Annotated in this window: 58 protein-coding genes and 3 tRNA genes (1 of these 61 cut by a window edge); 34 read left to right on the top strand and 27 right to left on the bottom strand. The window is 70.0% G+C overall.

The features are described 5' to 3' along the window. Window positions 1–329, top strand: partial view of a D-alanyl-D-alanine carboxypeptidase family protein gene (locus tag CCN37_RS17745; protein WP_246843109.1) — the 3' portion only. 319 nt of this gene lie to the left of the window's left edge; the window shows 329 of its 648 coding nt (coding positions 320–648); its start codon lies off the left edge, out of view; its stop codon occupies window positions 327–329. A 119-nt stretch (window positions 330–448) separates the two neighbouring features. Here the strand turns inward: CCN37_RS17745 and CCN37_RS17740 are convergent, their stop codons facing one another. Further along, on the bottom strand, window positions 449–817 hold the full coding sequence (locus tag CCN37_RS17740) for a VOC family protein (protein ID WP_086821901.1): 369 nt from the start codon (window positions 815–817) through the stop codon (window positions 449–451). Window positions 818–932: 115 nt separating this feature from the next. Between CCN37_RS17740 and CCN37_RS17735 the strand changes: the two genes are divergently transcribed. Beyond that, window positions 933–1,406 carry a CGNR zinc finger domain-containing protein gene (locus CCN37_RS17735; protein ID WP_246843108.1) on the top strand — a complete coding sequence of 158 codons (474 nt, stop codon included), beginning with the start codon at window positions 933–935 and terminating at the stop codon, window positions 1,404–1,406. Between the two features lie 15 nt (window positions 1,407–1,421). Here the strand turns inward: CCN37_RS17735 and CCN37_RS17730 are convergent, their stop codons facing one another. Continuing rightward, a complete protein-coding gene (locus tag CCN37_RS17730; RefSeq protein WP_256388052.1) occupies window positions 1,422–1,811 on the bottom strand; it encodes a DUF6247 family protein in 390 nt (129 codons plus the stop codon). Window positions 1,812–2,174: 363 nt separating this feature from the next. Continuing rightward, entirely contained in the window at window positions 2,175–3,140 is a 966-nt protein-coding gene (locus tag CCN37_RS17725) for a hypothetical protein (RefSeq protein WP_143261661.1), read from the bottom strand. Window positions 3,141–3,682: 542 nt separating this feature from the next. Between CCN37_RS17725 and CCN37_RS17720 the strand changes: the two genes are divergently transcribed. Further along, a complete protein-coding gene (locus CCN37_RS17720) occupies window positions 3,683–4,258 on the top strand; it encodes an RNA polymerase sigma factor (RefSeq protein ID WP_210408091.1) in 576 nt (191 codons plus the stop codon). Here CCN37_RS17720 and CCN37_RS17715 read toward each other — a convergent pair whose 3' ends face one another. Further along, complete coding sequence (locus tag CCN37_RS17715; RefSeq protein ID WP_086822117.1) at window positions 4,259–5,425, bottom strand: pyridoxal phosphate-dependent aminotransferase; 1,167 nt, start codon at window positions 5,423–5,425, stop codon at window positions 4,259–4,261. A gap of 107 nt (window positions 5,426–5,532) precedes the next feature. Here CCN37_RS17715 and CCN37_RS17710 point away from each other — a divergent pair, with 107 nt between their 5' ends. Next, on the top strand, window positions 5,533–6,741 hold the full coding sequence (locus tag CCN37_RS17710) for a DUF445 domain-containing protein (RefSeq protein WP_086821894.1): 1,209 nt from the start codon (window positions 5,533–5,535) through the stop codon (window positions 6,739–6,741). Window position 6,742: 1 nt separating this feature from the next. Here CCN37_RS17710 and CCN37_RS17705 read toward each other — a convergent pair whose 3' ends face one another. Beyond that, complete coding sequence (locus CCN37_RS17705; RefSeq protein ID WP_168200717.1) at window positions 6,743–8,188, bottom strand: PLP-dependent aminotransferase family protein; 1,446 nt, start codon at window positions 8,186–8,188, stop codon at window positions 6,743–6,745. A 61-nt stretch (window positions 8,189–8,249) separates the two neighbouring features. Between CCN37_RS17705 and CCN37_RS39965 the strand changes: the two genes are divergently transcribed. Next, window positions 8,250–8,891, top strand: a complete 642-nt coding sequence (locus tag CCN37_RS39965) for a YitT family protein (RefSeq protein WP_168200716.1) — start codon at window positions 8,250–8,252, stop codon at window positions 8,889–8,891. A 37-nt stretch (window positions 8,892–8,928) separates the two neighbouring features. Then, on the top strand, window positions 8,929–9,780 hold the full coding sequence (locus CCN37_RS17695) for a protein phosphatase 2C domain-containing protein (protein WP_210408090.1): 852 nt from the start codon (window positions 8,929–8,931) through the stop codon (window positions 9,778–9,780). A 43-nt stretch (window positions 9,781–9,823) separates the two neighbouring features. On the opposite strand, the gene CCN37_RS40910 is transcribed toward CCN37_RS17695, so the two are convergent. The 4 genes from CCN37_RS40910 to CCN37_RS17675 all read right to left on the bottom strand — a co-directional run bounded on the left by CCN37_RS40910 (window position 9,824) and on the right by CCN37_RS17675 (window position 11,211). Beyond that, window positions 9,824–10,252, bottom strand: coding sequence for an HNH endonuclease (locus CCN37_RS40910; protein WP_210408089.1), 429 nt, complete (start codon window positions 10,250–10,252; stop codon window positions 9,824–9,826). A gap of 680 nt (window positions 10,253–10,932) precedes the next feature. Next, a tRNA-Phe gene (locus CCN37_RS17685) sits at window positions 10,933–11,009 on the bottom strand. Window positions 11,010–11,032: 23 nt separating this feature from the next. Next, window positions 11,033–11,109: transfer RNA gene (locus tag CCN37_RS17680), tRNA-Asp, on the bottom strand. A gap of 29 nt (window positions 11,110–11,138) precedes the next feature. Further along, window positions 11,139–11,211: transfer RNA gene (locus tag CCN37_RS17675), tRNA-Glu, on the bottom strand. A gap of 152 nt (window positions 11,212–11,363) precedes the next feature. On the opposite strand from CCN37_RS17675, the gene CCN37_RS17670 reads away from it, so the two are divergent. Then, a complete protein-coding gene (locus tag CCN37_RS17670) occupies window positions 11,364–12,164 on the top strand; it encodes an SDR family oxidoreductase (protein ID WP_086821892.1) in 801 nt (266 codons plus the stop codon). 368 nt (window positions 12,165–12,532) lie between these two features. On the opposite strand, the gene CCN37_RS17665 is transcribed toward CCN37_RS17670, so the two are convergent. After that, entirely contained in the window at window positions 12,533–12,694 is a 162-nt protein-coding gene (locus CCN37_RS17665; protein ID WP_371504419.1) for a hypothetical protein, read from the bottom strand. A gap of 329 nt (window positions 12,695–13,023) precedes the next feature. Between CCN37_RS17665 and CCN37_RS17660 the strand changes: the two genes are divergently transcribed. From CCN37_RS17660 to CCN37_RS17655, 3 genes are all read left to right on the top strand, one after another. Further along, on the top strand, window positions 13,024–13,206 hold the full coding sequence (locus tag CCN37_RS17660; protein ID WP_086822108.1) for a heavy-metal-associated domain-containing protein: 183 nt from the start codon (window positions 13,024–13,026) through the stop codon (window positions 13,204–13,206). Next, entirely contained in the window at window positions 13,203–13,349 is a 147-nt protein-coding gene (locus CCN37_RS39960; protein WP_168200715.1) for a hypothetical protein, read from the top strand. The genes CCN37_RS17660 and CCN37_RS39960 overlap by 4 nt, the downstream gene beginning before the upstream one ends. A 322-nt stretch (window positions 13,350–13,671) precedes the next feature. Next, window positions 13,672–13,932 (top strand): hypothetical protein, encoded by a 261-nt coding sequence (locus tag CCN37_RS17655; protein ID WP_143261660.1) that lies wholly within the window; start codon window positions 13,672–13,674, stop codon window positions 13,930–13,932. A gap of 33 nt (window positions 13,933–13,965) precedes the next feature. Here CCN37_RS17655 and CCN37_RS17650 read toward each other — a convergent pair whose 3' ends face one another. The 6 genes from CCN37_RS17650 to CCN37_RS17625 all read right to left on the bottom strand — a co-directional run bounded on the left by CCN37_RS17650 (window position 13,966) and on the right by CCN37_RS17625 (window position 19,552). Continuing rightward, window positions 13,966–14,799 carry an LLM class F420-dependent oxidoreductase gene (locus CCN37_RS17650; protein ID WP_086821890.1) on the bottom strand — a complete coding sequence of 278 codons (834 nt, stop codon included), beginning with the start codon at window positions 14,797–14,799 and terminating at the stop codon, window positions 13,966–13,968. Between the two features lie 18 nt (window positions 14,800–14,817). Continuing rightward, complete coding sequence (locus CCN37_RS17645) at window positions 14,818–15,507, bottom strand: response regulator transcription factor (RefSeq protein WP_086821888.1); 690 nt, start codon at window positions 15,505–15,507, stop codon at window positions 14,818–14,820. Window positions 15,508–15,626: 119 nt separating this feature from the next. Then, complete coding sequence (locus tag CCN37_RS17640; RefSeq protein ID WP_086821886.1) at window positions 15,627–16,094, bottom strand: hypothetical protein; 468 nt, start codon at window positions 16,092–16,094, stop codon at window positions 15,627–15,629. A 117-nt stretch (window positions 16,095–16,211) separates the two neighbouring features. After that, window positions 16,212–16,418, bottom strand: a complete 207-nt coding sequence (locus tag CCN37_RS17635; RefSeq protein WP_086821884.1) for a hypothetical protein — start codon at window positions 16,416–16,418, stop codon at window positions 16,212–16,214. A 189-nt stretch (window positions 16,419–16,607) separates the two neighbouring features. Next, the gene (locus CCN37_RS17630) at window positions 16,608–18,857 is read right to left on the bottom strand and encodes an FtsX-like permease family protein (protein WP_086821882.1); all 2,250 of its coding nucleotides are present in this window, start codon (window positions 18,855–18,857) and stop codon (window positions 16,608–16,610) included. After that, the gene (locus CCN37_RS17625; RefSeq protein WP_086821880.1) at window positions 18,854–19,552 is read right to left on the bottom strand and encodes an ABC transporter ATP-binding protein; all 699 of its coding nucleotides are present in this window, start codon (window positions 19,550–19,552) and stop codon (window positions 18,854–18,856) included. Before CCN37_RS17625 ends, CCN37_RS17630 begins: the two co-directional genes overlap by 4 nt. A 181-nt stretch (window positions 19,553–19,733) precedes the next feature. Between CCN37_RS17625 and CCN37_RS17620 the strand changes: the two genes are divergently transcribed. The 4 genes from CCN37_RS17620 (at window position 19,734) to CCN37_RS17605 (ending at window position 25,140) form a co-directional block, all read left to right on the top strand. Further along, window positions 19,734–20,930, top strand: a complete 1,197-nt coding sequence (locus CCN37_RS17620) for a sensor histidine kinase (RefSeq protein ID WP_086821878.1) — start codon at window positions 19,734–19,736, stop codon at window positions 20,928–20,930. Next, window positions 20,927–21,577, top strand: coding sequence for a response regulator transcription factor (locus tag CCN37_RS17615; RefSeq protein WP_086821876.1), 651 nt, complete (start codon window positions 20,927–20,929; stop codon window positions 21,575–21,577). The genes CCN37_RS17620 and CCN37_RS17615 overlap by 4 nt, the downstream gene beginning before the upstream one ends. Before the next feature lie 617 nt (window positions 21,578–22,194). Next, window positions 22,195–22,524, top strand: coding sequence for a hypothetical protein (locus CCN37_RS17610; RefSeq protein ID WP_086821874.1), 330 nt, complete (start codon window positions 22,195–22,197; stop codon window positions 22,522–22,524). A gap of 9 nt (window positions 22,525–22,533) precedes the next feature. Further along, on the top strand, window positions 22,534–25,140 hold the full coding sequence (locus tag CCN37_RS17605; RefSeq protein WP_086821871.1) for a hypothetical protein: 2,607 nt from the start codon (window positions 22,534–22,536) through the stop codon (window positions 25,138–25,140). Here the strand turns inward: CCN37_RS17605 and CCN37_RS17600 are convergent. Next, complete coding sequence (locus tag CCN37_RS17600; protein WP_168200714.1) at window positions 25,112–25,561, bottom strand: SRPBCC family protein; 450 nt, start codon at window positions 25,559–25,561, stop codon at window positions 25,112–25,114. The two genes, CCN37_RS17605 and CCN37_RS17600, sit on opposite strands and share 29 nt — an antisense overlap. Window positions 25,562–25,601: 40 nt before the next feature. Then, window positions 25,602–28,319 (bottom strand): TIM-barrel domain-containing protein, encoded by a 2,718-nt coding sequence (locus CCN37_RS17595; protein ID WP_210408088.1) that lies wholly within the window; start codon window positions 28,317–28,319, stop codon window positions 25,602–25,604. A gap of 116 nt (window positions 28,320–28,435) precedes the next feature. Between CCN37_RS17595 and CCN37_RS17590 the strand changes: the two genes are divergently transcribed. The 3 genes from CCN37_RS17590 to CCN37_RS17580 all read left to right on the top strand — a co-directional run bounded on the left by CCN37_RS17590 (window position 28,436) and on the right by CCN37_RS17580 (window position 32,167). Further along, window positions 28,436–29,032: a mechanosensitive ion channel family protein gene (locus CCN37_RS17590; protein WP_086821867.1), complete on the top strand. Its 597-nt coding sequence runs from the start codon at window positions 28,436–28,438 to the stop codon at window positions 29,030–29,032. Window positions 29,033–29,117: 85 nt separating this feature from the next. Beyond that, entirely contained in the window at window positions 29,118–31,364 is a 2,247-nt protein-coding gene (locus CCN37_RS17585) for an alpha-N-acetylglucosaminidase (RefSeq protein ID WP_086821865.1), read from the top strand. A 41-nt stretch (window positions 31,365–31,405) separates the two neighbouring features. Beyond that, on the top strand, window positions 31,406–32,167 hold the full coding sequence (locus tag CCN37_RS17580; protein WP_086821863.1) for an EI24 domain-containing protein: 762 nt from the start codon (window positions 31,406–31,408) through the stop codon (window positions 32,165–32,167). Window positions 32,168–32,235: 68 nt separating this feature from the next. Here CCN37_RS17580 and CCN37_RS17575 read toward each other — a convergent pair whose 3' ends face one another. Together CCN37_RS17575 and CCN37_RS17570 are read right to left on the bottom strand one after the other, a co-directional pair. Further along, window positions 32,236–32,439, bottom strand: a complete 204-nt coding sequence (locus CCN37_RS17575) for a hypothetical protein (protein WP_143261658.1) — start codon at window positions 32,437–32,439, stop codon at window positions 32,236–32,238. A gap of 27 nt (window positions 32,440–32,466) precedes the next feature. Then, a complete protein-coding gene (locus CCN37_RS17570; RefSeq protein ID WP_086821859.1) occupies window positions 32,467–33,147 on the bottom strand; it encodes a GntR family transcriptional regulator in 681 nt (226 codons plus the stop codon). Between the two features lie 89 nt (window positions 33,148–33,236). Here CCN37_RS17570 and CCN37_RS17565 point away from each other — a divergent pair, with 89 nt between their 5' ends. Further along, entirely contained in the window at window positions 33,237–33,659 is a 423-nt protein-coding gene (locus tag CCN37_RS17565; RefSeq protein ID WP_086821858.1) for a VOC family protein, read from the top strand. Further along, window positions 33,656–34,384 carry an SDR family NAD(P)-dependent oxidoreductase gene (locus CCN37_RS17560; protein WP_086821857.1) on the top strand — a complete coding sequence of 243 codons (729 nt, stop codon included), beginning with the start codon at window positions 33,656–33,658 and terminating at the stop codon, window positions 34,382–34,384. Before CCN37_RS17565 ends, CCN37_RS17560 begins: the two co-directional genes overlap by 4 nt. Here the strand turns inward: CCN37_RS17560 and CCN37_RS17555 are convergent. Then, window positions 34,359–35,459 carry a LacI family DNA-binding transcriptional regulator gene (locus CCN37_RS17555; RefSeq protein WP_086822100.1) on the bottom strand — a complete coding sequence of 367 codons (1,101 nt, stop codon included), beginning with the start codon at window positions 35,457–35,459 and terminating at the stop codon, window positions 34,359–34,361. The two genes, CCN37_RS17560 and CCN37_RS17555, sit on opposite strands and share 26 nt — an antisense overlap. 85 nt (window positions 35,460–35,544) lie before the next feature. Here CCN37_RS17555 and CCN37_RS17550 point away from each other — a divergent pair, with 85 nt between their 5' ends. Continuing rightward, complete coding sequence (locus CCN37_RS17550) at window positions 35,545–36,738, top strand: MFS transporter (RefSeq protein ID WP_086822097.1); 1,194 nt, start codon at window positions 35,545–35,547, stop codon at window positions 36,736–36,738. Here the strand turns inward: CCN37_RS17550 and CCN37_RS17545 are convergent. Both CCN37_RS17545 and CCN37_RS17540 read right to left on the bottom strand, forming a co-directional pair. After that, window positions 36,707–37,462 carry an ABC transporter permease gene (locus CCN37_RS17545; protein WP_143261657.1) on the bottom strand — a complete coding sequence of 252 codons (756 nt, stop codon included), beginning with the start codon at window positions 37,460–37,462 and terminating at the stop codon, window positions 36,707–36,709. The two genes, CCN37_RS17550 and CCN37_RS17545, sit on opposite strands and share 32 nt — an antisense overlap. Next, window positions 37,459–38,376 carry an ABC transporter ATP-binding protein gene (locus tag CCN37_RS17540; RefSeq protein WP_246843107.1) on the bottom strand — a complete coding sequence of 306 codons (918 nt, stop codon included), beginning with the start codon at window positions 38,374–38,376 and terminating at the stop codon, window positions 37,459–37,461. The genes CCN37_RS17545 and CCN37_RS17540 overlap by 4 nt, the downstream gene beginning before the upstream one ends. A gap of 115 nt (window positions 38,377–38,491) precedes the next feature. Here CCN37_RS17540 and CCN37_RS17535 point away from each other — a divergent pair, with 115 nt between their 5' ends. Genes CCN37_RS17535 through CCN37_RS17510 form a run of 6 tightly spaced genes read left to right on the top strand, consistent with a single transcriptional unit; the run spans window position 38,492 to window position 43,811 of the window. Next, complete coding sequence (locus tag CCN37_RS17535) at window positions 38,492–39,622, top strand: sensor histidine kinase (RefSeq protein WP_086821854.1); 1,131 nt, start codon at window positions 38,492–38,494, stop codon at window positions 39,620–39,622. Beyond that, window positions 39,619–40,224, top strand: coding sequence for a DNA-binding response regulator (locus tag CCN37_RS17530; RefSeq protein ID WP_086821853.1), 606 nt, complete (start codon window positions 39,619–39,621; stop codon window positions 40,222–40,224). The genes CCN37_RS17535 and CCN37_RS17530 overlap by 4 nt, the downstream gene beginning before the upstream one ends. Before the next feature lie 57 nt (window positions 40,225–40,281). After that, entirely contained in the window at window positions 40,282–41,445 is a 1,164-nt protein-coding gene (locus CCN37_RS17525; RefSeq protein ID WP_246843106.1) for an efflux RND transporter periplasmic adaptor subunit, read from the top strand. Continuing rightward, window positions 41,442–42,137, top strand: coding sequence for an ABC transporter ATP-binding protein (locus CCN37_RS17520; RefSeq protein ID WP_086821852.1), 696 nt, complete (start codon window positions 41,442–41,444; stop codon window positions 42,135–42,137). Before CCN37_RS17525 ends, CCN37_RS17520 begins: the two co-directional genes overlap by 4 nt. Beyond that, window positions 42,134–43,333 carry an ABC transporter permease gene (locus CCN37_RS17515; RefSeq protein ID WP_086821851.1) on the top strand — a complete coding sequence of 400 codons (1,200 nt, stop codon included), beginning with the start codon at window positions 42,134–42,136 and terminating at the stop codon, window positions 43,331–43,333. The genes CCN37_RS17520 and CCN37_RS17515 overlap by 4 nt, the downstream gene beginning before the upstream one ends. Before the next feature lie 7 nt (window positions 43,334–43,340). Next, complete coding sequence (locus tag CCN37_RS17510; protein ID WP_086821850.1) at window positions 43,341–43,811, top strand: DUF5666 domain-containing protein; 471 nt, start codon at window positions 43,341–43,343, stop codon at window positions 43,809–43,811. Here the strand turns inward: CCN37_RS17510 and CCN37_RS17505 are convergent. Beyond that, complete coding sequence (locus CCN37_RS17505; RefSeq protein WP_086821849.1) at window positions 43,786–44,625, bottom strand: serine hydrolase; 840 nt, start codon at window positions 44,623–44,625, stop codon at window positions 43,786–43,788. The genes CCN37_RS17510 and CCN37_RS17505 overlap by 26 nt on opposite strands. Before the next feature lie 100 nt (window positions 44,626–44,725). On the opposite strand from CCN37_RS17505, the gene CCN37_RS17500 reads away from it, so the two are divergent. After that, entirely contained in the window at window positions 44,726–45,967 is a 1,242-nt protein-coding gene (locus CCN37_RS17500) for a glycosyltransferase (protein WP_086821848.1), read from the top strand. Here CCN37_RS17500 and CCN37_RS17495 read toward each other — a convergent pair. Beyond that, complete coding sequence (locus CCN37_RS17495; RefSeq protein WP_086821847.1) at window positions 45,948–46,346, bottom strand: helix-turn-helix domain-containing protein; 399 nt, start codon at window positions 46,344–46,346, stop codon at window positions 45,948–45,950. The genes CCN37_RS17500 and CCN37_RS17495 overlap by 20 nt on opposite strands. A 106-nt stretch (window positions 46,347–46,452) precedes the next feature. Between CCN37_RS17495 and CCN37_RS17490 the strand changes: the two genes are divergently transcribed. The 5 genes from CCN37_RS17490 (at window position 46,453) to CCN37_RS17470 (ending at window position 49,509) form a co-directional block, all read left to right on the top strand. Next, the gene (locus tag CCN37_RS17490; protein WP_086821846.1) at window positions 46,453–47,151 is read left to right on the top strand and encodes an SDR family oxidoreductase; all 699 of its coding nucleotides are present in this window, start codon (window positions 46,453–46,455) and stop codon (window positions 47,149–47,151) included. A gap of 80 nt (window positions 47,152–47,231) precedes the next feature. Further along, window positions 47,232–47,573, top strand: coding sequence for a YbaB/EbfC family nucleoid-associated protein (locus CCN37_RS17485; RefSeq protein ID WP_086821845.1), 342 nt, complete (start codon window positions 47,232–47,234; stop codon window positions 47,571–47,573). After that, a complete protein-coding gene (locus CCN37_RS17480) occupies window positions 47,570–47,893 on the top strand; it encodes a hypothetical protein (RefSeq protein ID WP_086821844.1) in 324 nt (107 codons plus the stop codon). Before CCN37_RS17485 ends, CCN37_RS17480 begins: the two co-directional genes overlap by 4 nt. Beyond that, window positions 47,890–49,077, top strand: a complete 1,188-nt coding sequence (locus tag CCN37_RS17475) for a WXG100 family type VII secretion target (protein WP_086821843.1) — start codon at window positions 47,890–47,892, stop codon at window positions 49,075–49,077. The genes CCN37_RS17480 and CCN37_RS17475 overlap by 4 nt, the downstream gene beginning before the upstream one ends. Window positions 49,078–49,116: 39 nt before the next feature. Continuing rightward, complete coding sequence (locus CCN37_RS17470; RefSeq protein WP_086821842.1) at window positions 49,117–49,509, top strand: DUF6188 family protein; 393 nt, start codon at window positions 49,117–49,119, stop codon at window positions 49,507–49,509. On the opposite strand, the gene CCN37_RS17465 is transcribed toward CCN37_RS17470, so the two are convergent. Next, complete coding sequence (locus tag CCN37_RS17465; protein WP_168200712.1) at window positions 49,487–50,449, bottom strand: HAMP domain-containing sensor histidine kinase; 963 nt, start codon at window positions 50,447–50,449, stop codon at window positions 49,487–49,489. The two genes, CCN37_RS17470 and CCN37_RS17465, sit on opposite strands and share 23 nt — an antisense overlap. 410 nt (window positions 50,450–50,859) lie before the next feature. After that, on the bottom strand, window positions 50,860–51,567 hold the full coding sequence (locus CCN37_RS17460) for a response regulator transcription factor (RefSeq protein WP_371504455.1): 708 nt from the start codon (window positions 51,565–51,567) through the stop codon (window positions 50,860–50,862). 104 nt (window positions 51,568–51,671) lie between these two features. On the opposite strand from CCN37_RS17460, the gene CCN37_RS17455 reads away from it, so the two are divergent. Both CCN37_RS17455 and CCN37_RS17450 read left to right on the top strand, forming a co-directional pair. Beyond that, window positions 51,672–53,738, top strand: a complete 2,067-nt coding sequence (locus tag CCN37_RS17455; protein ID WP_086821839.1) for an MMPL family transporter — start codon at window positions 51,672–51,674, stop codon at window positions 53,736–53,738. 204 nt (window positions 53,739–53,942) lie between these two features. Continuing rightward, window positions 53,943–54,848 (top strand): DNA-processing protein DprA, encoded by a 906-nt coding sequence (locus CCN37_RS17450; protein WP_086821838.1) that lies wholly within the window; start codon window positions 53,943–53,945, stop codon window positions 54,846–54,848. Window positions 54,849–54,876: the final 28 nt, after the last annotated feature.

Raw genomic sequence — 54,876 nt, 5'->3', positions numbered from 1 at the left:
CGAAGGAGGAGGCCACTTCCAAGGGCGTCGCGCTGTGCGCGCACGAGGCGAAACGCTCTGTCGCGCAGCAGAAAGCGGAGTTCGAGGAGGCGTTGGAGCGCTACGGTGGCGACCGAGCGCTGACCGAGCGGTACGTGTTACCGCCCGCTAAATCTTTGCATGTGAGCGGGCTCGCAGTGGACGTGCAGCCCCGTGCGTCGGCAGCATGGTTGGAGCGCACCGCTGGAGCATTAGGCTGGTGCCGCCGTTATGCCAACGAACCGTGGCATTTCGAGTACGACAAGGACTACGCCTCTTCGGGCTGTCCGGCTCTGAAGCCGCATCCGTGAGGCGCCGGTGCATACCGTCCGCACTGACATCAGTGCCCCCCGACGTGTGGACGGTGTGACTGGGTCGCCCGGGTCAGCGCATGCCGGGCGGCCCAGTGCACCAGCTCACGTCACCGGGTTCACGTCACCAGGCAGAACGGGTGCCCCGCCGGATCGGCGTAGACCCGGAACCCGCGCTCCGGCGAATCGACGCCGAGCGGCTTCGCCCCCACCGAGACGACGCGGTCGTGCTCCGCGTCGATGTCGTCGACCTTGATGTCCAGGTGCAGCATCTGCGGCCGCTCCCCCTCCGGCCAGGTCGGCGCGCGGAACCCCGGATCGCGCTGGAACGAGACCGTCGCCCCGTCCGGGCCGGTCACCGAGGCCCACCTGTCGTCGCCCTCGACCCCGTTCCACCCGAGCAGGTCGTTGTAGAACGCCGCGAGCGCCAGCGGCTCCGGGCAGTCCAGCACGACCGTCTCCAGTCGCAGGGCGCGCTTCTCAGCCATGACCACTCCTCCAGCACATAACCACTGTTACGTGAACGACAGTTAGTAACCAGTGTCGGCAGTATGGTGGTCAGCCGGGCGGGTCGCAACCGTTCCCGGTCGTAGAGTGGGGCTGGTGACCGCCTGGAACACCGACCACGACGTGGACCTCCTGCTCGCGTTCCTGAATACCCGCGACGAGGAGAAGCACACGGACGTCCTCGACGACGTCGAGCAGTGGCGGCTCTGGGCGCACTCCCATGACATCCGCGAACCCGGCCGCCCCGCCGACGTCCGGCCGCTGCGCGACGCCCTCCGCGAGGCCGTCGCGGGCCGCGCGCACGCCCCCGACATCACCGTCGACCTGCGCGCCGAACTGCGCTCCGGCGTCCCCGTGCTCGCCCCCACCACCGCCGCGGGCCTCTTCATGGCCGCCGCGCTCCGCCTCACCGTCCTCGGCGACTGGGACCGCCTCAAGATCTGCCCGGCGCACACCTGCCAGTGGGCCTTCTACGACCGCTCCCGCAACCGCTCGCGCTCCTGGTGCTCCATGCGCGTCTGCGGCAACCGCGAAAAAGCCCGCACCTTCCGCGAGCGCACCAGAACCTGACCCCCTCAAGCGGGACTACGCGAGGACGGCCCGCCGCTCCGCTTCAGTGAAGGGCTTGAAGCGCCGCTCCTGGTCGGGGTCGTTCTCTCCCGGGACTCGAACCCATCCACCCCGCTCCTCATCGCGCTCCCAGGTCTCCGAGAGCCCTGCCCTGAGCGACGCCGCGTCCTCGGCCACGTTGTCAGCCATCTCCGGATTGAGCAGGAGCACCGCGCGGCCGTTCCAGTGGCTGACCACGCCCTCCACCCGGCTGAGGTCGAAGTCGTCATCGGCCTCAGCCATCGCCACGTGGAACTCGCGCTCGAACTCGGCGAGGGAATCGGCATCGCACGCCGCGAGCGCGCCAAACCTGTCCCCTCCCAGCGCTTTGGCAACGCGTTGCGATTGAGGAGCGCTCCATCGCACAAGTTGTTGCCGAAACGCGAAACGCGACTGCACGAGGGCAGTAAGAAGCCCCGACGTCGCGGGGGCAACGCGACGCCGGGGCTGTAAACCCGACCCGGCCGGGCGCGGTCGGTCGGAATCGGGTGGTTCTGGGAGGGGTGTCCGCGCGAGGCGGAGGGCCGGGGCCGGGCGGGCGCCCACGGGCTCATCGGCGGGGGAACCGACTTCCGGAAAGGGCTCAGGACAGTAAGCCTCCGGAGCGAACCCGCGGGCGCCGCGCCGGTCGGGAAGGGCGTCACGACCGTTGCACAGACGGTCGGCGCCGAAGCATGAGCAAGATCAACTCGAACTGCGCACACCCCAACCGCGCCAGCGGTCGCGGGGTCAGTCCGGCGAGGTGGCCGGGCGGCTCAGGAAACCGGCGACGGGCACGACGCCGTCGCCGTAGACGACGCCGGTCACCGAGAGGACCGGCGTCGGGGGCAGCAGCGCTGGCAGACCGGCGGAGCCGCGCTGCGGGCCGCCCTCGCTCAGGCCGTTGCCGCTCGTGGGCGAGGTCCCGGTCTGCACCGGGTTCGGCTTGGTGTCCTCGTGCGGCAGCGTGGGGACGCCGTCCTTCTTGGCATCCCCGGCACCGCCGAGGGAAAGGCTGGAACGCGCGGACGCGGGACGAGCGCTCGCGTGGTGGGCGTGCCGCACCGGGGTGCTCGCCTCGTCGGCAGGAGCCTGCGCGGGCGGCTCGTCCGGAGCGGGCAGCGTCACGGGGGCGGGCCAGGGCAGCGGCTTGGGCCGCTCGGCCGAGACCTCGCCGGAGGAGTGGTTGCCCAGCGGCGGCCGCTCCGGGCCGGCCGGGAGCAGGTTGGGCAGCTCGGGGTCGGGCTCGGGCAGCGGCCGGGTCAGCCCGGCGCTGGGGTCCTCACCGGGCTCCGGGGCCGGCGGCGTGAGCCGCAGGCGAAGCAGGTCCCTGATCGCCTCGCGCAGCTCGGAGTGGTCAGCGGCGGGCTCGCTGCGCACAGCAGCGGCGGGGGCCGGGGACTCGGAGCGCTCGACGGCCTTCGCGGCCCGCAGGCGCGCGGCGGAGCCGGAGTGCGACGTGGCGGGGTGCGACGTGGCGGTGGCGGTCGGTTCGACGAGGACGCCGGCCGGCGTCGCGGCATCCGCCGGTCGCTGGCCCTGCTCCAAGACGACCGACGGGCTCAGAACATCGACACGGGCCGGCGCCTCGTCGGCGGTAGCGGTGGTGGCCACGGCCAGCCAAGCGGTCGCAGCAAGACCACCAGTGACGGCCAGCCGTACGGCAACAGCGCGCAGCCTCTCTCCCCAGCTGCGCACCGTTCCGGTGCTGGACACCGTCACCACCACCCGCCGATCACCAAAGACGTAACACGCTCGGGAACCGCTGCGATTGACATGTTTGTTCCACCCGGCGCCGTTGGCGAGCCTACCCGCAATTAACCACCCGGAAAGGCTGCTCGGTGCTCCACTCGTGGACGGGGCGCTGGCCTGCGATGACGGTGCGTGGCGCCACTCGGTCGAGTGAGCCGGGTCCGCACGCGTGAGGTGACCCCGCGACCTGGCTTTCCACCGCACCCCCGCGCCCGCCCGATGCCCGGCCTCGCACGGAGAGTGACGAAGGTCGATCTTTCGGGTTTCACCGCACGACCTGGCTTTTCCTGAGCGGTTCAGGCACTGACCGGTCTCCCCGGCAGCGCCACCGGGCCCGTTTTGCCCGATCGAGCCGTGATCTTCGGCTCGGCCTTGGGCCATTGGGTGCGCGGAGCGCTCCGCCGGGCGTGTCGCGCCCACCCGATCCGGCGAGTGGTGGAGCCGCAGCATGTTACTGGCGAGTCACATAGCTCGGCACCACCGACGACCGCGCGAAGGGGAACGTTGTGGACGGAGCAGTGGACGGAGAAGGAGACACAGCCGAGACCACGGGGGAACTGGTCGCGGGAGCCAGAGCGGGCGAAGAGCCCGCGTGGCGCGCGCTGGTCGCCCGCTACGAGCGCCTGGTGCTGGCAACGGCGCGGTCGCACCGGCTGAGCAGTTCCGATGTCGCGGACGTGGCGCAGGCGACGTGGCTGCGGCTCGCGGAACGGCTGGACACGGTGCGCGATCCCGAGCGCCTGCCCGGCTGGCTGGCGACCACGGCCCGCCGCGAATCCCTGCGGCTGCTCGCCGAGCGCCGCAGGGAAACGCCGTGCGAGCCGCCGTTGCTGGACCGGCCGGTTCCCGGCGAGGGACCGGAGGAGCAGCTGCTCAGCGCGGCCGCGCGGCGGGAGCTGTGGCGGGCGTTCGCGGACCTGCCGCCGAGGTGCCAGCGCGTGCTGTGGGTGCTGGCGTTCCACCCGGAGATCAGCTACGCCCAGCTCGCGCGGGAGCTGGGCGTAGCGGAGAGCAGCATCGGGCCGATGCGCCTGCGGTGCCTGCACGCGTTGCGGCGCAAGCTCTCGAAGACGCGACGCTGATCAGGAGGCGAGCTTGTGCAGGCGGCGCACGGCCTCGTCCAGCACCTCGTCGCGCTTGCTGAAGGCGAAGCGAACGAGGTGCCGCCAGTTCTCCTGGTTGTCCGTGAAGACCTGGACGGGCACGGCGGCGACGCCGATGCGCTCCGGGAGGGCGCGGCACAGCTCGTAGCCGTCCTCGAAGCCGAGCGGGCGCACGTCTGCGCAGACGAAGTAGGTGCCCTCGCTGGCGCGCACGCCGAAGCCCGCCTCCGCGAGTCCCGTGGAGAGCCGGTTCCGCTTGTCCTGCAAGGCGAGGCGCTGCTCCTCGACCCAGTCCAGCTCGGTGCGCAGCGCGTGCGCGACAGCGGGCTGGAACGGGCCGCTGCCGACGAAGGTGAGGAACTGCTTTGCGGCGCGGGCGGCCGCGACCAGCTCGGCGGGTCCGCAGATCCAGCCGACCTTCCAGCCGGTGGCGCTGAAGGTCTTGCCGGAACTGGAGATCGTCAGCGTGCGCTCGGCCATCCCCGGGAGCGTCGCGAGCGGGGTGTGCTGCCTGCCGTCGAAGAGCAGGTGCTCGTAGACCTCGTCGGTGATCGCGACGACGTCGTGCTCCTGGCACAGGCGAGCGATCTCGGCCAGCTCGTCGGCGGTGTAGACGGTTCCGGTCGGGTTGTGCGGGGTGTTGACCAGGATCGCCTTGGTGCGCGGGCCCATCGCCGCGCGCAGCCCGTCCAGGTCCAGCGCGAACCGGTCTCCGTCCGGCACCAGGGAGACGACCTTGCGCTCAGCTCCGGCGAGCGCGACGGAGGCGGCGTAGGAGTCGTAGTACGGCTCGACCAGCACGACCTCGTCGCCCGGCTCGACGAGGCCCAGCAGCGCGGAGGCGATCGCCTCGGTCGCGCCCACGGTGACCAGGACCTCGGTGTCCGGGTCGTAGGACGTGCCGTAGCGGGTGCGGTGCTCGGCGATGGCGGTGCGCAGCTCGGGCATTCCGGGGCCGGGCGGGTACTGGTTCACCCCGTTCGCGATGGCGGCCCGCGCCGCTTCGAGCATCGACGCCGGACCGTCGGTGTCCGGGAAGCCCTGGCCCAGGTTGACCGCGCTGGTGCGCTGGGCGAGTGCGGTCATCTCGGCGAAGATCGTCGAGGTGAACGGCTGGAGCCGGGAGACGAGAGCACGATTAGCCACGGCCACGATCCTGCTCGTTCGGCATCCCTGGGCCAAGCACGGGTAAGAATCGGGGGGTGACGACCCTGACTCCCCGAGAGCACGAGAAGCTCCGCGACCTCCGCCGGATGAAGGTGGTGGCGCTGTGCTTCCTGCTCGGCGCGACGCTGATCTTCGCGGTGACGCGCTGGCAGGAGTCGCTCGGCGCGCCCGGCTGGGTCGGCTACGTCCGCGCGGCGGCGGAGGCCGGGATGGTCGGCGCGCTCGCCGACTGGTTCGCCGTGACCGCGCTGTTCCGCCGCCCGCTCGGGCTGCCGATCCCGCACACGGCGATCATCCCGACCCGCAAGGACGACCTCGGCCGCAACCTCGGCGCCTTCGTCGAGTCGAACTTCCTCTCCGAGGACGTGGTGCGGGACAAGCTGCGGCGCGTCGGCTTCGCCGCCCGGCTCGGCGAGTGGCTGTCCCAGCCGGAGCACGCCGACCGGGTGACCGAGGAGGCCGCGACGATCGTGCGCGGCGCGGTGGCGGTGCTGCGCGACGAGGACGTGCAGGCGGTGCTGGAGCAGGCCGTCGTGCGCAAGCTCACCGACCGCGCGTGGGGACCGCCGCTGGGCAGGCTGCTCGGCCAGCTCTTCGCCGACGGCACCCACCACCGGCTGGTCGACCTGCTCTGCGACCGCGCGCACGAGTGGGTCCGCGACCACCCCGACGCGGTGTCCAAGCTGGTCAGCGACCGCGCGCCGAGCTGGTCGCCGAAGTTCATGGACAGCATGCTCGCGGAGCGGGTGAACAAGGAGCTGCTGAAGTTCACCGCGAAGGTGCAGGCCGATCCGGAACACCCGATGCGCCAGGCGATCGACCGCTTCCTCACCGAGTTCGCCGACGACCTGCAGAACGATCCGGCCACCATGGCCCGAGCCGAGCAGGTCAAGCAGCAGGTGCTCGCGCACCCGGACGCGCAGCGGCTCACCGGCTCCGCGTGGGGCGCGGCGAAGAAGATGATCCTGGCCGCGGCCGAGGACCCCTCCAGCGAGCTGCGCCAGCGGATGCACGACGGGCTGCTCAAGCTCGGCGACCGGCTGGTGTCCGATCCCGCGCTGCGCGCCAAGGCCGAGGGCTGGCTCGAAGGCGCGGCGATGTACGTGGTGATCAACTATCGGAACGAGATCGGCGGCCTGATCACCGAGACCGTGCAGCGCTGGGACGCCGAGGAGGCCTCGCGCAAGATCGAGCTCCAGGTCGGCCGCGACCTCCAGTTCATCCGGATCAACGGGACCGTGGTCGGCGCGCTCGCCGGGCTGCTGATCCACACGGTGAGCCAGATCCTGTTGTAGCTCAAGCGATCCCGTGTCCCGGCGGCGCCGGGTCGGCCAGGCCGCTCCACGCGGCTCCGATGCGGCGCACGGCTTCGGCGAGCTGGTCATCCGGCAGCGTGTACGGCAGCCGCATCCACTGCTCCAACCCGCCGTGCGCGGCGAACCGGGAGCCCGGGACGGCCTGCACCGAGTGCCTTCCGGCGGCCATGGCGAGCTGCGTGCTCAAGGGCTTTCCCAAGTCGCACCACAGGTTCAGTCCACCGGGTGGCCGATTCACCGTCCACTCTGGACAGTGCTCGGCGAGCAGTTCCACCATGAGATCCCTGCGGCGCGCGAACTCCTCGCGGCGCGGCGCCAGGATCGCCTCGCCGTCGGCCAGCAGCTCAGCGAGCACCAGCTGCTCGAAAACCGGCGAGCCCAGGTCCATCGACGGCCGCGACTCGCCGAGCCGGTGCACCAGCTCCGCGGGCGCGCGCAGCCACCCCATCCGCAGGCCGCCCCAGTACGCCTTGCTCGCCGATCCGGCCAGGATCACCCAGTCCTCGGCGAAGGCGGCCAGGGGCTGTGGCGCGTCGACCGGATCGCCCTCCAGGTCCAGCTCGACCAGGGTCTCGTCCACCACGGTCAGCGTCCTCGCCCTGCGCAGCGCGTGCGCCAGCCGCTCCCGGTCCGGCGCGGACATCCGCAGGCCCGTGGGGTTCTGGAAGTCCACGACGAAGTAGGCCAGCCGCGGCGCCGCCTGGCGCAGCGTCGCCTCCACGCTGTCCAGGTCCCAGCCGTCCTGGCCGAGTGGCACGGCGACGGGCAGCGCGTGCGCCGCGCGGATGCCGTCGAGGGCGGTCGGGTAGGTCGGGTTGTCCACCAGCACCCGCTGCCCCGGCCCGACGTGCAGCCGCAGCGCCAGCGTCAGCGCGTGCTGCGCCCCGTTGGTGATCATGACCTGGTCCGGCCTCGTCGGCAGCCCGCGCTCGGTGTAGCGGCGCGCGATCAGCTCGCGCGGCTCCGGCAGGCCGAAGGACTGGTAGCCGTGGCTGTTGAGCAGTTCCGGCAGGCGCAACCTCGCCCGGTCGACGGCCGCCGCCAGCCCCGGCGGCGCGAACGGGGACGCGTGCGCCATGTCGATGACCGCAGACGGCGGGTAGAGCGACCAGCCGGTCCGGTCCGGCTCCTTGCCCGGCACCGAGATCCACGAGCCCGCGCCGCGCCTGCTCGCGACCATGCCGTGTTCGCGCAGCGAGTCCATGGCCGTGGTGACCATCGTGCGGCTGACGCCCAGTGCCTCGGCCAGTTCGCGCTCCGCGGGCAGGCGGGTGCCCACCGGCAGGCGCCCGTCCAGGAAGAGCACGCGCAGCGCGGCGGCGAGGTCCACGGCGGCTCCCCTGCCGTCCGGGCGCCGCCACGAGCCGAGGAAGGAGGCCAGACGCGGCCCGGAGATCCGGCTTCCCGCAGGCAGAGCGGAGGTCATGCGGCCAATTTTTCAGGATTGGCCCTCGAAGTAAAGGCCAATCAGTCCAGAGGATGAGGGCATGGCCGCTGTGAACCTGAGTCCGCTCCCCCTCTCCGACCGACCGCTCCGGCGCTTCACCCAGCTCTTCGTCGGCCTCGCGCTGTACGGGGCGAGCATGGGGCTGATGGTGCGCGCGGGCATGGGGCTCGACCCGTGGGACGTGCTGCACGAGGGCCTGACCAACCGGATCGGCCTGAGCTTCGGCACGATCACCGCGTTAACCGGGGCCGTGGTGCTGCTGGCCTGGTTACCCCTCCGGCAGATGCCGGGCATCGGCACCGTGGCCAACGTGGTGGTGATCGCACTCGCGGTGGACGCCACCCTGGCCCTGCTGCCCGAACTGCACGGCCTGCCGCTGCAGATCTTCGCGATGCTGGCCAGCGTCGTGATCAACGGCTTCGCCTGCGCGGTCTACATCGGCGCCCGGCTCGGTCCCGGCCCGCGCGACGGCCTGATGACCGGCATCACCGCGCGCACCGGCTGGTCGATCCGCCTGGTGCGGACCGGGATCGAGTTGAGCGTGCTCGCGCTCGGCTGGCTGCTCGGCGGAACGGTCGGCATCGGCACCGTGGTCTACGCGCTGGCGATGGGACCCGTCGTACAGGCCTTTCTGCCATCCGTGGCATTGCGTGCGCCCACCCGGGTGCAAACGCCGTCGTAGATCTTCTTTGTCGGTCCGGACCTCTACTGTCGGGAGCGTGCCGCTGATCGACATGGCAGAGCGCGCTGGCGTCCGCATCGACGGCGGCGTCCGCGCCAACGAGGACCAGATCGTCGTCCTGCCCCACGCCGTCGTCCTGCTCGACGGTGCCACCACGCTGCAACCGCGCGCCCGCTCCGGCGGGTGGTACGCCGAGTGCCTCGGCGACTACCTGCGCCGCGGGCTGAACAAGGACCCCGAGGCCGACCTCGCCGAGGTGCTGGAGACGGCGATCGGCACCATGGCCGAGGACTACGAGCTCAAGCCCGGGAGTTCCCCGTCCAGCACCGTCGCCATCGTGCGCTGGACCGACGACCACGTCGACGCGCTCGTGCTCGCCGACAGCCCCGTCGTCGCGTTCACCATCGGCGACGTGCACGTCGTCAACGACACGCGCCTGGCCAACCTGCCCCGGCCGAGCAGCAGCCACCGCGAACACCTGCGCGAGGGCGGCGGCTACGGCGAGGAACACCTCGAACTGCTGCGCTCCTCGGCCGCCGAGGTCGGCGCGTGGCGCAACCGCGATGGCGGCTTCTGGGTGGCCGAGGCCGACCCCGCCGCCGCCCGCCAGGCCATCCGCGCCGGCTGGCCCCGTGACCAGGTGCAGAGCGTCGTCATGGCCAGCGACGGCGTCTCCTGCGGCGTCGACGACTACGGCCTGTTCGCCGACTGGACCGCCCTGCTCGACCAAGCCTCCGACGAGGGCCTGCACGCCGTGCTCGACGCCGTCCGCAAGGCCGAGTCCTCCGACCCCGACGGCAAGCGCTGGCCCCGCCCCAAGCTCCACGACGACCAGGCCCTTGTCCTCATCCACTTCGACGACGACTGGCTCCCCGACTTCCTCCGCTGACCCGGCCCGGCTCGTCCGGAGGACAAACGTACGTCGATGTAACTTACGTCGACGTACGTTTGGCGAGCACGAGGTCGCGAAGCTCCGCCGGGGTCAACCAGCGTTTTCCCCGATGGATCATGCGATGGCAGTTCGAGCAGAGAACGACTAGGTCACTCAGCTTGCTGCGCACCGCGCCCGAAACGTGCAGCGGGACGGCGTGGTGGCACTCCGCGAACCTGGCACCCCGCTCGCCGTAGACCTTCTCGAAGTCGAAGCCGCAGACCTCGCACTGCAAGCAGTTCTCCTGCTTCAGCACCGAGTCGATCTTCTTGTTCCGCAGCGCCCGGTTGCGTTCTCGCCTGAGATGACGCCGCCGCAGCAAGCGTCCTTCATCGGCTTCGTCGTCGTCCTCATCATCGGGGAGTTCAGGAAGCCCGTCGAACTCGCCGTTCTCCACACCGCGGATGATGCTGCAGGCAAGCTCGTCCATCTCCTCTGGGCGGTCGAGGAAGTCCTGCAGGACCTCTCTGTCCAGCCGGTTGCCGTTGGTTGCTTTTCCCTTGTAGCCAGGGAGACGGGTCGCAAGATCGGCCGTCTTTCGTTTGACTCCGTTGAGATTGCGGTACTTCGGCCCCGCACTTCGGGCGGGTGCGCGCCGAGGTTTTGCAGAGTCCGGGACAGCTCGACGACTCGGCTGTCATCGGTGCTCAGGGCCTTCCAACCGTTGTCCTTCACCGCCTTGCAGGCGAGGATGATCTCTTCCCTGGTCCAAGCAGGGCCTCGTACTTCCCGTACGGAGAACCCGAGGCTGTTCAGGATCTGCGCCGCCAACGCGTCAGAAACGGGCTTGTCGGCCTCGATGGGCGATCCGCCCAGCACGTGACCGTAGGCAGCACCCAAGATGCTGGCCGCGTCGTACTCCCTGCTGCCGCGCTTCAGCAGGTACCAGAGGTTCTCGCGGTAGCCGTACCGCTCCAGGAACGCTTCCTTGCCAAGACGGTCGAACTCGTCGAGTGCCGCGATGACGGCGTCTGCGGTGAGGTCAGGGGAGCCCACGAAGAAAGACTATTTGCTTCAGCAACGCCACTAGAAGAGCCCCGCACCCGACTCTGCGGCAAACGACAGAAGCCCCAGCCGAATCGGCTGGGGCTTCTTCTCGCAGTTCATGTGTGGTGGCCAGGGGCGGGGTCGAACCGCCGACCTACCGCTTTTCAGGCGGTCGCTCGTACCAACTGAGCTACCTGGCCTTGCTCCCAGCGAACTGGAAGCTTGGCGACCCAGACGGGACTCGAACCCGCGACCTTCGCCGTGACAGGGCGACGCGCTAACCAACTGCGCCACTGGGCCTAGTGGCATTTCTTACTACTGTAGTGCAGTGCCCCCAACGGGATTCGAACCCGCGCTGCCGCCTTGAAAGGGCGGAGTCCTAGGCCGCTAGACGATGGGGACCAGGCCAGTTCGGTGACCAACCCGACCTTGCCTCCCGGCTGTCCGTTGGGAGTACCGAAAGCATAGGGCAGAGGGTCCAGCAAATACAAAACGGGGGTCCACAAGACTTCTGACCTGCGGAAATGCCTTGCGTGGACGAGGAGGGTGGGGGCATGCGGGAGTTCCCTCTGCGCGGCCGGGCCGCGTTGGTGACCGGGGTCAGCAGGCGGGCCGGGATCGCGTTTGCCGTGGCAGAGCGGCTGGCGAGCCTGGGGGCGGACGTGCTCGCCCAGTCGTGGGAGGCGCACGACGCGGAGCAGCCGTGGGGCGCGGACCCACATGGTGTGATCTACGTCATCGAGGAGCTGAGGCGGGGACTGCCCTCGGGAGCGGGGCGGATCGAGCACGTGGAGGCCGACTTCGCGGAGCCGGGAGCGCCCGCGGCGGTGGTGGACGCGACGGTGGCGGCCTTCGGGGCGATCGACGTGGTGGTGGCGGCGCACGCGCGCAGCAGCGGGCAGAGCCTGGCGGAGCTGACGGCGGCGGAGCTGGACCTGACCCACGCGGTGAACGTCCGAGGATCGATGTTGCTGGCGCAGCGCTACGACGCGGTGCGCGACCACGACAGGCCGGGCGGGCGGATCGTGCTGTTCACCTCGGGGCAGCACAGCGGCGCGATGCCGGGCGAGCTGCCCTACGTGGCCTCAAAGGGCGCGCTGCACCAGGTGACGAAGAGCCTGGCGGGTGCGCTCGCGGCCAAAGGGGTGACGGTGAACTGCGTGGACCCGGGCCCGGTGGACACCGGGTACGCCGACCACGCGCTGCGGGAGCACGTGGCCAGGCGAATGCCCATGGGGCGGTGGGGTCGACCGGAGGACACGGCGGACCTCATCGAGTGGTTGTCCTCGGACGGCAGCGCCTGGATGACCGGGCAGACCCTCGTCAGCGACGGCGGCTGGAGTCTGCGGATCTGACCGTTCTGAGGGGCCGAAAGGGTGAACGGCGAACACGGCAAGTAATGCTCGCGACGCGGCGCGCGGCCGATCCCCACCGCTTTGGCCTATTGCGGTCACGAATTGCGACCGAGTGATGACAATTGTCTGCGATTGCCGCAAAAGCAGCACGCAGGTATCTTTTGCGAAAGCCCCGAAAGACGCACAACGATCAACCGGGTCTTCAGGTGGAGCGGATGCGCCCGGGGGGTGCGCGTCTCGGGGGAGCCGCACCGAGCGGGACGAGTGACACGGGAGCGTCCCGCGAACGGGAGTGAGGTGGGGCGCGCAGGCCCAAGCCGCCGCCCCACCTCACTTCCTCAGGTCATCCGGATCGCCGACAGCCCAGGTCAGCGCTGCACCGGGGGCACACCGTCCTCTCCTGGAACCAGGCCGAGCATGTCCAGCAGGGTCCGGCAGTCCTCTGCTCCTAAAGCGCCGCGGGCGACCGCGACCCTGGCCCTGTGCACCTGCTCGTCCGAGATCCGTGAGGGGTCGCCATTGCGCGGCATGGGCACTCCGCCCGCCTGCCTGCCGACCGACTCACCCTGTTCCCACAAGAACTTTTTGACTTCGAGCGACCCGTACATCGCGCCTCCCCGACTTGGGCTTCCGGCGCAGGTTATCTACCGCTAGAACCGACCGCAGCCCCCCGCAGAGTGATTCAGTCAAAACCCTGGGTAACCATACGATCGTCGCCCGGTTTCGATTCAGCGACCGCGCCCCGGGCACGCCCGCCCGCCGGGGCCGCGCGAGACTGGGGCGCCAGGCCGAGCACACCCCAGGAGCAGCCGTGAGCGTGAGCACCACCACCACGACCCAGCAGTACGTGGTCACCGGCATGACGTGCGGACACTGCGTCGCCTCGGTCACCGAGGAGCTGTCCGAGGTCCCCGGCGTGACCGGCGTCGAGGTCGAGCTGAGCTCCGGCACGGTGACCGTGACCAGCAGCCGCCCGCTCACCGACGACGAGGTCGCCGCCGCGGTCGCGGAGGCCGGGTACGCGGTCGCGAGCGGTTCATGACGAACCGGGCGAACCCGGCACTGGTGCTCACCGCGCTCGCGGTGGCGCTGGTCGCCCTCGTGGGCGCGGGGCTGGCCCTCGGGAAGGTCGACACCCAGCCGAGCAAGGCCGAAACGCACGCGGGCCAGCAGGGCGGGAAGTGATCTTGATTCGTTGATAAGCGCCGTTCAGGCGGGGTGCTTTGAAAGAATTTGACCAAAAATGTTGAATTCCACCCCTGTTGAGCGAACTGTGCGCGTGCAACAATCGGGCGTGCTGACACCCCCCGGTCAGCGCCTGTGGAGATCCCCTCCGGCCCCCGCGTTCCTCCCCCTGGCGCGGGGGCCTCTCCACGCGTGGGGCAAGATCAGGCGGAGCGCCTGCCCGTGACACACGTCACGGAGTACTCCGGTGTGAGACCCACCGGCTACCCTCTTCGGCGTGCTTGGACGACTGAAATCTTCGACTGGACGCCATCGCCCGCCGGTGCGGCAATCGGAGGAGTTCGCTCCTGACAAGGAGATGGACTCCTACCTCGCCGCACTGGCACCTGAATCCGATGTCGAGACGACCGCCTCGGGGCGCCGTTTCGGCAACGCGCAGGTCCTCCAGCTGCGCCTGCAGCTCATGGCCAACGAGCAGCTGCGCGAGCTCGCCGAGATGCGGCAGACCTCGCCGACCGCGCTGGCCCAGGAGTGGGTCATGCAGCGCCTCGAGTGGGAAGCCCGCCAGAACAACCTGGTGTGAGCCGCACTCCCCCCGTTCTCCCCGTGCACGGACTCAGATCGCGATCCGCGTGACGAAGTCGTCGAGCAGGCGCAGGCTCTCCTCGCGCCCGGCGACGGGCAGGCTGAGGAGCAGCCGGTCCGCCCCCGCTTCGGCGAAACCGTCGATGACCCGCTGATCGGGTCCGTGCACGTAGGCCGTCACCGACGGCATCGGCTTGCCCGCCTCCTCGGCGGCGCGACGCAGCTCCACCACCCGCTCGGCGACCTTCTCCGGGCCGAAGGGCGGTGGGGCGATCCAGCCTTCCGCGTGGTCGACGATCCGCTCGACCAGCGTCGGCCCCCAGCCACCGAGCAGGACCGGCGGGTGCGGCGCGCGCACCGGCTTCGGCCAGGAGCGCATGGGCCCGAAGTCCACGTGCTCGCCGTGGAACTCGGCGACCTCGTTGGTCCAGATCTCCTTCACGGCGAGCACGCGTTCGCGCAGCACCCGCGTGCGCACGCGGGGGTCGACGCCGTGGTTGGCGATCTCCGGGCGGTTCCAGCCGGCCCCGACGCCCAGCTCGACGCGACCGCCGGAGAGGTGGTCGATGCTGGCCACCTCCTTCGCCAGCACGATCGGGTCCCGTTGGACGAGCAGCGCGATCGCCGTGCCCAGCACCAGGCGCTCGGTGACCGCGGCCGCCGTCGCGAGGACGACGAACGGGTCGAGCGAGCGGCAGTAGCGGCGCGGAACCGGACCTCCGCCGGGGTACGGCGTGTGGTCGAGCGGCATGTGCGTGTGCTCCGGCACGAACAACGCGGAGAAACCGCGTTCCTCCAGTGCTCTGGCCAGCTCGGCGGGGTGGATGCCCTCATCGGTGACGAACGTGTAGGCGCCGAACTGCACGAAGCGTTTCTCCCCTGGTCAGCGGGGTGGCAGCACCCCGGCGTGGAAGGCTCGGGCCACGGCGTGGGCGCGGTCCCTGGCCTCCAGTTTGCGCAGTATCCGGCGGATGTGGGTCTTGACGGTCTCCTCGGTGACGCCGAGCCGGTTGCCGATCCGCTTGGCCGTCATGCCCTCGGCGATCAGGCCGAGCACTTCCTGTTCGCGGCGGGAGAGCAGGGTGCCGGAGTGCTTGGCGTGGCCGCTGTTCTTCAGCAGCGGGCTGATGCTGGGATCGATGTAGAAGCCGTTCTCCAGCGCGAGGCTGAGCGCGCTCGGCAGGCGGTTCGGGTCGATCTCGCGGGGGAGGAAACCGCGGGCACCGGCCTGGCGCGCGCGCTCGACCTCGCCCCCGCTGCGCGCGCTCTGCCGGAACAGCACCACCACGACCAACTCCGGGTGCAGGCCGCTGAGCAGGCGGCACAGGTGCGCTCCTGGATCGGCGTCGGCGTCGACGAGCAGGACGTTCGGCTTGGCGCTCTGGCAGAGGTTCACCGTGGCGGCGGTGGAGGCGGCGGCGCCGACCCACACGGTGCGCGGATCGCGGTGCAGCACCGCGGCGACGCCCTGCTGGAAGAGCGGAACGGAGTCCACGTGCGCGACGCGCACGAGCTGCTGCCCCGGGGTCGCCCTGGCGACGGGCACGTTGGCCCTGAGCGTCACCTGTTCCACTGCGTTCCCCTCTCGCCGCCAAGACCTCTCACGAGGTAAGAGCGCGCTGACGGGGACTCATCACGCGAAAACGGGGTGCTTCTTGTGTGAGCTATCCCCTGAAGGGGTGAGGTTTGCGGTCAGTGCTCGAGTCGGTCGGCCGAGCGCGGGCCCCTCGGGGCCAGGTTGCCGACCTCCAGCCGGGACTTCGCCGCGACGGACTTGGACTCGGCGGCGAAGCAGACCTGGTAGACCAGCAGGTGCCCGGCGTGCGCGGCCTGCTCGTCGCGGGAGAGGTAGTGCCGACAGGCCGCGTTGTCCTGCTTGGCGGTCAGCCCGCCCTTGCGCGCGAGCTTCGCGGCGATCTTGGACTGGCCGTGCGGAAGCAGCCGCTTGGCCTCGGATTCGGGCTGGCCGACCACGACGGCGTCGTAGGTGGCCTTGGTGATCGCCATGTTCTCGGACTCGCGGAACAGCCAGCACGCGCCGATCGCCACCGCGACCACCAGCAGCAGGACCCCACCGGCCGCGACGTTGAGCACCGTCTTGGCGCGCCTGCTCATCCGCTGCGGCTGCGGCTTCGGTAAGTGGTCTTCGGTCGAGGCCATTCGTGAGTCCCGCTTCGTCGGGCCTGGAGCGGCGACCGCGCCAGGGAGTTCGCAGGATATTCACGCGCGGCACCGGTTGGACAGCGATTGCCGGTGATTGGCGGAGTTCCCGGTGAGTCAGGCGGCGCTCGGCAGGTGCGTCGAGCGGGTGGGCAGGGCTGCCGGAGCGGCGGCGTTCCTGGTGCGCTCGGCCAGAACGGGCACGGCGGCGGGGGCGGGAGCGCGGTCCTCGGCCTGGGCGTGGTCGTTCATGTGGTCCGACACGGCCATCAGGACGAGAACGACGAGGCCCGCCGCGATTCCGATCCAGATCATGGTGACCATCTCCTGCTCCTCCGGTGTCCCCTCTTCGGCGTGACACCACAAGAGTCGCTGGTCGGAGGGGGTCAGCGGATCGGCTGTGCGGCCAGAGCGCGCTCGCCATCCGGCCGAGGGGGAAAAACCCCGACGGGGGCTCGGGCCGACCCCCGAAGTCGGCCCGAACCCCCGTCAGGGTTGACGCACGCCGAGGGCCTACTCCTCGGCGTACGCGCGGGCGGTCACCTTGCGCAGGACCGGCCCGCAGGCGGCCGCGGCGAGCAGGGCAACGACCAGGCCCAGCACCGCCGGGGTCACCAGCCACGGACTCAGCACGAGATCGCCCTTGGCCAGGGTCAACAACCCGGCGCCGATGAAGGCTCCCGCGACGCTCGCGCCGACGGTTGCCACGAGCGCTGGCAGCATCGCCTCCCGGCGCAGGGCCTTGACCAGCACGTTCGTCGGTGTTCCTGCCGCGATCAGCGCGCCGAACGTGCGCCTGCGGTCCACGACGGAGCCTGCGGCGGCCACCCCGGCGCTCACCCCGCCGAGGATGGTGGCGATCGCGAGGCCGATCACGGTCACCCGGCGCAGGTCCCCGAGCAGGGTGTCGCCGTGCGAGTCGTAGGCCCCGTTGCTGTAGATCGACGCGCCGACCGCGTTGCGCAGGACGGCCGTGCGGGCGACCGCCTCGTTCTGCGGCGTGGTCACCACGGCGATGGAGCTGATCGAGAGCTTGTTCTGGGGCACGAGCGCCGGGTCGACGAAGATCGTCGAGCGGCCTCGGCCGTTCGACTGGTACTCGCGGACCGGCACCTGAGCGGGCAGGGCGATGTCGGCGGGCTCTGCGCCTCGCGAACCGAAGCCGCGGAAGACGAGCTCGCCCGGGGCGATGCGCGTGCCCCTCGGCACGTAGATCGCGGGGCCCTGCTGACAGGTGGAGATGTCGACCGGGCGGATCTTCACGGCATCTGTGCAGCTCAGGACCATCGCGGACCGGAGCTGCTTGTCACCCTTGGCCCCGATGCTGCCCTCGCTGATCGCCATCACGGGGGCGGTGACGCCGTTCTTCGCGATGTCCGAACGCACAGCAGCGACCTGTTTGGCCTGCGCGCCGTAGCTCTCGGCGACGATCACGCCGTCCCGCCAGGTGCCGTCGCTGAAGCCGATCCTGCCCTCCAGTCCGGGGAACATGGTCAGCGCGAGGGAGCCCGCGAACACCGCGACCACCACACCGGAGGACGCGCGGAATGCGGCCTTGGGGTCATCGCGCAGCCTGCGCCCGGCGAGCAGCGTCGCGGGGGAACGCCAGAACCCGGTGAAGAACCTGCCGACCCACGAGGTGACCAGTGGGCCGACCAGGACGAGGGCGATCGCCACGGCCGCGAGCCCGATCAGCACGTAGGTGGTGGTGCCGTCCCTGCCCTGGGCCATGCCGAGGCCCACGAAGAAGACCGCGCCCGCCCCGAAGATCAGCAGCAACCGGGCGATGCTCGGCGCGCGCTTGGTGTGCTGGTTGGCGGCACCGAGCGGCTGGTGGAGCACCCGGCGCAACCCGAACACGGCGGCGAGGCAGACCATCAGCGGGGCCAGGACCAGCACGGCGACCACGAGCAGCGGACTCGGTGTGAAGTCGGAGGGGAACCAGGTGCCGCCCTCCCACGGGATGCGCGCGGTGAGCGAGCGCAGCGGGATGCCGATGATCAGGCCGAGCACCGTGCCCGCGACCGCGGCGACCGCGGTCTCCGCGACGGTCATCCAGACGACCTGCTGCGGTGTCGCGCCCGCCAGCCGCAGCGCGGCCAGCCTGCGTTCCCGCCGCGCCGCCGTGAGCCGCGCGGCCGAGGCCACCAGCACCAGGCACGGCACGACCAGGATGATCAGGCCGACCTGGGAGAGCAGCAGCAGGAGCCCGTCCGGGTGGCCACCGTGCTCGGGGCGGGCGAGATCGGCGCGCGCTTGGGCTCCGGAGGGCATCTCGTCCGGGGCGTGGCCGACGATCGCGACCAGCTCGTCCGGATGGGTCAGCGCCTCGTCGCCGACCGCGCCGACGACCTTGCCGGGGAAGCGCTCGGCCAACTCGGCGGGCGGGCGTTTCGCGGCGAGATCTGCCAAGGCCGGGGAGAGGAAGACCTCGCCGGGGCCGGGGATGCGCGGGATGCCGGGTGCCACGGGCACGCCGGGCTTGAGCGTGGCGACGTCGAAGCGGTGCACGCGCTCGCCGTCGACGTCGTCGTAGGTGTTGACGATGAGCAGCGGCTGGTTAGCGGGCTGCTCGGGACCGCCCACGCTGTACTGGGAACGCCAGCTCTCGCGGTCGGCTCGGTTCTGGATCGCGCCGGGCATGGCGGCCAGCCACACCACGAGCGCGACGCCGACCGCGACGCCGAGCATGGTGAAGAGGGCGGACGCGCGGCTGCGGGAATCGGCCCGCAGCACGCGCACGGCCAGTTGCAGAGGGTTCACGCGGCGGCTCGCAGCGCGATCCGGCCGTCGGTGATCTCGACGACGCGCTGGGCGCGGGCGGCGACGTTGGGGTCGTGGGTGACGATGACGACCGCCGCTCCGGTCGCGCGCGCGGCGTGCAGCAGCGCGGTCACCGTCTCCTCGCCGGTGCGCGAGTCCAGCGCTCCGGTCGGCTCGTCGGCGAAGATCACCCTGGGCCGGTGGGCGAGCGCCCTGGCGATGGCGACCCGCTGCGCCTGCCCGCCGGAGAGCTCGCCGGGGCGCCGGTGCTCCATCCCGCCGAGGCCGAGCTTGATCAGCCACTCCTGGGCGGTGCCCATCGCCTGCTTCTTGGAACCGCCCGCGAGCAACAGCGGCAGCGCGACGTTCTCCTCGGCGGTCAGCTCGGCGACGAGCATGCCGGTCTGGAAGACGAAGCCGAACGCGCTGCGGCGGAGCTTGCTGCGCTCCCCCTCGCCGAGGCGGGTGATGGGGCGGCCCGCGACCAGGACGTCCCCTCCGTCGGCGGGCAGGATTCCGGCCAGCACGTGCAGCAACGTGGACTTGCCCGAACCGGACGGGCCGACGATGGCGACGACCTCGCCGACGCCGACGGCGATGTCCACCCCGGCCAGCGCGTGGGTCTGCCCGTAGCGCTTGACCAGGCCCTGCCCGACGAGAATGGGCTGGCGATCGGCAAGTGGGTTCAGACCCATCGGTTCTGTCACCGTCTCCTCCAAGCTGTGAACGACTGGGACAACCCTGCTTTCCGGCGAGGTCCCGCCACTTCGGCCAGCGGGCCGGGCCGTCACCCGATCGGTCGGCCGAATGGCCGAGGGCGGTCATGGCCGCGTGGCCGACCCGCTCCCGGTCACGGGGGTCGTAGCCTGCTGTCTCGTGGACAACTCCCTGGCGAGCTGGCAGTCACTCATGCGCAGGCAGTGGCCGATCGCGCTCGCGCTCGGCGTGCTGCTGTTCGCGGAGCTGGTGTCCACAGGGCTCAACCGGGACCTGCTCGCGCTCCCGCCCGCGATGTTGCTGTCCGCGGTCGCGGTGATCTCGCCGCGCAGGCCGATCGACGCAGCGTTCATCGGCGCGGCGATGCTCGTCGGGACCTCGCTCGGCTACTCCCTCACCGGGACCCAGACCTTCGCCGTCTTCAGCCCGGTGTCCCCGTCGGAGACCGCGGCGACGATGGTGCTGATCGCGATGGTCGTCCGCTCCTCGCCGGGGCGGTGGGCGACCACCGCCGTGGTGGCGATCTGGTTCTCCGGGCTCATCGCAGCGCTGTTCAGGCCGCACAACCTCCGGGGCGGCTGGCTGCTGAACAACTTCGACAACGCGTTCCCGACCTTCATGCTGTTCGCGCTCGCGGTCGGAACGGGGCTGTACTTCCGGGCGCGGGAGAAGGACCGGCAGCGCACCGTCACCCACGCGGTGACCTCCGCGCAGCAGCAGGAGCGCATCGCGCTGGCCCGCGAGCTGCACGACGTCGTCGCGCACCACGTCACCGGAATCGTCGTGCAGGCCCAGGCCGCGATGATCGTCGCAGAGAAAGATCCCCTTGCCGCACAACGGATTCTTCCCAGTGTCGCGCGCAGCGGCAGCGATGCGCTGACCGCGATGCGGCGGCTGGTCGGCACGCTGCGCGACGCTGACGCGCGGATCGGCGTCGACGCCGCCGAGTCCGCGACCGCCGACCTCGCGGCCGACGTGCGCAAGGTGGTCGAGGAGGCGCGGGAGATCGGACCGCCGATCGAGCTGCGCATCGACCTGCGCGCGGAGGTGCCCGCCGAGGTCGCGCGCTCCGTGCTGCGGCTGGTGCAGGAGGCGCTGACCAACGCGCACAAGCACGCGCTGAACGCCTCGGTGATCAAGATCGACGTCATCAGCGAACCGGGCAGGACGCGCGTGGTCATCGCCGACGACGGGCAGGGCTCGGCCCATGACCCGATCGGCGGCTCCGGCGGCTACGGTCTGGTCGGAATGCGGGAACGCGTCGAGCTGCTCGGCGGTCGCTTCTCGGCCGGCCGGGGGTGGAAGGGCGGTTGGGAGGTCTTCGCCGAGCTGCCGGTTGGGGAGGCCAAGCAATGACGATCCGGGTGCTCATCGCCGACGACCAGGACATGGTGCGCATCGGCTTCCGGATGATCCTGGAGAACGAGGACGACATCGAGGTCGTCGCCGACGTCCGGGACGGCATCTCCGCGGTGAGCAAGGCCCGCGAGCTGCGGCCCGACGTCTGCCTCATGGACATCCGCATGCCCGGCCTCGACGGCCTGGAGGTCACCAGGCAGCTGTGCGGCCCCGGCGTCACCGACCCGATCAAGGTCGTCGTCGTGACCACCTTCGACCTCGACGAGTACGTGCACACCGCGCTGGCCAACGGCGCCAGCGGCTTCCTGTTGAAGGACGCCGGGCCCGCGCTGCTCGTGGAGGCCGTTCGGGCGGCCGAGCGCGGGGACGCGTTGATCTCGCCGCAGATCACCGTGCGGATGCTGGAGCACTTCAACAAGCCCGCGGTGAGCGTGGCCGACAAGCCGCACGAGGCGTTGACCGAGCGCGAGCTGGACGTTGTGCGCGCGGTCGCTCGGGGGCTGACCAACACCGAGATCGGCGCCGAGCTGTTCTTGTCGCTGTCCACCGTGAAGACGCACCTCGCTTCCGTGCAGTCCAAGCTCGGCGCTCGCAACCGCGTGGAGATCGCTTCGTGGGCGTGGCGCTCCGGCCTGATGACCTGATTCGTTCGCTCACCTGATCGTTTCGCCTGATCAACGGCTCGTTTGGTGCGTTGAGCGCACTGAACGGGTCGTTTGGTGCGTTCAAGTACCCGAAAGGGCCGTTCGGGGAGTTGAGGTACCTCAACGGGCCGTTCAGGGAGTCCACGTACCTGAAGGGGTCATTCGGGGAGTCCACGTACCTCAATGAGTCATTCAGGCCCTCCAACGCACTGAACGGGTCATTCGGGGCGTTGAGCGCGCCAACGGTCACTGGGGACTGGCGCGCGCACTGAACGGGCCGTTCGGGTTCCTCAACACACTGAACGGGTCGTTTGGTGCCCCCAACGCCCTGAACGGGTCGTTTGGTGCGTTGAGCGCACTGAAGGGGTCGTTCAGGGCTTACGGGGCGCGCGGGCGGGGGCGGCGGGTGTGGAACCAATGCGGCATTGGTTACGTCTGGCGAAACGAATGCCGCATTGGGTACGTACGGGCGCGGGCGGGGTGAGAGGGGTTCCGCCCAGGGAGTCGGGTTTTGGGGTTGTTGAAGGGCCGTGCGTGCAAGAGTTGGAGATTAGGGGGTCCCCGTCTGGGAGGGGACCTCTGTTTGTGTGTGGGTTTCGCGTGTGGAGGGAAGGCGTATGGAACCGGCTACGACGGTCCGGTTGCTCGGCGCGGGAGCGTTCGGGTTGCTCGTCGGGTGGTTCGTCTGCGTCCTGAACCGGCGCCGCTCCGCTGATGTGCGCCTGAGCCTGATCGGGGGTGGGGCGGTGCTGGCGTTGTTCCTGACAGGCACGGATCTGTTCGGCGCGCACGGGATCGGGCTGTTCGCGGGGTGCCTGGTGGTGCTCGTGCTCCTGGTGGGGCGCTCGGAGAACTTCACGATCGACCGCCTCGTCGACGAGCGGTTGCCGAACGGGGCGGACCGGGGTGCGATGGGCGCCCGGCAACACGACGGCCCGCGCCGCTGACGGAGGCGGATGATGCTCGACCGGCTCAGCTTCGATGTCGCGGTGCGCGGCCCGAAACCGCTCAAGGCGGCGGACCGCGAGGTCAACGTGATCCTGACGGTCTCGGCGCACCCGCTGCCGAGGACGGCGGAAGTGATCGTCTTCGACCGGTCCGACCGGGCGGCGTTCGCGGCGGTGAAGGCGCACGTGCTCAGCGCGATCGACGCGATCGCGGACGGGGTGGAGTTCGCGGTGGTCGCGGGCTCGACGACGGTGCCGGACGGGGCGCGCCTGGTGGTGGCCGACCAGCGGACGCGCGCGGCGGCGAAGGCTGCGGTGGGCGAGCTGGGGCCGCGAGGCGGAGCGCGGTTCGCGGACTGGTTGGGTCGAGCTGCCGTGCTGCTGACCGAGCACACCGGGCCGCACCCGCGCGCGATGTTGATCACGGCGGGGACCAGGCAGGACTTCGCGGAGGCGGCGGCGCCGTACGCGGATCGCTTCCTGTGCAACTACGTGGGCCCGGACAGCTCCACCGAGGGCATCGAGGACGGCGTCCACCTGCGGCTGGAGCTGCCGAAGCACGCGCGTCTGCGTTTCCTGCGGCAGATCTCGCCCCGGCAGGTCGATCTCACCGACGAGGCGGGTCCGCTGGGGTTCAACACGGGCACGTGGGGCGCGGAGGCGCGCGAGTACCAGTTGAGCGTGGAGATCCCGGCGACGCCGATCGTGTCGCAGTTCCTGGCGGCCCGCGCGACCCTCGTCCGACGAGATGACAGCGGGCAGCCGGTCCGGCTCGCGCACGCCAATGTCATTGCGCAGATGGAGATTCCACCGCCGGTGTTCGACGCGCCGGACCAGGCCGACGAGCACACCGGACCGAGCGCTTCCACGAACTTCGTGAACACGGGACTCGCGGAGGCGGAGGCACCGCTGGAGCCGTTGGCGCCGGACACGACACTGCGGCCCGCTTGGGGCTACTGGTTCTGGCTCGACATCGGATCGCTGGTCAGTGCTTCCATCGAGGCGAGGCCGATGTCGTTGCCGCCGTACCCGCCGGTGAACTCGCAGCTGACCGTTGTGCTGTACGGGTTTCCCGGGGAGTTCGCGATCGATCCGGCATCGGCGACCGGAGTGCTGGAGATGACAGCGGACGGCTCGGCGCGGGTGCTCCGCCAACCGTCCATTGTGGATAATCCGACGCGGTTGTTCTTCCCCGTGCGCACTCCGCGCGAGCCGCGCCCACTGCGCTTGCGCTGCAACATCTACTGGCAGCAGGAGCTGATCCAGTCGCGGCTGATCACCGCGAGCCCGGGCGAGCTGAAGTCCACTGTGGACTTTCGCATCGCTGATCCGGACGACGTGCCGCTGCGGTACACACCGCACCAGTACAGCGCGAGCCTGCTGCTCGACGACGACGGCAGGGGAACGCACGCGCTGCGGGTGTTCGCCAAGCAGGGCGCGGACGTGCTGCGGGCGGAGGCGAGCATCCCCGGGCAGCGGCTGACGAGCGCGATCCGGATGGCCAGGGGCGCGCTGAGCCGGGTGGCGTGGGGCAACGAACACCCGTGGCGCGAGGAGTTCACCTACCGCTACGCGATCCCGCCGAGCGTGGAGCAGGTCAGCAACGACCTGATCACCTTGGCGGTCACCGGCTATCGGCTCTACCACGTGCTGGTCAGGTCGTTGGGACGCTCGGTGAACGAGAACTCTTGCGACATGGCCGACCGCGTCGGCAGCGCGCTCGGTGCCCCTGGCTTCGTGCAGATCGCATTGAAGGAAGGCGCTCAGCACGTCATCCCCGCGGCGATGATCTACGACCTGCCGCTGGACGGCAACGCGCGGAACTTGGCCCTGTGCCAGGACTTCCTGGACTGGGCGACCCGCAACGAGATCCCTCGGAGTCCATGCCTGCAACGCCGGTGCCGCCAAGCGCTGAGGCCGAACCCGACCGTCGTGTGCCCCGGCGGGTTCTGGGGCTTCCGCCACGCGCTCGGGCTGCCCGCGTCGCTCGGGACGGCGCCCATGGTGCCGCCGCTGCTCCCCCACGACGGCGGAGCGCGGCTCGTCGGCGGGGTCTACGAGGACTTCGCCTCGGCGGCCGCGCACCGCGATACGCTGCGAAACCTCTTGCCGTGGAAGGACTACCGGCTCGGCGAAGATCGGGAGAGCACGCTCGCGGGGCTCAAGGGCGATCCGCAGATCGTCTACTTCTACTGCCACGGCGGCGCGAGCGGCGAGGTCCCGTACCTTCATGTCGGCAGGCGAGGCGGACCGACGATCACTCCGGACAACCTCGCCGAGCATCGACTCCGGTGGTCGTGGAGCCGACCGCTGGTGTTCCTGAACGGATGCCGGACAACGGGCCTGGAGCCGGAGCGGGCGATCGACTTCGTGAGCTTCTTCGTCGAGGACGCCTTCGCGTGCGGGGTGATCGGCACCGAGATCACGGTCTTCGAGCAGATGGCCGACCAGTTCGCCGAGGAGGTCCTGCGTGGCTTCCTCGTGCACGGCGAGCCCATCGGCGCGGCAGTCACCCGCGCGCGGATCTCCTTGCTGGCGAACGGAAATCCGTTGGGGCTCGCCTACATCCCGTTCGTCTCGCCAACGGTCACGATGGCGCCTCTGCGAGTTCCTTGAGACGCACCAGGGTCTTCTCGATGTTGACCCGGTTGTGGCTCTCCCGGTCGACGACGCCGGTGCCGACGGGGGCGATCACCGCGCGGAAGAGGCGGTTGCGCAGATCGCGGGTGCTCTCGGTGACGCGGCAGCCGAACTCGCTCGCCTCGATGTCGTAGCGCCACTCCGCGACGAGCGCGCCGAAGCTCCGCACGTGGTAGGCGAAGCAGCGCCCGGGCTCGGCGCGGACGACCTCGGCCGTGGTCCACCAGCGGAAGAGCCCGTTGCGGTTCCCCGCGCGGAACCTCGCGCCGACACCGCGCGCTGCGGTCAGCCACCGCGCGTCCGTCGACTCCACCACGAAACGGCTCTGCCGCGCCACGTCGCTGACCAGGCCGTACACGGCTTCCGGCGACGCGCTGATGTCGACGCTGAGTTCCATGCGCCGCACGATCCTCTTCCGCGCGGGCGTTGTCGAGAGGTCAGCGCGGAGTCGTGGTGAGCGTGGTCTGTGCGCCAGCGGCAGCGGTGATCTTGACGGTGAGGGTTCGCGTCGCCGCGTCGTAGGTGAACGGGGTGTTCGCACCTGCGATCGCGACGGCCTGCGGAGCGGCTGCGACATCGCGGATGTTCACGGTCCACGCACGATTCGGCACGGCTCCGGGGAAAGTACCGACGCGAGGCATGATGGTGAGCGTCCCGGAGCCCGCGCGCTCGGTGTAGCGGATCTCGGTCCGGCCGAATTCCCCGTTGCGGTAAGCGTTTCCGTCACCGGCGTCCTCGTAGAGCGAGAACGTGCCGATACCGCCGGAGGCGACGTCGAGGGTCACCTGGTCCAACGGCCGCTGCCCGGAGTGGTCGACGTAGTCCGTGCGCGTGGGCAGAATTCCGCCGCCGCGCAGGAAAACCGGCATCGTGGACAGATCGGTGCTGACCTCCTGCACGGACGGGCCGGTGTAGCGCTTGCCCGTGAAGTAGTCGACCCAGCTGCCCGGCGGGAACCAGACCTTCGTCTTCACATCGGTCATGCCGGGCGAAGCCACGGGCGCGACCAGCACGTCGTCGCCGTAGAGGTACTGGCGGTCGAAGCGGTAGGCGTCCTCGTGCTCGGGGTAGTTGAGGTACATGCCCCGCGTCATCGGCAGGCCCGTGTCGTGGGCCTGCCGAGCGAGCGAATACGTGTACGGGACAAGGGCTTCGCGGAGCTGGAGGAACTTCGTCGCGGACGCGCGCGCCTGGTCGGCGTAGTCCCACGGCAGGCGGACGCCGTGGTTGGAGTGCAGGCGCAGCAACGGTTGGAAGGTGCCGAACTGCACCCACCGCGCGTACAGGTCCTCGGGGAGCTTGTTGCCGTTCTCCGGGTAGTTGTGCGCGCCGATGTCGTGCGACTCGTAGGGCATGCCGATGTTGCCGCGTCGAATCGTGTAGTACGAGGCGAAGGACAGCAGCTCCCACGTGGAGGTCGTGTCCATCGAAGTGTCCACTGTGTACCGGTGCTCGGCCCACGGCCCCGCCGGGTATGCCGGGGTGAGCGCGTACCCGCCGAAGCCGCTTCCGCTGCGGTTCCAGGAGAAACCGCGCTTGCCCTGGTCGTCCGCGCGCTTGGCGTACTGCGCGTTGAGCACGCTGTCCGGGGAGATGCCGTCGCCGCGCGCCATGCTGCCGTCGCAGCAGCTGTCCGGCCACCACACGTCGACGCCCTGCTCCTCGAACTTCCGGTGCAGGTTGAAGTACGCGGCGGACTCGGCGGGGTTGCTGAGGTCGAAGACCCGGCACTCCTCGGTCAGGTTGCAGAGCCCGACGCGCAGGTCCCGGCCCAGCTCGGCGCGGACCTCGGCGTAGCGCGGGTCGCTGGTGGCGATGCTGGGGTGGATGTTGAGCGAGACGCGGATGCCCTCGCGGTGCGCCCAGTCGAAGAAACCCTTGGGGTCCGGGAAGTACTTCGGGTCCCAGTCCCACCCGTTCCACTTGTTCGGCGCCTTGAAGTCGGTGTCCACCACGAGCGCGTCGAGCGGGACCTTGTTGGCGCGGAAGCCCGGCACGATCTGGTCGCGGTAGTCGGCGTCGGAGTGCGCGTAGTAGCGCGAGTACCAGTTGCCGAAAGTCCAGCGGGGCAACAACATCGACGGCCCGGTGAGGTCGCGGAAGTCGCGGAGACCCTGCCGGTAGTCGTGGCCGTAGCCGAAGAAGTAGCCGTCCTGGTAGTCGGTGGTCCGCTTGGCGCGCGCGACGACCGAGCCGTTGGGCTGCACGATGCCGGTCTCGGTGTCGTTGAGCAGGTACCAGCCGTCGCGGCTGATCATGCCTTCGTAGAGGGCGCGCGGGCCGTCGGCCTCGTCGAGACTGCGCCGCCAGCCACCCAGGTTCGCGGCTGTGTGCGCGGGATCGGCCGGGATCGGATAGGCGGCGTCCAGCGGGGTGAGAGCGACGCTGTCGATGTCCACCCCGCAGCGCCCGACCTCGACGCACTTCACCGACATGACCGGGGCGCCTGCCGGGAGGTCGACAGCGACCTTGGCGACGGCACGGGTTTCCCAGCTGCCAGTGGGTTCGAGGGTGATCGGAACGGTGACGTCGCCCGCCGTCACCGTCATGGTCTGCGGCTCACCGCCGGGCACCGCGTTGGCATAGCGGACCTGCACGGAGTGCTTGCCAGCAGGGACTTTCTTGGCCGTCCAGCCGATCGTGGAGTTGCGGCGGGTCAGCCCGGCGACGTAACCGCGACCGGTGAAGCCGGGGTGCTCGTCGGCGATGATCGCGCCGTTGACGTTGCGCTGCGTCTCGGCCTCGCAGAGCGCGCCGTAGTCGCACGAGCCGACCAGCTCCCACGCCGGGCGCGCGGTCACCGGCATCGGCCCGGCCATCAGGTCCACGCGCAGGTTGTCCTGGTTGAACGGCCCGGAATTCAGCCGGTACTGCAGGGTCAGCTTGCCCGTGCGAATGATGAGCAGGCCGTTTTCCTGGGTCTTGGTGAAGGCGACGCGGGGCAGCTGGCGATTGACCGCGTTGAATGTGGGGCGGTCCTCGAAACGGCGATCACCGGCGTATTCCATCCGGATCAACGTCGGTGTCAACACCTCGAAGCGAGCTGATCCGCTGACCACCGACGCGCCACCGGACTCGGCGACAACGGGTGCGGCGGAACCGAGCACGACCGCCATCACCATCGCGATGGCCAAAGGGGTTCTGCGCACCTTCATCGCCCGCTCCCCGCATATTCCGCTGATTCTGCACAAGCGTAAGCCTGATCACTGTTCGCCCGCTGTCCGCCGATGGGCTGTTAGCCGGGCGGGGGCTCGTGGGTACCCGGTCGGGCATGAGAGTTCTCCCGCTGGGCATCGCCGTGGTCGCAGCCGTCGCCGGACTCGCGCTCGCCGGAGCGCCTGGCTCGCTGCTCGACCCCGACGACCGCGCCCTCGCCAAGACCCTGCTCATCGCGGGCACCGTCCTGTTCCTCTGCGGTGGGATCGCGCTGACCAGGTTGCTCGCCGCCGACATCGACCGCCGGTTCGACCAGCGCGGGCTCCAGGCGGCCGGGTCCATCGTCAAGATCGTGGTGACCGTCGTCGGATACGTGCTGGTCGCGCTGACCGCGCTCGGGCTGATGGCGGTTCCGGTGCAGCAGCTGCTGCTGGGCGGAGCGATCACCGGCGTGGTGGTCGGCATCGCCGCGCAGCAGACCCTGGCCAACGTCTTCGCCGGGCTGGTCGTGCTCTTCGTGCGGCCGTTCAAGGTCGGCGACACCATCGAGGTGCGCTCCGGAGCGCTGAACGGTCCGTTCGTCGGACGGGTCATCGCGCTCGGGCTGACCTACGTGACGCTGTCCACCGAGGACGGCACCCTGCTGCTGCCGAACTCCGGAGTGCTGGCCTCGGGTTTGACGGTCAACCTGCCTTCCTCCGCCGCCGTGTGACTCCTGCATTCGCATGACGCCTCTGGCCAGCGGGCGCGGAAACCCGGACAGTTAGTGGGAAAACCGGCATTCGGGGGCTGATCACATGACCCGTTTCCACCGCCGCGGCTTCCTGCACACCGCGTTGGCCGGAGCACTGGTAGCGGCCACACCCGGTTTGGCGTCAGCGGAATCCCCGCGACCTCCACGCACATTCGACACGGCAGCGCTCAGAACTGCGATCACCCGTTTGCTTGGCGGAAACACCGGATGGGCGCAACAGTTCGACCTGCGGCCCATGGAACCGCCGAGCGGCGCTTACGACGTATTCGACATCTCCGGTGAGCGCGGAGCGATCGAACTCAGCGCGAGCAGCCCGGTCGCGCTGATGTCGGGATTCCACTGGTGGCTCAAGCACGTCGCGGGCGGGCACCTGTCGGCCAACGGCGACCGGCTCGACCTGCCGCGCCAGCTGCCCGCGCCGAAGCGGCCGATCACGAAGACGACCGCGCTGACCGACCGCTACGCCTACAACTTCACGGTCTTCGGCTACACCATGCCGTACTGGCACTGGGAGGACTGGGAGCGCGAACTCGACCTGCTCGCGGCCAGCGGCTACAACCGGGTCCTGTCCATGGTCGGCCAGGAGATCATCTGGTACGAGCTGTTCCAGGGCTTCGGGCTCAACGAGTACGAGGTGCGGCAGTGGATCGCGCAGCCAGCGCACCAGCCGTGGCAGTGGTACGGCGAGATCACCGGCTACGACGACGGTGAATCCGCCTACAGCGGCCCGGTCAGCGTCGAGCTGATGCGCAAGCGCGCCGACCTCGGCAGGAAGATCAACGAGCGGATGTGGCAGCTCGGCATCACCCCGGTGCTGCCCGCGTTCATCGGCCACGTGCCCGACCGGGTCTTCGCGCAGCGCAATCCCTTCGCCAAGGTCATCCCGCAGGAGGACTACGGCGGGCACCCCCGGCCGTGGTGGCTCGCGGCGACGGACCCGCTGTGGCCGCAGCTCGCCGAGCAGTTCTACCGCTTGCAGGCCAAGCACTTCGGCACCTCCACGCACTACTCCAACGACCTCATGCACGAGGGCGGGGTGCTCGGCGACGTCAAGATCGGCGACGCCGGGCGCGCGGTGCAGGGCGCGCTCACCAAGGCCGTGCCGAACGCGACGTGGCTCCTCCAGGCGTGGCAAGGGAATCCGCGCAAGGAGTTGATCGAGGCAATCGACAAGGACCGCGTGATCGTGCTCGACCTCGACTCCGACGACGGTCCACTGTGGAACAAGACGAACGCTTTCTGGGGCGCGCCTTGGGCTTGGGGCTCGATCCAGAACTTCGGCGGGCGCCTCGGCATGTTCGGCAACCTCATCGAGCCCGGGCGCACGCTGCCCGCGGTGCGCAAGGCGGCCGACCGGGGGCGGCTCACCGGGACCGCGATGGTGCTGGAGGGGACCTACCACAACCCCGTCGTCGGCGACCTGCTCGCGGAGATGACGTGGCGGGACGAGCCGGTCGAGCTGGACGGTTGGATCGCCGACTACGTGCGGCGGCGCTACGGCACCTCCGACCAGAACGCGCTGACGGCGTGGCGGGTGCTGCTGAACACGGCGTACTCGTACAAGTCGACCAACCACACCAGCGGCGAAGGCCCGCACGAGACGCCGTTCGCCGCCGAACCCTCGTTGACGGTCACGTCCGCGTCGTCGTTCGCGCCGAAGACGTGGCGGTACCCGCCGGAGCAGTTCGAGCCCGCGCTCGCCGCGTTGCTGCGCGTGCACCCGATGCTGAGGCAGCTCACGACCTACCGCTACGACCTGGTCGACGTCACCCGCCAAGTGCTGGCCAACCGGGCTCGGCGCGTGCTCGACCGCGTCCGCACGGCCTACCAGGCGAAGAACCGGCTCGAAGTGGAGCGGCTGGGCGAGCGGTTCCTGCACTACGCCGACCTGACCGATCGCGTTCTCGGCACGCACGAGCAGTGGATGCTCGGGCCGTGGGAGCAGCGGGCGAAGACGTGGGCCAGCACCCCGCTCGAAGAGGAGATCCTGGTGTGGAACGCCAGATCCATCCTCACCATCTGGACGATCAAGGGCTGCGGCGTCTTCCACGAGTACGCCAACCGCGACTGGCACGGGCTGATGGGCGACTACTACCGGGCGCGGTGGCAGCGGTGGTTCACCGAGCTGGCCAAGACCGTGGACCTCGGCGTTCCGCCGGTGTTCACCGACTGGTGCTCACGGGCGGACAACTGGGCACGGCGCGCGGCGGTGCACTCGACCAAGCCGCTCGGCGACACCTACACGATCGCTGCCGGGATCGCGGCGGAGTTGGCGGGTGAAAACGACTAAACCCCTGACGCGCGCCTGTCCGGTTGTGACAGATTTGCCCGGTGCGCGATTTCTTCAAGGGACTTCGGATGTTCGGTCAAGGACTGGGCATTCTTCTCAGCAAACCGAGGCTGCTGCTGATCGGCGCGCTGCCGGCGATCATCACCACGGCGCTGCTGATCGGCGGCCTCGTCACCCTGTTCTTCTCACTGGACGAGCTGGCCGCGTTGATCACGCCGTTCGCCGACACGTGGTCGGAGGGCGCGCGGAACGTCCTGCGGATCGCGGCCTCGGTCGTGCTGTTCGCCTCGGGCCTGATGCTCGGCAGCTTCCTGTTCTCGGCACTCACCCTGGCCATCGGCGGCCCCTTCTACGAGACCATCGCGGAGAAGGTCGAGGACGACCTCGGCGGCGTTCCCGACGCGGTCGACCTCGGCTTCTTCACGTTGCTGGGCCTGGGTATCGCCGACACGTTCCGGCTGCTGCTGCGGTCGCTGCTGTTCACCGTCCCGCTGTTCTTCGCCGGGTTCATCCCGGTGTTCGGCCAGTTCGTCGTCCCGGTGCTGATCGCGCTCGTGACCTCGTGGTTCCTGGCGCTCGAACTGATCGGCGTGCCCTTCTACCGGCGCGGCATGGCGTTGAAGGAGCGGCGCGACCTGCTGCGCAAGCGCCGGATGCTCGGGTTCGGCCTCGGCCTGCCCGCCGCGCTGCTGTGCATGATCCCGATCCTGGGCATCATCGTCATGCCCGTGGCCTTCGTCGGCGGTGTCCTCGTGGCCCGCGAACTCCTCGGCCTGTCCTCCACCGCTCCCGCTCGGGCGTAGCTGTTCGCGTTGTGGCTACTCGTTGCGATTTGGGAGCGCTCTTGTTCGCAAGGAGTAGCCACAACGCTTCAAACTGGCGGTGGTTCGGGGACCGGTCCGCAGTCATGGCCGTCCCGGTTGAGCATTCGGGCCAGCTCGGGGTCGGCGTAGATCGCCATGGTGCTCCGCCACGCCGCGATGATCGCTGCGACCGACTGCGGATCGTCGTCCAGCGCCTGCGCCACTTCGGCGAGCCTCTCCCTCTTCAGCGAAGCCGCGCTGCGCTCCACCATGTCGTTCTCCACCTCGGGTGTGCGTCTTCAAGACTGCTGAACCTCGGGCTCTGGGGTGAGGTCCTTGGTGAGGGCGGTCATGGCGCCCAGGACGTGTTCCTCCGCGACGCGGGCCAGGCGTTTCGAAGCGGTGCCGCGCAGCAGCTCGACGAGTTCGCGGTGTTCGTCGACGACGAGGCCGCGATAGCCCGCGCGACCGAGGCGGATGCGGGTGAGCTGGCAGAGCCGGACCGACGAGCGCAGCGCCAGCCACGCCTCGCTCAGCCTGCGGTGCCGGGCGGCGCGGTAGACGCGGTCGTGGAACTCGATGTCGAGTGCGAGCAGGTCGACGGCGTCGGCGCCGGACTCCACGGCGGCAGCCATGCGGTCGACGACGTCGTCGAGTTCGGCCAGCTCGGCGGGGGTGGCGCGCTGCGCGGCGAGGGTGCTGGCCAGGCGCTCGATCGTGGCGCGGAGGGTGTAGACCTCCTCGGCCACCTCGGGCGTGACGTCGGTGACGCGGGTGCCGCGGTGCCACTCGCTCTGCACCAGGCCCTCGTGCTCAAGCGACGCGAGCGCTTCGCGGACGGCACCCCTGCCGATGCCGAGGGTCGCGGCCAGCTCGACCTCGCGCAGCGCGGCTCCGGGCAGGAACGTGCCGTCGAGGATGGCGTCCCGGATGCGGTCCGCAGCGTCGCCAGCGAGGCCCCGACGCTCCACCTTCTTCATTTTTTCATTCTAGCGTGCCCCGATATGTGCGTATAGCCTGCGACAACGAGAGCTGCACTTGTCCGAATGTCGACATTAGGAGGAGCGCGATGAGCGCACTGCCCAGGTTCCACCTCGCTGTCCCGGTCAACGACATCGACGCGGCGCGCTCCTTCTACGGCGGAGTGCTCGGGCTGGCCGAGGGGCGCTCGGCGCAACGGTGGATCGACTGGAACCTGTACGGCCACCAGTTCGTCACGCATCTGTCCGAAGGGGACGGTGGGGACGCGGCGAGCAATCCCGTTGACGGGCACCAGGTTCCGGTGCCGCACTTTGGTTTGCTGCTGACGATCGAGGACTTCCACGAGCTGGCGGAGCGCATCAGGGGCGCGGGTGTGGAGTTCGTGATCGAGCCGTACCTGCGCTTCGAAGGGCAGCCGGGCGAGCAGTGGACGATGTTCTTCCGCGATCCGGCCGGGAACGCGTTGGAGTTCAAGGCGTTCGCGGACGACTCCCAGGTCTTCGCCAAGTGAGGCGGGTCCTCGTCACGGGCGCCTCGGGAGGCATCGGGCGCGCTATCGCCAGGGCGTTCGCGGCCGACGGGGCCAAGGTCGCGGTGCACTGCTCCTCCCGCCGCGAGGAGGCCGCACGCACCCTCGAAGGGGGTCTGCTCGTCCAAGGTGACATCGCAGATCCCGCGCAGGCCAAGCGAATCGTGGACGAAGCAGCCGCCGGACTCGGCGGACTGGACGTGCTGGTCAACAACGCGGCGACCAACATCGCGCACCCGATCGCCGAAACGTCCTATGCGGACTGGACGGCGGCGTGGCGGCACACGGTGGACGTGAACCTGGTGGGAGCGGCCAATCTCAGCTACTGCGCGGCCCAGATCATGATCGGCCAGAACAGCGGGCGCATCATCAACATCGGTTCACGCGGGGCTTTTCGCGGCGAGCCCGACCACCCCGCCTACGGAGCGAGCAAGGCGGGGCTGCACGCGCTCGGCCAGTCGCTCGCGGTTGCCCTTGCGCCGCACGGGATCGCGGTGACCTCGGTGGCGCCGGGGTTCGTCGAGACCGACCGCGTCGCGGACAGGCTCGCGGGGGCGTCCGGCGAGCGAATCCGCGCTCAGAGTCCCTTCGGCCGGGTCGCGGAGCCGGAGGAGATCGCGGCGGCGGTGCTGTGGCTGGCCTCGCCGGAGGCGCTGTGGGCATCGGGCACGGTCGTGGACCTCAACGGGGCCTCCCACCTGCGCTGACCGGCGGCGCCGTTGAAGCCCTGACCACGAGTTCGGTCGGGAGCACGGTCGGCTTGGGCGCCTTGCGGCCGGACAGCATGCGCAGCGCCAACTCCCCCGCGATGCGCCCCTTGCCGAGCAGGTCCTGCCGAACCGTGGTCAGCGGCGGGTCGAGCAGCCGCGCGGTGGGCGTGTCGTCGAAGCCGACCAGCGACAGGTCGTCCGGGACGCGCAGGCCGAGCTGCCGGGCGGCCGCCGTCGCGGCGGCGGCCAGTTCATCGGACATGCACAGCAGCGCGGTGAGCCCGGGTTCTTCGACGAGCGCGGCGCGCGCGCCCCCGACGGCCTTCTCCCGGTCCATGCCGCTGAACTCCCAGATCGGCACGGAATCCGGGTCGATCCCGGCCGAGGCGATGACGTCGAGGTAGCCGCCCAGCCGCTCGCGGTTGATCCGGAACAGGCTGGCCTCGGCCTCCGCGCGACTGCGCCGACCACCGGGGAAGCCGTACATGCAGTCCTGCGCGAGCACACCGATCCGCCGGTGCCCCAGCTCGACGAGGTGCCGGGCAGCCGCCTCGGAGCCACCACGGTCGTCGATGCCGACAACGGCCGCGCCGGGCAGGCGGGGCTCGTCGATCACCACCAGCGGCAGGCCGCGATCGCGCACGGCTTGCAGCGCGGAAGCCTTGTCGGACAAGGAGTACGACACCATCAGGTCGGCCTGCGCGCGCATCACCCGCTCCGGCCTTGGACCGCCGTCCTCGCCCCCGGGCAACAGCACGAGCGCGTGCTCCCCCGGCGCGATGGCGGTGGCGAAGGCGTCCAGCGTGATCGACAGCGCCGGATCGGAGAAGGCGATGGACAGGTTGGCGTCGAGCATGAACGCGATCGCCCCGGACTGGCTGCGCGCCAGGCTGCGGGCGACCGGGTTCGGCCCCGCGTAGCCGAGGCGCTTGGCCGCGTCGAGCACCCGCGCGCGCAGCTCGGCGGAGAGCTGGTCCGGCCGGTTGTACGCGTTGGACACGGTGGCCCGTGAGACGCCGACCGCCGCCGCGACATCGTCGAGCGTCGGACGCCGACGCCGTGTGACATTCACCATCGCAGTCTAGGACGACCGGAAAGCACTGGACTTACTGAAGCGCTTAAGTCACTGTGGGAAAAGAGAAGGGAGGGGATACGTGATCAACCACAGGATCGCGGTGTTCGTCGTGTTCGCGCTCAACGGGGCCGCTTTCGGCTCGTGGGCGCCGCGCATGCCCGCGCTGGCCGAGACACTGCGCGCGGAGCCGGGCACGCTCGGGCTCGCGCTGCTCGGGGCGAGCGTCGGCATGGTGCTGGCGGCCTCGTTCTGCGGCGGAGCTGTCGAACGCTTCGGCGCGCGGCTGGGGATCGCGGTGCCGCTGCTCGTCGGAGCCGCTGCGCTGCCACTGATCGGCCTGGTCGACTCGATTCCGATGCTGGCGGCGGTGTTGCTGGTGCTCGGTGCGGCGACCGGGGTCGTCGACGTGGCGATGAACGTGGCCGGGGTGGCGATCGAGCGCGCGGGCGGCAAGGCGGTCATGCCGGTGCTGCACGCGGGCTTCAGCGTCGGAGCGATGCTCGGCGCGGGTGGCGCCGCTCTCGCAGCCAGGCAGGACTTGTCGGTCGCGAAGCACCTGGGCGTCGTCGCGGTGATCACCGCGCTCGTGCTCTTCGTGGTGATCAGGGCGGTGCCGACGACCACGGCCGCCGCGTCGGAACAACCCGCTCTGACCGGCAAGGTCGCGGGGCGGCCGGTGTTGTGGCTGCTCGCCAGCATCGCGCTGTGCTCGGCCATCGCCGAGGGCGGGAGCGCGGACTGGTCGGCGTTGTTGCTGGTCACCGAGCACGGATTGGCACAGGACGCCGCGGCGCTCGGCTATGCCGCCTTCGCGGGGTCGATGGCGATCGCCAGGTTCGCGGGCGCGTGGACGCAGAACCGCTTCGGAGCCGCGAAGACCCTGGGTTTCGGGGCCGTCGTGGCCTCGGCCGGACTGCTCATCTCCGCACTCGTGCCAGGCGGCGGCTACGTGGGCTTCGTGATGGCCGGAGCCGGTCTCGCGGGAGCTTTCCCGATCGCGCTCGGCCTGGCCGGAGCGGCGGGCAGGCGGCCGGACGGCAGCGGTGGTGAGCGCGAGATCGCGTTCGTCTCCGCGTTGGCCTACAGCGGTTTCCTGTTCGGACCGCCGATGATCGGCGGGATCGCGCAGCTGACCTCGCTGTCGCTGTCCTTCGTCGCGGTCGGGCTGACCACCGCGTTGATCGCTCCAGCGGCAGTGGCCGCGACCCGCTCCCTTGCGAGGGAACGAGCCGCGGCCGAGGAGGTCAGGACCGCGGTTCCCAGCGGAACCACCTGAGCGCGGCGTAGACCGCGAGCACCGCCCACAGCAGCGAAGCACCCGCGGCGGGCCCGGCGGAGACCAGCTGGTCGACGAATCCGACCGACTTGCCGTCCCAGGTCACCCCGAGCCAGCCGGTGCGCAGCAGCTCGGCGACCCCGCCGCCCGGCAGGGCAATGGAGATCCAGTGCGCCACCTGGTTGTCCGCGAGGAACGAGCTGGCTGCGGCACCGGCGGCCACCATGAAGATCGGCAGCGTGGTGAGCTGCGCGTTCTCCGGGGTCTTGGTGAACACCGTCGAGGCCATGCCCGCCGCGGCGAACAGCGCCAGCCCGATCAGCACGCCCACGGCGAACAGCAGCGGGTTCACCGGGATCGGCGCACCCGCGGCCATCGCGATGATCGCGAGCACCAGGGACTGCGCGAAACCCAGCACCAGCACGGGTCCCACCGTGCCGGCCAGCACGCCGAAGTCGGTCAGCTCGCCGCTGCGCAGGCGCTTCAGGAACAGGTCCTGCCTGCGCGCGGTGAGCGTGGTGGTGATGGTGATGTAGACGGTCATCAGCAGCACCAACATGATCTGCAGCGTGACCACGACGCCCCAGCCGCCCCCGCCGAACGAGGTGCCCTGGTAGGCCATGTAGCCACCGAGCCCCAGCGGGAACGCGATGGCCATGAACATGACCGTCCGGTTGCGCCACAACAACTTCAGCTCGGTTCCCCCGAGCGCGAGCACCCTCATGCCGCCTCTCCCATCCGCTCGGCCACCTGGTGGAAGACGTCCTCCAGCGAGGCGTGGTGCGCGCGCAGGCGCCCCAGATCGGCCCCGCGCTGGTCCGCCCAGGACAGCAGCGCGCTCAGATCGTGTTGCAGGCGCGCGGAGTTCAGCTCGATCCGGCCCGCGTTGTTGGTGAAGTTGGACATCCCCGGCAGCACGGGCAGCTCGGTCACCGAGATCCCGTGCGGCAGGTCGAAGGCGATCCGCGCCGGATGCGCCGCGAGCACCTCGTCCAGCGTCCCGTGCACGCTGATCCGACCTTTGTCCATGATGGACAGCCGGTTGGCCAGCGTCTCGGCCTCCTCCAGGTAGTGCGTGGTGAGCAGCACCGTCGTCCCCTCGACGAGCAGCCCGCGCACGACCTCCCACGTGCGCTTGCGCGACTCCGGGTCGAGCCCGGTGGTCGGCTCGTCCAGGAACAGCACCTCCGGCCGGTTGAGCACGGCGAGCGCCAGATCGAGCCGCCTGCGCTCACCGCCGGAGAGCTGCTTCACCGCGACGTCCGCGCGGTGCCCGAGGTCCAGCAGCTCCAGCACGTCCAGCCGCCCCCGACGGGCAGTGGTGATCTTCCCCCACAGCTGGAGCGTTTCGGCGACCGTCAGGTCACCCGCGAAACCGCTGTCCTGCAACATGACCCCGATCCGCGAGCGCAGGCGCCCCCGGTCGGCCACCGGGTCGAGGCCGAGCACCCGCACGGTCCCCCCGGACGCGCGCCGATGACCTTCCAAGGTCTCGACCGCCGTTGTCTTTCCCGCGCCGTTCGTGCCGAGCAGCGCGTACAGCTCGCCCGGACGGACTTGCAGGTCGATCCCCCGCACCGCCTCGAACGAGCCGTAGGCGCACCGGAGCCCGACGGCGTCGATCGCGTATTCGTTCACAGGACAAAGCCTGCTCGACCTGCGGCTCTGCCAGTAGTGCGCGCGATCATCACTCCGGGCGGCGCCCTGCGTTGCGGCCGTACTGACAAATGTCATCGGCAGTAGCGTTGCCCGCGTGCCCCCACCGGAACCGCTCCTGGAGAAGCGCCTCCGCGCCGTCCACACCTACACGAAGTGGTCGCTGCTGGGCAGCGTGCTGGTCTTCGCGCTCGTGCCGCTGCTGGTCCTGTTGTTCAAGGGTTCGGGGCTGTGGACCATTCCTCTTGCCGCACTCCAGATCGTGTTCACGGTGTTCGTCGGGCGGCTGACGCTGCGCGGGCTGAGCGAGTACGGCACCGTTCGCTGGACCGACCGCGAACTGCTGGTCACGCTGGCGTTGTCGCTGGTCTCGGCCGCGGTGCTGATCCCGACCGCTGAGCCCACCTACTCGGCGTGGGCCGCGTTCAGCCCCGCCGCGGCGGCAGGTGCGGCGGCGGCCGTTCTGCCGAGCCCGGCGCGATGGGTGCAGACGGCGGTGATGGCCGGGCTGACGGCGCTGATCGGCCTCGTGCAGCCGTACCTCTACTGGACGGTGTGCATCGTCGTCGTGGCGCTGGTCTCGATGATCACGGTGTCGCAGGCGTGGTTGTGGGACGTGACGGAACAGGTCAACGCCGCGCGCTCCACGGAGTCGGAGCTGGCCGTCGCCAACGAGCGGCTGCGCTTCGCGGCTGACCTGCATGACGTGCTCGGGCACAGCCTCGAAGTGATCGCGATGAAGGCCGAGCTGGCGGTGCGGCTGCCCGATGACGAGCGTGCGCGGGCGACCATGGCCGAGGTGCGGCAGACCGCCCACGACGCGCTCAGCGAGGTCAGGGATGTCGTGCGCGGCTACCGCCGGGTCGACCTCGCGACGGAGCTGGGCGGAATCCGATCGCTGCTCGAAGCGGCCGGAATCGCTTGCCGCATAACGGGTTCTCTGCCGTCCTCACACCAGCCGCTGTTCGGCGCCGTGCTGCGCGAGGCGATCACCAACGTGCTGCGGCACGCGGCGGCGACGCGTTGCGAGATCACCTTCGACGGCTCAGCCGTGACCGTGCTCAACGACGGCGTTGCGGGCGCTCCGCAGGACGGCACCGGCACGGGGCTGACCGGGCTCGCGGCTCGGGTGCACGCGGTGGGCGGCCGGTTCACGGCGGGCGCGGAGCCCGGCGGGACGTTCCGGGTCAGCGCGGAGATCCCCGTGGTTCGGGAGGAGAAGCCATGATCAGGTTGCTGCTGGCCGACGACGAGCACCTGATCCGGGGCGCGGTGGCCGCGCTGCTCGCGCTGGAGCCGGACATCGACGTGGTGGCCGAGGTCGCCGACGGGCCGTCCGCGCTGAAGGCCGCGAAGGAGCTGCGCCCGGACGTGGCCATGCTCGACCTGGAGATGCCGGACATGGACGGGATCGAGCTGGCCGAGGCGCTGCGCGACGAGCTGCCGACGACCCGGATCGCGATCGTCACCAGGCACGCGCGGCCGGGCGTGCTGCACCGCGCGCTCAACGCCGGGGTGCTCGCGTTCGTGCCGAAGACCGCGCAGGCCCAGTCGCTCGCGGACGTGGTGCGCAAGGTCAACGCGGGTCAGCGCTGCATCGACCCCGACCTGGCGACGCAGGCGCTGCTGGCCGGGCCGTGCCCGCTGACCCCGCGCGAGCTGGACGTGCTGCGCGAGAGCCGCGAGGGCGCGACCGTGCAGGTCATCGCGCAGCGGCTGCACCTGACGCAGGGCACCGTGCGCAACTACCTGTCGACGGCGATGACCAAGCTCGACGCCGACACCCGGTACGAGGCCGCCCAGCGCGCGTGGGAGCTGGGCTGGCTGTGACAGCTCCGTTATCGCTCGTACAGGTAATACCCAGCTAACGCACAGAAGCTGCGGCACATGAGACGTGCCGTGCTGATCAACGTGCTGTTGATCTTGATTGTGCTGGTGGCGGGCTTCTTCGCGGTCCGCCTGCTGTTCCCGGGCCAGTCCGCCCAGGGCGCGGCGCCGCGCACGGTCCCGGTCAGCACCGGCTCGGTCAGCGCGACGGTCTCGGCGGCGGGCACGGTGCAGAGCGCCTCGACGGTCGGCGTGAACTTCGGCACGAGCGGGACCGTCAAGAAGATCTCCGTCAAGGTCGGCGACAAGGTCTCCGCTGGCCAGGAGCTTGCCAGGCTGGACGCGACCGCGTTGCAGAGCAAGGTCGACCAGGCCGCCGCGAGCGTGGACGCCGCGCAGGCCGCGCTCAACGCGGTGAAGGCCGATGACACGGCGACGCTCGCCCAGCGCAAGAGCCAGCTCACGCAGGCCAAGGCCGCGCTGACCGAGGCGAAGGCGAACCTGTCGTCCTCGGTGCTGAAGGCGCCCGCCGAGGGCACGGTCGTGTCGATCTCCGGCTCCGTTGGCAATCCCGCCGGTTCTTCGTCGGGCGGGTCCTCCTCCGGCGGCTCGTCATCGGCCAACTCCTCCTCGTCCTCGTCGTCCTCCAGCACGACGAGCGGCTTCGTGGTGCTGTCCGACCTGGTGAACTTCCAGGTGAAGGCGAACATCGCGGAGATCGACACCTCCCGGCTGAAGGTCGACCAGGAGTCAACGGTCACCATCAACGCGTTGCCCGACAAGCAGTTCCCCGCGAGGGTCAGCCAGATCGATCTCACGCCCACGACCAGCGGGAACGTCGTGCAGTACGGCGTGACGCTGAGCCTGAACCAGGTGCCGGAAGGGCTCAAGCCCGGGCAGTCCGCGAGCGTCCAGGTCGTGGTGGCCAAGGTCGACAACGCGGTGACCGTGCCGAGCTTCGCCGTGCAGTCCACCGGCGGCGCGCACCGGGTGTCCGTGTGGAGCAACGGCCAGCAGTCGGTGCGCGCGGTCCAGGTCGGCGTGAAGGGCGAGCAGTCGACGCAGATCACCTCCGGGCTGACGGAGGGCGAGCTGGTCGTGATCCCCACCGCGACGGCCAACACCCAGCAGCAACAACTCCCGGGCGGAGGCGGACGCGTTCAGTTCGGCGGGGGCGGCGGTGGCGGTTTTGGCGGCGGTGGCGGTCCGGGTGGGAACCGATGACGGCTCCGGTCATCGAGATCAAGGGCCTGCGCAAGACCTACGGCAGCGGTGACACCGCCGTGCACGCGCTGCGCGGGGTGGATCTGACCGTGCACCGGGGCGACTACGTGGCGATCATGGGCGCGTCAGGCTCCGGCAAGTCGACGATGCTGAACATCCTGGGCTGCCTCGACGTGCCCAGCGGCGGGCGCTACAAGCTCGACGGCATCGACATCGGCAGCTTCAACGAGACGCAGTTGTCCCTGCTGCGCAACAGGAAGCTCGGATTCGTCTTCCAGTCGTTCAACCTCATCCCGCGCGTGTCGGCACTGGGCAACGTGGAGCTGCCGATGACCTACGCGGGGCTCGGCCGCAAGCAACGGCGCGAGCGGGCGTCGGCGGCGCTGGAGCTGGTGGGGCTCAGCGACCGCGCGCACCACATGCCCAACGAGCTCTCCGGCGGCCAGCAGCAGCGCGTCGCGGTGGCGCGGGCTTTGGTGAACGCGCCCGCGGTGGTGCTCGCCGACGAGCCGACCGGCAACCTGGACAGCAAGAGCAGCAACGACCTGCTCGGCGTGCTGGGCAGGCTCAACGCGCTCGGCAGGACGATCGTGATGATCACGCACGAGAACGATGTCGCCGCGCACGCCCGCCGCGTCGTGCGGCTCGTGGACGGCGAGATCACCTCCGACCACCGGCAGGCGCCGCTATGAGCCCGCTCGAAGTGCTCCGGTTCGCCGTGAAAGGCTTGCTGGCCAACAAGATGCGGTCGGTTCTGACGACGCTCGGGATCAGCATCGGCGTGGCGGCGGTGATCCTGCTGACCGCCGTGGGCAACGGCGCGTCCAAGGCGATCGAGAACAGCATCGCCGGACTCGGCACGAACCTGCTCACCGTCTCCCCGATGCGGGGCGGAGCCGTGACCGCGCCCCGACCGCTGACCGTTGCCGACGCGGAAGCCTTGGCGGACAAGCGGATCGCGCCGGACGTCCGCAGCGTCTCGCCCGTGGTGTCCGCGCAGGCGACCGCGACCTACCGAGGGCTCAGCCACAGCGTCGGGCAGGTCATCGGTACACGCCCGAGCTACTTCGACGCCACGAGCAGTCCCGTCGGCTCGGGCGCGGCGTTCTCCGACAGCGACGTCGCTGACGCGCGCAAGGTCGTGGTGATCGGGCAGACCGTCGCCCAGGAGCTGTTCGCCGGCGATGACCCGCTGGGCAAGCAGATCCAGCTCAACAACATCCCGTTCACCGTCGCGGGAGTGTTGGCGCAGAAGGGCTCCAGCGGTCTCCAGAACGCCGACGACACCGTGGTCGCGCCGCTGACCACGTTGCAGTACGCGCTGACCGGGACGGGCAGCCTCAACCAGGTCGTCGTGCAGGCGGAGTCAGCCGAGGTGATCACGGCCGCGCAGAACCAGATCACCGCCGTGCTCAACCAGCGGCACGGCATCACCGGATCGTCCACTTCGGACTTCCGCGTGCAGAACCAGCAGCAACTGCTCAGCACCCGCACCCAGGCGGTGGACGTGTTCACCACGCTGCTCGCCGCCGTCGCCGGGATCTCCCTGCTGGTGGGCGGGATCGGCATCACCAACATCATGCTGGTCACGGTCACCGAGCGGATCAGGGAGATCGGCATCCGCAAGGCCATCGGCGCCCCGCGCGGCGCGATCTCCGGCCAGTTCCTCGCCGAGGCGACGCTGCTGAGCATGATCGGCGGCGCGATCGGCGTGCTCGCCGGCTGGGTGGGCAGCCGGTTCAGCTTCTCCGGCATCCAGCCCGAGGTGCTGCCGTCCTCGGTGCTGCTCGCGTTCGGCGTGTCCGTGCTCATCGGACTGTTCTTCGGCAGTTACCCCGCGAGCCGGGCGGCCCGGCTGCGCCCGATCGAAGCCCTTCGGCATGAGTGAGGCTGGGATGTCCACCGACCCCGAGAAGCTGCTGACCAGCGAACTCGACAGCGGCGACCTGAACGAGCGCCTGGCCGTCGCCGGGCGCGGCACCAGCAGGCTGACGCTCGTGCTGGCCGCCGCCGCGCTCGCCGTCGTGTCCTTCCTCGGCGGCATCGCCATGCACTCCGCGCTCGGCGGCCGGTCCCCCGCCGTGCGACAGCCTCAAGCCCAACAGCCGCAGCAGCAACCCCAGCAGCAGGGCCGCGGCGGCACCGCGGGCACGATCTCGCGGGTCGAGGGCGACGCGGTCTACATCAAGGGCCGCGACGGCCAGGAGGTCAAGGTCGTGCTCTCCGCGCAGACCTCCGTGCTGATCACGCAACGCGGCTCCGCCCGCGACCTCGCCCCCGGCGACACCGTTGCCGTGCAAGGAGAACGAGGCGAGGACGGAACCGTCACCGCGCGTCAGGTCACCGAACAACCCCCTGGCCGCTAGCCGCGAGGACGGACTTGGTCAGGGCGGTGATGCGCCCGGCGGCGGTGGCCCACGGAGTGCCCTGCGGGTGCAGGGTCAGCACGACGACGATCTTGCGGTCCCCCTCGCCCACGAGGCCGGAGGTGTGCAGCGCGGGGCTGCGCAGGTCGATCTCGTTCACCGCCGCGCCCTCCCCGGTGACGACGCACTTCTCCCCGCGCGGCGGCTCCGGGTAGCCGGACCACCCCTGCTTGACGGCCCACGGCCGGGGCAGCGCGCGGGGAATCCCGAAGTACTGGTCGCGCTCGTCTGTCGCACATTGTGTGGACTTGCGGAGGTTGCCGAGAACGAACTCACGGAACTGCTGCGGTGCCTTCTCCAGCAGGTAGCGGTAGACCTTGACGACGTCGGAGGCGCTGACGGCGGTGTAGCCCCACCAGTTCGGGTCGGCGGGCGGCTGCGTCTCGGTGAGCCCGATCAGCCGCACCATGCGGTGCACGATCTCGTTGAGCCCGTTGCGCTCCCACAGGATCGAGGCCGCCGTGTCGTCGCTGGAGCGCAGCATCGGCTCCAGCAGCGCAAGATCGATGTCGGGGACCGGCGTGCCGACTCCGCGCCTGGTCAGGTAGTCCAGCGCGATCAGGATCTTCACCAGGGACGCGGAGCGGAACCGCGTCGTGGCCTCGTGCTGCACCGTGAACTGACCGCTCCCCCGGTCGAAGACCGCGAACCCCGTCGTCACCCCCGGCGGGATCTCGACCGCGGGCGCGGCCACCGCCTGGGGCGCCATCGCCGTGCTCAGCGCCATTGCCGCCGCGACCACTCTGGTCCTCACGTCGCCTCCCTCGTCCGGGAATCCCGAAGCTAGGTCGCGGCGGCTCGCGCGGTCTGTGCTCTTCGGCGGAGGCCAAACGTTTCATCTGTAGGTTCACCTCATGCCGATCCTCATCTACGCGCCCGGTTCGCGGGGCGACGTCGCGCCGTTCACCGGCCTGGGCGTCCGCCTGCGCGAAGCCGGCTACGACGTCGCGGTGGCCACCTACGCCGAGTTCGGCGGTTTCGTCCGCGACGCGGGCCTGGAGTTCCGGAGCATCCCCGGCGACCCGCGCGGCATCGGCGCGACGCCGGAGGGCCAGCGGTGGCAGGAGGGCGGCGGCGGTCCGCTCGGCACACTGCGGATGATCAAGGTGTTCCGCGAGCACATCGCCGAGCTGAACGACGGGATCTTCAGCGCGGGTGCCGAGGGCGCGGACCTGGTGCTCTCCAACAGCATGGCGGTCTTCACGGCCTACCACGTGGCACAGGGCCTGCGCGTTCCGCTGATCGCCACGCCGTTGCAGCCGTGGTTGCCGACGGCGGACTCCGCGCCGGACATGCTGGTGCCGTTCCCGCTCGGGCCGTGGGGCAACCGCGCGGTCGGCCGCATCTCGCTGCTGACCGGCGAGCAGGTGATGAACAAGGGCGTCGCCGCCGAGCGCGCGCGGTTGGGGCTGCCCAAGTCCGGGCTCGGCGCGCTGACCACCTCGGTCATGCGGCGCGAGCTCCCGGTGATCAACGGCTTCAGCCCGGTGGTCGCGCCCAAGCTCAGCGACTGGACGGACGCCGAGGACGGAGTCGGCTTCTGGTGGCCCGCGAGCCGCCCGGACTGGGCACCGCCCGCCGCGCTCTCCGACTTCCTCGCGGCCGGACCGCCGCCGGTCTACATCGGCTTCGGCAGCCGCGAGTTCTCCGATCCGGCGAAGCTGAACGACCTGGTGGCGCACGCCATCAAGCTCGCGGGCGTCCGCGCGGTCGTACAGGCGGGCTGGGCGGGGCTCGACCTCAACAGCGACGACGTGATGACGATCGGCGAGGCCCCGCACGAGTGGCTCTTCCCGCGCATGGCCGCGCTGGTGCACCACTGCGGAGCTGGCACGACCGGAGCCGGACTGCGCGCGGGCGTCCCCGCCGTCGGCGTCCCGGCGATCACCGACCAGCCGTTCTGGGCGAAGCGCATGGAGGCGATCGGCGCGAGCCCAGGCTGGGTGCCGTTCAACGAGCTGAGCGCCGAACGCCTCGCCGAGTTGATCAAGGCGGCTCCTCGGCACGCCGCGCGCACTCGCGAGCTGAGCGCGCTGGTGCGGGCCGAGGACGGCGCGGGCGAGGTCGTGCGGCGGGTCAGTCGCCTGCTGGGCTGAGCGCGGAGTCGTAGTCGCGGCGGTTCGCCTCGATCTCATCGATGTGATCCGCCGCCCACCACGCCAGCTGGAGCGCGGTGCCGAGCAGCGTCCGCCCCAGCTCGGTGAGCGCGTACTCGACCTTCGGCGGCACCGAGGGGTGCACGGTCCTGCCGACGAGCCCGTCGCGTTCGAGTTGGCGCAGCGTCAGCGTGAGCATCCGCTGCGAGATCCCGGTGACGCTGCGGTGCAGCTCGCCGAAGCGCATCGTGCCCTCGCGGAGCGTGCCGATCACCAGCAGCGTCCACTTGTCGCCGACCCGCGCGAGCACCTGGAGCACCCTGCGGCAGGTCTCCTCGTCGGCGTCGGTCCTCAGTGCGAGCACGTCCCGTTCGGTCATCACGCACTCCCGTGTTCGTAGCGCACATCAATGTGCCTTCTTGCGCGGCGGTCCAATACTTACTGATGATGCGTCTACGCACAACTAGTAACTATCGGAGGATCGCGTGACCAAGACCGTCGCCGTCGTCGGGGTGGGCCCCGGAGTTGGGCTCTCCACCGCAAGGCTCTTCGGCAGCAAGGGCTTCCGGGTCGGCCTGATCGCCAGGAACGAGGCGAAGCTGGCCAGCTACGTCGAGGAGCTGCGCGCCGAGGGCATCGACGCGCACGCGCACCCCGCAGACATCGCCGACCACACGCGCCTCACCGCGGCGCTCGCGGAGATCGGCGAGGTCGACGTCCTCGTGTTCGGCCCGAGCGTGATCGACCCCGCCCAGCTCCAGTTCCCCACCGAGCTGACCGTGGAGTCCGCCCAGCGGGAGCTCGACGTCTACGTGCTCGGCGCGATCGCCGCCGTCCGCCAGGTGCTGCCGGGCATGCGCGAGCGCGGCGAGGGGACGCTGCTGTTCAGCGCGGGAGCCTCCGCCGTCGAGCCCGTTCCGATGCTGGCCAACCTGGGGATCGCCATGTCCGGGCTGCGCAACTGGGCGATCGGGCTCAACGCCGAGCTGGCCCCGGACGGCATCCACGTCGGCACGCTCACCGTCTGCGTCCGCGTCGAGAAGGGCGCAGGCGAGGCCGACCCCGACGCCATCGCCGCGCGGCACTACGCCATGTACACCGACCGCGACCGGGCCGAGGAGGTCATCGGCGACCTGGGCTTCATCGCCTCCGCGGTCAAGCAGCTCCCCGCCAGGCGTACCTGATCGGGCATTTGCCACCGAAGCGCGCGTGTCCCCTCCCCGTTCCCGATAACGTCCTTGCAGTAGCAAATCGGGGAGGGGTCATGTCGAGCCACCAGGAACGCGTCCAACAGATGCTGCGGTCCTTCGAGGAACGCGTGCAGCAGATCAGCAAGGCGCAGGACAAGCTGCGCGAGGTGCAGGGGACCGCCCGCAGCGGCGACGGAGCGGTCACCGTGACCGTCAGCCCGGCGGGCGCCGTGCTCGACCTGCGGCTGAGCCCGGACGCCGTGAAGCGCTCGCACACCGCGTTGCAGCAGGACATCCTCAAGACCATCCGGCTCGCGACGGCCGCCGCCGCGCAGCGGGTGGACACCGAGTTGGAGCCGGTCCTCGGCGAGCACCTGGCGGAGGCGAAGAAGGCGCTGAACGGGGTCGCCGAGTGAACGGCTACGAGGTCCAGCCCGACGCGCTGCTGAGCCACGCCGACGGCAGCGACAGCCTCGCTGCCAAGTTCGACCAGCTGGAAAGCCTGCTGCTCCAGGCGAAGTTGAGCGACGAGTGCTTCGGCCCGCTCGCCAAGGCGCACCGCACGCCGGAGTTCTACTACGACGCGCTGGACGAGTGCCGTGCGCTCGCCAGGGGAGCCGCCGCGTACCTCCGGCAGAGCTCGGCAGGGCTGCACGCGACGCACGCGATCTACAACGGCACGGAATCGGTTCTGTCCCAAGGGTTCTCCGCGCTCGGCAAGGACGTCCAGGCGTGACGGGGCCGGGCAGCTTCGCCGAGCTGAACAAGGGCGAGGACAAGCAGAAGAACTGGTTCGAGCAGCTCGCGGGTCGGGGCAGCTCCTGGGTCGGCTCCGCGCAGGACCTCGCCGACGCGACCTCCCCGCCGGAGATCGCGATCGCCACCGTCAGCAGCCGCGCCGAGCTGTTGCAGACCATCGCCAGCCCCGGGAAAGCCTTGGCGGACAACGGACTCGGCTTCCTGGTGTCCCTGGTGATGAGCCCGCTCGTCGAGATCGCGGAGTGGGCGATCGGCGATCCCGAGCAGATGCGCGCCACCGGCGAGGGCTGGGCCAAGGTCGGCAGCTGGCTCGACGAGGTCGCCGTCGCCGAGCGCCGCCGCGCCGCCGCGACCGAGGCCGTGTGGGTCGGCGCCGCGGCCACCGCCTTCCGCGCGCAGATGGGGTCCTTCGCCACCGCCGTCGAGGATCTCGCCGACGACGTCCGCGAGATCAAGGACGTCCTCGACACCATGGCCGACCTCTTCGACATGCTGGTCGAGTTCTTCATCGAGGCCATCACCGAGCTGGTCATCGGCGTGATCGTGCAGTGGCTCGCCGCGATCGCCGCCGCGTGGATCACCGCGGGCACCAGCACCGCCATGGCGATGAGCGCCACCTTCGCCCGCGTCGGCGGCACCGCGGCCAAGCTGAGCGGCAAGGCCAGCTCGCTGCAGAAGCACCTGCTCCCGCTCGTCGAGAAGCTGGAGGAGGTGATGGTGGGGATGCGCAAGCAGGGCGGCATCCGCCACGTGCTCGAAGAGATGAACAAGCGCCGCAACGGCGGCTGGTTCGAGAGCACGGCCACCACCTACCTGGACCGCCGCAGCCCGCTCGGACGCATCGTGAGCAACGCCGACTACACCAAGACGATGGTGAACGGGAAGGAGATTCCCGCGTCACTCGCCTCCAAGACCATGAACCCGCACCTGTCGCAGAGCAGCGGACCCGCCGCACTGGCCGCGAACATCAGCGAGAGCATCCTCACGACGATGGTCGGCGGCACCACCCGGATCGGCAAGGCCGCAACAACGGCGGGCATCGCGGTGGGGACCGACGTGGTCATCGAGAAGGGCGCCGAGGTCGTCTACGACAAGGCCACCGACCCGAAGAAGTCCAAGGAGGAGCGCCGAGCCGACCAGCAACGCGGCTTCGGCCTCTGACCCCGTGCGAGTCCGCCGCTGGTCGGGCAGGCTGTGCGCATGGGCGAGCTGATCCACCTCGGCGACCGCTGGGCGCTGCCGTACCGGGGCATGGAGGTCACGCAGGTCCGCGTGGACAACGCGCTGACGCTCCTGCTCGACGGCGGCGCCGTGATCGCGATCGAGGCCGACGCCGAGCTGTCCACCCCGGACGGCCCGGTGCGGCTCCGGCCGGGGAGGCAGCGCGTGGCCGAAGCGCTCGCCCTGTTCGGCGCGAAGCTGACCTGGGAGATCATCTTCAAGAACGGCGAGCTGCACCTGGGCTTCAGCAACGGCTACCACCTGACGGTCGAGCCGGACGCGAAGCACGAGGCGTGGTCGGCGACGGGGCCCGGCGAGCTGCGCGTGGTGTGCGCGCCGGGCGGCGAGATCACGTCGTGGGGCCGGACCTGAGCGGCAGCACCACGCGGAAGGCCGAGCCCTCGCCGGGTTCCGACCGGACGGACACCGAGCCGCCGAGCGCGGTCACGACCGAGTCCACAATGGACAGTCCGAGGCCGGCACCTCCGTTGTCGGCGGCGCGCGCGGCTTCGCCCCGGTAGAACCGCTCGAACACGTGCTCGGCGTCCAGTCCGGGGCCGTCATCGGCGACCTCGACGACCGCCGAACCGTCCTCTGTGGACACTCGAACGATCACCGTGGTGTCCGGTGGAGTGTGCTGGAGCGCGTTCCCCACAAGGTTTCCGAGCACCTGGCGCAGTCGCGCGGCATCGCCGGTCACGGTCACGGGCTCGTCGTACTCGACCTCGAACCGATGTCCTGACCGCGAGGTGAGCGCGTCCGCGACGGCGTCGGCGGCCAGCTCGGTCAGCTCGACCGGCTCGTGTTCGAGCGGCCTGCCCTGGTCGAGCCGCGCCAACAGCAGCAGTTCGTCGACGAGCGACCCCATGCGCTCGGACTCCGACTCGATCCGCCCCATCGCCATCGCCAGGTCGTCCGGTCGCGCGGCTGCTCCGCGCCGGAAGAGCTCGGCGTAGCCCCGGATCGTGGCGATCGGCGTCCGCAGTTCGTGCGAGGCGTCCGCGACGAACCTGCGCAGGCGCTCCTCCGATTCCTCGCGCTGCCGGAAAGCCGCTTCGATCTGGCCGAGCATCGCGTTGAGCGCCGACCCGAGCTTGCCGACCTCGGTGTCCGGCCCAGCGCCCTCGATCCGCCGAGCCAGATCACCATCACCGATTGCGGCAGCTGTATCGGCGATGTCGTCGAGCGGTTTCAGTCCACGCCGCACAAAACGCAGCGAAAGCAGGGCGACGACGACCAGTCCCACCGCGGTGCAGACGATCGCGACGTTGGTCACGCGCCCCATCAGCTCATCAGTTGCGGCGGTTCGCATAGCAGCGACAACAAGCGGCCCCCCCTCGTTCACCGGCGAAGTCCACACGAGCCAGCCCGGCAGTGTGAGAAACCGCTCGCGCACTTCAAGTCGCTCCGGAAGCGTTGGCGCAGAACCAAAGGACGATGTGCTCAACACTCGCCCATCGGGTTGGCGAACTTGGAAGAACGAGGGAATTCTCCCCTCAGTGGCGGACGCCTGCCACAGCCTTCCTGCGGTTCCGGCAGGCTCCACCTGAGGTCCGCGCGTCAGAACTTCTTCGCGGAAGTCCTTTCCCATGGCCGAAAGCACGTCGTCGTTGGCGTCACCGCTCCAGTCCTGCAACGCGCCGAAAATCGCGCCGACCGACGCGAAGAGGCACACCACCAGCATGCCCAGCATGGTCAGGACCAGGCGCTTCCGCAGCGACATCAGGGGCTCTCCGGCATGCGGACCACATAGCCGACGCGGGGAATCGTGTGGATGAGCCTCGGTTCCCGAGCGTCAATCTTCCGGCGCAGGTACGAGATGTAGGTCTGCACGACTCCGGCGTCACCATTGAAGTCGTACTCCCACACGTGGTCCAGGATCTGCCGCTTGGACAACACCTTTCCCGCGTTCACCACTAGGTAGCGCAACAGCTTGAACTCGGTCGGCGTCAGGTCGACCACCGCGCCGTGCCGTCGAACCGTGTGCGCGTCCTCGTCGATTTCCAGGTCCGCGAAGGAAAGCACCCCGGACGCGGGCGGCTCCAACCTGCCGCGTCGCAGCACAGTGCGAACTCGAACGACGAGTTCTTCCAGGCTGAACGGCTTCGTCACGTAGTCGTCACCGCCCACCGTCAAGCCAGTGATCTTGTCCTCGGTCGCGTCGCGAGCGGTGAGGAACACCACCGGCATCTCGTGCCAGTTCCCCCGCAACCGCCTGCACACGTCGATTCCGGAACCGTCCGGCAACATCACGTCGAGCACGATCAGCTGCGGCGCGAAGTCCACCGCTCTGGCCATTGCTTCGCGCGCAGACCCGGCGATCGCCGTGTCAAAGCCCTCGTAGCGCAGCGCGGTCGCCACGAGCTCGGCGAGATAGCGCTCGTCATCGACCACGAGAACACGGATCGGCTGCTGCTTCACGTTCCTCAGTGTCCGGCAGAACGGCTGCGACCAGCGACTGGAACAACGGATTCACAGAGAACTCCCATAACTGCCGCAGAGCGCCCGAAGACCGAGCTGATGGCCTTGAAGACATGGAAACCCTGTCGAGATGGGTGCTCGCCCACAGACGTCTTGTCGGCGCATTGACGCTGGTCCTCCTGCTCGCGGGCGGTGGAGCGCTCGCGCTGCTGCTGCCGAAGGTCTCGCAGAACAACGCCTATCCCGGTCTCCCCGGCTACGAGGCGAACCAGCGCATCGCCGCCGCTCACGGCACCGGCGGCTACGAAAGACCATTCGTTCCGGTGGTCACCGGAGCGCCTGTCGACCAGCCTCGCGTCCGCGATGCGCTCGACCGGGCATTCGCCGCCGTCGCCGACAAGACCAAGGCTCGCGTCGTCTCCTACGGCAACACCGGTGACCGGAGCTTCGTCGGCGCGGACGGCTCCACGAGCTTCGGGCTGGTCTTCGGCGGCCCCGTCGAACAGGGCGGCCTGCCGGGCAGCGCGCTCGGCGAAGGCGCTGGCCTGGAGGGCGCGATCGCCGAGGCCATGCGCCCGCACCTGCCGCCCGGCGCCGACGTCGCGGTGACCGGCCTCGACGCGCTGGCCACCGGCTCGGACGCGGGCGGGCTGAACGTGCCGGTCAAGCTGCTGATCACCATCGGAGCCGCGATCGCCGTGCTGGCCTGGGTGTTCCGCTCGGCTCTCGCGCTCGTACCCCTGCTCACCGCGTTCGTCGCCGTGCCCGTGTCGTTCCTCGGCCTGCTCGCCGCGAGCGCGGTCATCGACGTCCACGAGACGACACTGATCATGCTGCCGCTGTTCGGGATCGGCATCGGGATCGACTACGCGCTGATCCTGGTGAGCCGATGGCGCGAGGAACGAGCCCGTGGCGCCGATCCCGAGGAGGCCGTCCACCGCGCGATGGCCACCGCGGGCCACGCCGTCGTGTTCAGCAGCGCGGCCGTCGCGATCGGCTTGGTCACCATGATCGTGCTGCCCATCCCGCTGCTCAGCAGCCTCGGTGTCGGCGGCACGATGGTCACCGCCGCGAGCGCGCTCGTCTCGCTCACGCTCCTGCCACTTCTCCTTGCCAGAGCTGGAAGAACGCCCTCCGCCGAGCGCGCGCCACGGGGTTGGGAAGCTTGGGCGCGCTTCGTCGTGCGCTACCGGCACCTCACCGCGCTGGCCGCTTCGGCCGTGCTCGCCGCCCTGTGCCTCGTCGCGCTCAACCTCAACCTGCGCGTCCCCGTCACCGACGACCTCGCGCACTCCGGTGACGGTCGCGCCGCCCTGACCTCGCTCCGCGCCGCCGACGTGCCCTCCGGCGTGCTCACGTCCTTCGACGTCTTCGTCCCGTCCGGCACCGATCCCCAGCGCGTCGCGAGCACCCTCGCCGATCTCCCCGGCGTCCGCTCCGCCATCTGGAGTCCACAGTGGACACAGCTCGTCACCGTTCTCCCCGTTGACGAAGGCGGTTCGCCCGCCGGGGAGCAGACCATCCGCCGCGTCATCGACGCCGTGCCCGACGGGGTGCTCGTCGGCGGCAACGTCACGCAGCAGATGGACTACGTCAGCGCCACCTACACGGCCTTCCCGTGGATGCTCGCGATCCTGGCCCTCGTCACCTACGTCATGCTCGCCCGCGCGTTCCGCTCGTTGTTGTTGCCCCTCAAGGCGATCGCGCTCAACCTGCTGTCGCTCGGCGCGGTTCTCGGCGCGATGGTGCTGCTGTGGCAGTGGGGTTGGGGCACCGAGGCGCTGCTCGGCATCCAGCCCGATGGCGCCATCGGCACCTTCGTCCCCGTGACGATCTTCGCGTTCCTCTACGGGCTGTCCATGGACTACGAGGTCTTCATCATCGCCAGGATGCGCGAGGAGTACGACCGCACCGGCGACACCCGCCGTGCCGTCGTCCACGGCGTCAGCAGAACCGGTCGCCTCGTCACCAGCGCCGCGCTCATCCTGTTCTTCTCCTTCGCCTCCATGGCAACCGGCGGCGAACTCGACGTCGCGATCTTCGCCTCCGGCATCTCGCTCGGCATCCTGCTCGACGCCACCCTCATCCGATCCGTCCTGCTCCCCGCCACCGTCGCCATGCTCGGCAGGTGGAACTGGTGGTTCCCCGCCTGGGCCGCGAAGCTCCTGCGCACCAAATGACTTGCCACACGCGCAAAGAGGGAAATCTGATGCGATTTCATTTCAGGCAAAGGCCCAGTTCGCGAGCCGCCAATCGCCTGCTGATCCCCTTCCTGTCGCGTAGACAGGGCAGCGGGGGTGACGATGAGGAATCAGACGCAGTTGGCCGATCCCTGCGCGCGGCCCGTACCGCGCCAACGGCAGGGCGGCTCTACGCTGAGCAGCATGGGACGCTGGGGCGACGACGAGAAGGCAGCGCTCGTCGCCCTGCTCAGAACGCGCCCGTCCGGCATGTCGTGGCCGGAGATCACCGCCGAGGTCGCGGACGCCGGAAGCGCGCTCAAGGTCTGGGAAGCTCACCTCGAACCGTCGCTGTTCGCCGAACCCGAAGACGCTCTTCACTCCGCTCGCACCGACATCATGGCGTGGAGCGCGCAGGACTTCGACTTCCTCACGTTCTACGACGACCGCTATCCGGCGCAGCTGCGCGAAGTGCACCAGATGCCACCGGTGCTGTTCACCAGAGGACATCTGGTCCCTGACGACAAAGCGGTGTCCGTGGTCGGCTCGCGACGGGCCTCCGACGAAGCCCTCGCGAACGCCACCGCCATCGCGACCGGGCTGGCGGGGGCTGGACTCACGGTCCTCTCCGGCTTGGCCGAGGGCATCGACGCCGCAGCGCACGTCGCCGCGCTCGGCAGCGGCGCGCGAACCGTCGCGATCATCGGCACCGGCATCGAGAAGAGCTACCCCGCCGCCAACCGCGAACTCCAGGCAGAGATCTCCGGGCGCGGCCTGGTGATCTCCCAGTTCTGGCCTGACGCGTCGCCGAGCAAGCAGAGCTTTCCCATGCGGAACGCCACCATGAGCGCTTACGGGCGGGCCACGATCGTCGTCGAGGCCAGCGAGAAGAGCGGCACGCGCATCCAGGCTCGCGTAGCCGTCGCGCACGGCAGGCCCGTCATCCTGTTGGACTCCGTCGCCCGGGGGACGGAGTGGGGAAACGCCCTCATCGGCAGGCCTGGCGTCTTCACGGCGCACACACCGGACGAAGCTGTCGAACACGCGCACCGGCTGGCGACCAGGCTGGGTGACATCTCCCACCTGCTCGACGCAGTCGACGATCTATGAGCAACAGTCCTGTCCAGGATTTCCGCGC

Origin of the sequence: Allokutzneria sp. NRRL B-24872 (genome assembly GCF_002155965.1) — a bacterium.
Taxonomy (GTDB): domain Bacteria; phylum Actinomycetota; class Actinomycetes; order Mycobacteriales; family Pseudonocardiaceae; genus Allokutzneria.
The sequence above is the reverse complement of the archived record's forward strand: the minus strand, read 5'-3'. Positions and strand labels throughout refer to the sequence as shown.

Bases quoted from the DNA above. Each gene is read 5' to 3' on its own strand.
- CCN37_RS17740 (WP_086821901.1), bottom strand. From the start codon at position 817: ATGGCTGAGAAGCGCGCCCTGCGACTGGAGACGGTCGTGCTGGACTGC.
- CCN37_RS17710 (WP_086821894.1), top strand. From the start codon at position 5,533: ATGAAGGTGGTGGCGCTGTGCTTCCTGCTCGGCGCGACGCTGATCTTC.
- CCN37_RS17705 (WP_168200717.1), bottom strand. From the start codon at position 8,188: ATGACCTCCGCTCTGCCTGCGGGAAGCCGGATCTCCGGGCCGCGTCTG.
- CCN37_RS39965 (WP_168200716.1), top strand. From the start codon at position 8,250: ATGGCCGCTGTGAACCTGAGTCCGCTCCCCCTCTCCGACCGACCGCTC.
- CCN37_RS40910 (WP_210408089.1), bottom strand. From the start codon at position 10,252: ATGGACGAGCTTGCCTGCAGCATCATCCGCGGTGTGGAGAACGGCGAG.
- CCN37_RS17670 (WP_086821892.1), top strand. From the start codon at position 11,364: ATGCGGGAGTTCCCTCTGCGCGGCCGGGCCGCGTTGGTGACCGGGGTC.
- CCN37_RS17665 (WP_371504419.1), bottom strand. From the start codon at position 12,694: ATGCCGCGCAATGGCGACCCCTCACGGATCTCGGACGAGCAGGTGCAC.
- CCN37_RS17660 (WP_086822108.1), top strand. From the start codon at position 13,024: ATGACGTGCGGACACTGCGTCGCCTCGGTCACCGAGGAGCTGTCCGAG.
- CCN37_RS39960 (WP_168200715.1), top strand. From the start codon at position 13,203: ATGACGAACCGGGCGAACCCGGCACTGGTGCTCACCGCGCTCGCGGTG.
- CCN37_RS17640 (WP_086821886.1), bottom strand. From the start codon at position 16,094: ATGGCCTCGACCGAAGACCACTTACCGAAGCCGCAGCCGCAGCGGATG.
- CCN37_RS17635 (WP_086821884.1), bottom strand. From the start codon at position 16,418: ATGGTCACCATGATCTGGATCGGAATCGCGGCGGGCCTCGTCGTTCTC.
- CCN37_RS17625 (WP_086821880.1), bottom strand. From the start codon at position 19,552: ATGGGTCTGAACCCACTTGCCGATCGCCAGCCCATTCTCGTCGGGCAG.
- CCN37_RS17615 (WP_086821876.1), top strand. From the start codon at position 20,927: ATGACGATCCGGGTGCTCATCGCCGACGACCAGGACATGGTGCGCATC.
- CCN37_RS17610 (WP_086821874.1), top strand. From the start codon at position 22,195: ATGGAACCGGCTACGACGGTCCGGTTGCTCGGCGCGGGAGCGTTCGGG.
- CCN37_RS17605 (WP_086821871.1), top strand. From the start codon at position 22,534: ATGATGCTCGACCGGCTCAGCTTCGATGTCGCGGTGCGCGGCCCGAAA.
- CCN37_RS17600 (WP_168200714.1), bottom strand. From the start codon at position 25,561: ATGGAACTCAGCGTCGACATCAGCGCGTCGCCGGAAGCCGTGTACGGC.
- CCN37_RS17595 (WP_210408088.1), bottom strand. From the start codon at position 28,319: ATGAAGGTGCGCAGAACCCCTTTGGCCATCGCGATGGTGATGGCGGTC.
- CCN37_RS17590 (WP_086821867.1), top strand. From the start codon at position 28,436: ATGAGAGTTCTCCCGCTGGGCATCGCCGTGGTCGCAGCCGTCGCCGGA.
- CCN37_RS17585 (WP_086821865.1), top strand. From the start codon at position 29,118: ATGACCCGTTTCCACCGCCGCGGCTTCCTGCACACCGCGTTGGCCGGA.
- CCN37_RS17575 (WP_143261658.1), bottom strand. From the start codon at position 32,439: ATGGTGGAGCGCAGCGCGGCTTCGCTGAAGAGGGAGAGGCTCGCCGAA.
- CCN37_RS17570 (WP_086821859.1), bottom strand. From the start codon at position 33,147: ATGAAGAAGGTGGAGCGTCGGGGCCTCGCTGGCGACGCTGCGGACCGC.
- CCN37_RS17565 (WP_086821858.1), top strand. From the start codon at position 33,237: ATGAGCGCACTGCCCAGGTTCCACCTCGCTGTCCCGGTCAACGACATC.
- CCN37_RS17545 (WP_143261657.1), bottom strand. From the start codon at position 37,462: ATGAGGGTGCTCGCGCTCGGGGGAACCGAGCTGAAGTTGTTGTGGCGC.
- CCN37_RS17530 (WP_086821853.1), top strand. From the start codon at position 39,619: ATGATCAGGTTGCTGCTGGCCGACGACGAGCACCTGATCCGGGGCGCG.
- CCN37_RS17525 (WP_246843106.1), top strand. From the start codon at position 40,282: ATGAGACGTGCCGTGCTGATCAACGTGCTGTTGATCTTGATTGTGCTG.
- CCN37_RS17520 (WP_086821852.1), top strand. From the start codon at position 41,442: ATGACGGCTCCGGTCATCGAGATCAAGGGCCTGCGCAAGACCTACGGC.
- CCN37_RS17515 (WP_086821851.1), top strand. From the start codon at position 42,134: ATGAGCCCGCTCGAAGTGCTCCGGTTCGCCGTGAAAGGCTTGCTGGCC.
- CCN37_RS17510 (WP_086821850.1), top strand. From the start codon at position 43,341: ATGTCCACCGACCCCGAGAAGCTGCTGACCAGCGAACTCGACAGCGGC.
- CCN37_RS17500 (WP_086821848.1), top strand. From the start codon at position 44,726: ATGCCGATCCTCATCTACGCGCCCGGTTCGCGGGGCGACGTCGCGCCG.
- CCN37_RS17495 (WP_086821847.1), bottom strand. From the start codon at position 46,346: ATGACCGAACGGGACGTGCTCGCACTGAGGACCGACGCCGACGAGGAG.
- CCN37_RS17485 (WP_086821845.1), top strand. From the start codon at position 47,232: ATGTCGAGCCACCAGGAACGCGTCCAACAGATGCTGCGGTCCTTCGAG.
- CCN37_RS17470 (WP_086821842.1), top strand. From the start codon at position 49,117: ATGGGCGAGCTGATCCACCTCGGCGACCGCTGGGCGCTGCCGTACCGG.
- CCN37_RS17465 (WP_168200712.1), bottom strand. From the start codon at position 50,449: ATGCGAACCGCCGCAACTGATGAGCTGATGGGGCGCGTGACCAACGTC.
- CCN37_RS17455 (WP_086821839.1), top strand. From the start codon at position 51,672: ATGGAAACCCTGTCGAGATGGGTGCTCGCCCACAGACGTCTTGTCGGC.
- CCN37_RS17450 (WP_086821838.1), top strand. From the start codon at position 53,943: ATGGGACGCTGGGGCGACGACGAGAAGGCAGCGCTCGTCGCCCTGCTC.